54 protein-coding genes (2 of these 54 cut by a window edge) are annotated in these 56763 nt (G+C 60.1%); 30 read left to right on the forward strand and 24 right to left on the reverse strand.

Translation table 11 applies throughout. The features are described 5' to 3' along the window. Positions 1 to 176, forward strand: the end of a protein-coding gene (locus V6Z53_RS27020) for a lysylphosphatidylglycerol synthase transmembrane domain-containing protein (protein ID WP_338582655.1). 820 nt of this gene lie to the left of the window's left edge; the window shows 176 of its 996 coding nt (coding positions 821-996); its start codon lies off the left edge, out of view; it ends in the stop codon at positions 174 to 176. On the opposite strand, the gene V6Z53_RS27025 is transcribed toward V6Z53_RS27020, so the two are convergent. After that, entirely contained in the window at positions 163 to 339 is a 177-nt protein-coding gene (locus V6Z53_RS27025; protein WP_338582657.1) for a hypothetical protein, read from the reverse strand. The genes V6Z53_RS27020 and V6Z53_RS27025 overlap by 14 nt on opposite strands. Positions 340 to 420: 81 nt before the next feature. Next, a complete protein-coding gene (purU, locus tag V6Z53_RS27030) occupies positions 421 to 1269 on the reverse strand; it encodes a formyltetrahydrofolate deformylase (protein ID WP_338582659.1) in 849 nt (282 codons plus the stop codon). A 338-nt stretch (positions 1270 to 1607) separates the two neighbouring features. Here purU and mvaT point away from each other — a divergent pair, with 338 nt between their 5' ends. Beyond that, positions 1608 to 1985 carry a histone-like nucleoid-structuring protein MvaT gene (mvaT, locus tag V6Z53_RS27035; protein WP_007933316.1) on the forward strand — a complete coding sequence of 126 codons (378 nt, stop codon included), beginning with the start codon at positions 1608 to 1610 and terminating at the stop codon, positions 1983 to 1985. A 101-nt stretch (positions 1986 to 2086) separates the two neighbouring features. On the opposite strand, the gene sbcB is transcribed toward mvaT, so the two are convergent. Continuing rightward, positions 2087 to 3517, reverse strand: coding sequence for an exodeoxyribonuclease I (gene sbcB, locus V6Z53_RS27040; protein WP_338582662.1), 1431 nt, complete (start codon positions 3515 to 3517; stop codon positions 2087 to 2089). A 184-nt stretch (positions 3518 to 3701) separates the two neighbouring features. Here sbcB and V6Z53_RS27045 point away from each other — a divergent pair, with 184 nt between their 5' ends. Genes V6Z53_RS27045 through V6Z53_RS27070 form a run of 6 tightly spaced genes read left to right on the forward strand, consistent with a single transcriptional unit; the run spans position 3702 to position 10421 of the window. Further along, positions 3702 to 4427, forward strand: coding sequence for an RDD family protein (locus V6Z53_RS27045; RefSeq protein WP_338582664.1), 726 nt, complete (start codon positions 3702 to 3704; stop codon positions 4425 to 4427). Then, positions 4424 to 5401 carry a stage II sporulation protein M gene (locus V6Z53_RS27050; protein ID WP_338582665.1) on the forward strand — a complete coding sequence of 326 codons (978 nt, stop codon included), beginning with the start codon at positions 4424 to 4426 and terminating at the stop codon, positions 5399 to 5401. The genes V6Z53_RS27045 and V6Z53_RS27050 overlap by 4 nt, the downstream gene beginning before the upstream one ends. Continuing rightward, positions 5388 to 6932, forward strand: a complete 1545-nt coding sequence (locus V6Z53_RS27055; RefSeq protein ID WP_338582666.1) for a DUF4129 domain-containing protein — start codon at positions 5388 to 5390, stop codon at positions 6930 to 6932. Before V6Z53_RS27050 ends, V6Z53_RS27055 begins: the two co-directional genes overlap by 14 nt. Continuing rightward, a complete protein-coding gene (locus tag V6Z53_RS27060; RefSeq protein ID WP_338582667.1) occupies positions 6929 to 8095 on the forward strand; it encodes a DUF4350 domain-containing protein in 1167 nt (388 codons plus the stop codon). Before V6Z53_RS27055 ends, V6Z53_RS27060 begins: the two co-directional genes overlap by 4 nt. Continuing rightward, positions 8092 to 9093, forward strand: a complete 1002-nt coding sequence (locus V6Z53_RS27065) for a MoxR family ATPase (RefSeq protein ID WP_338582668.1) — start codon at positions 8092 to 8094, stop codon at positions 9091 to 9093. The genes V6Z53_RS27060 and V6Z53_RS27065 overlap by 4 nt, the downstream gene beginning before the upstream one ends. Then, on the forward strand, positions 9090 to 10421 hold the full coding sequence (locus tag V6Z53_RS27070) for a DUF58 domain-containing protein (protein ID WP_338582669.1): 1332 nt from the start codon (positions 9090 to 9092) through the stop codon (positions 10419 to 10421). The genes V6Z53_RS27065 and V6Z53_RS27070 overlap by 4 nt, the downstream gene beginning before the upstream one ends. A gap of 2 nt (positions 10422 to 10423) precedes the next feature. Here V6Z53_RS27070 and V6Z53_RS27075 read toward each other — a convergent pair whose 3' ends face one another. Next, a complete protein-coding gene (locus V6Z53_RS27075) occupies positions 10424 to 10783 on the reverse strand; it encodes a PilZ domain-containing protein (protein ID WP_338582671.1) in 360 nt (119 codons plus the stop codon). Between the two features lie 247 nt (positions 10784 to 11030). Beyond that, on the reverse strand, positions 11031 to 11414 hold the full coding sequence (locus tag V6Z53_RS27080; protein WP_338582672.1) for a tetratricopeptide repeat protein: 384 nt from the start codon (positions 11412 to 11414) through the stop codon (positions 11031 to 11033). A gap of 170 nt (positions 11415 to 11584) precedes the next feature. Here V6Z53_RS27080 and pyk point away from each other — a divergent pair, with 170 nt between their 5' ends. Both pyk and V6Z53_RS27090 read left to right on the forward strand, forming a co-directional pair. Then, positions 11585 to 13036 (forward strand): pyruvate kinase, encoded by a 1452-nt coding sequence (pyk, locus tag V6Z53_RS27085; protein ID WP_338582673.1) that lies wholly within the window; start codon positions 11585 to 11587, stop codon positions 13034 to 13036. A 220-nt stretch (positions 13037 to 13256) separates the two neighbouring features. Then, on the forward strand, positions 13257 to 14567 hold the full coding sequence (locus V6Z53_RS27090) for a delta-60 repeat domain-containing protein (RefSeq protein WP_338582674.1): 1311 nt from the start codon (positions 13257 to 13259) through the stop codon (positions 14565 to 14567). Between the two features lie 44 nt (positions 14568 to 14611). Here V6Z53_RS27090 and V6Z53_RS27095 read toward each other — a convergent pair whose 3' ends face one another. From V6Z53_RS27095 to V6Z53_RS27105, 3 genes are read right to left on the reverse strand one after another with little or no spacing between them, the layout of a single operon-like run. Beyond that, positions 14612 to 15358 (reverse strand): enoyl-CoA hydratase-related protein, encoded by a 747-nt coding sequence (locus tag V6Z53_RS27095; RefSeq protein WP_338582676.1) that lies wholly within the window; start codon positions 15356 to 15358, stop codon positions 14612 to 14614. A gap of 28 nt (positions 15359 to 15386) precedes the next feature. Then, positions 15387 to 16322 carry an iron-sulfur-binding ferredoxin reductase gene (locus V6Z53_RS27100; RefSeq protein ID WP_338582678.1) on the reverse strand — a complete coding sequence of 312 codons (936 nt, stop codon included), beginning with the start codon at positions 16320 to 16322 and terminating at the stop codon, positions 15387 to 15389. Then, positions 16315 to 17421, reverse strand: coding sequence for a GGDEF domain-containing protein (locus V6Z53_RS27105; protein WP_338582680.1), 1107 nt, complete (start codon positions 17419 to 17421; stop codon positions 16315 to 16317). Before V6Z53_RS27105 ends, V6Z53_RS27100 begins: the two co-directional genes overlap by 8 nt. A 314-nt stretch (positions 17422 to 17735) precedes the next feature. Between V6Z53_RS27105 and V6Z53_RS27110 the strand changes: the two genes are divergently transcribed. The 6 genes from V6Z53_RS27110 to V6Z53_RS27135 all read left to right on the forward strand — a co-directional run bounded on the left by V6Z53_RS27110 (position 17736) and on the right by V6Z53_RS27135 (position 25516). Beyond that, positions 17736 to 19259, forward strand: a complete 1524-nt coding sequence (locus tag V6Z53_RS27110) for a fumarate hydratase (protein ID WP_338582682.1) — start codon at positions 17736 to 17738, stop codon at positions 19257 to 19259. A 189-nt stretch (positions 19260 to 19448) separates the two neighbouring features. Beyond that, the gene (locus V6Z53_RS27115) at positions 19449 to 21215 is read left to right on the forward strand and encodes an ATP-binding protein (RefSeq protein ID WP_338582684.1); all 1767 of its coding nucleotides are present in this window, start codon (positions 19449 to 19451) and stop codon (positions 21213 to 21215) included. Beyond that, a complete protein-coding gene (locus V6Z53_RS27120; RefSeq protein WP_338582686.1) occupies positions 21209 to 22534 on the forward strand; it encodes a sigma-54 dependent transcriptional regulator in 1326 nt (441 codons plus the stop codon). Before V6Z53_RS27115 ends, V6Z53_RS27120 begins: the two co-directional genes overlap by 7 nt. A 310-nt stretch (positions 22535 to 22844) precedes the next feature. Then, positions 22845 to 24164 carry an MFS transporter gene (locus V6Z53_RS27125; protein ID WP_338582688.1) on the forward strand — a complete coding sequence of 440 codons (1320 nt, stop codon included), beginning with the start codon at positions 22845 to 22847 and terminating at the stop codon, positions 24162 to 24164. Between the two features lie 347 nt (positions 24165 to 24511). Further along, a complete protein-coding gene (locus V6Z53_RS27130) occupies positions 24512 to 24727 on the forward strand; it encodes a hypothetical protein (protein WP_338582690.1) in 216 nt (71 codons plus the stop codon). Positions 24728 to 24883: 156 nt separating this feature from the next. Beyond that, positions 24884 to 25516 (forward strand): flavin reductase family protein, encoded by a 633-nt coding sequence (locus V6Z53_RS27135; protein WP_338582692.1) that lies wholly within the window; start codon positions 24884 to 24886, stop codon positions 25514 to 25516. Here the strand turns inward: V6Z53_RS27135 and V6Z53_RS27140 are convergent, their stop codons facing one another. Continuing rightward, entirely contained in the window at positions 25517 to 25747 is a 231-nt protein-coding gene (locus V6Z53_RS27140) for a hypothetical protein (protein WP_150702997.1), read from the reverse strand. A 41-nt stretch (positions 25748 to 25788) separates the two neighbouring features. After that, positions 25789 to 26142, reverse strand: a complete 354-nt coding sequence (locus tag V6Z53_RS27145) for an antibiotic biosynthesis monooxygenase family protein (RefSeq protein WP_338582694.1) — start codon at positions 26140 to 26142, stop codon at positions 25789 to 25791. Positions 26143 to 26479: 337 nt separating this feature from the next. Between V6Z53_RS27145 and V6Z53_RS27150 the strand changes: the two genes are divergently transcribed. Then, complete coding sequence (locus V6Z53_RS27150) at positions 26480 to 27409, forward strand: AraC family transcriptional regulator (protein WP_338582696.1); 930 nt, start codon at positions 26480 to 26482, stop codon at positions 27407 to 27409. A gap of 132 nt (positions 27410 to 27541) precedes the next feature. On the opposite strand, the gene V6Z53_RS27155 is transcribed toward V6Z53_RS27150, so the two are convergent. The 6 genes from V6Z53_RS27155 to V6Z53_RS27180 form a co-directional block, all read right to left on the reverse strand. Continuing rightward, the gene (locus V6Z53_RS27155; protein ID WP_338582698.1) at positions 27542 to 28597 is read right to left on the reverse strand and encodes an ABC transporter ATP-binding protein; all 1056 of its coding nucleotides are present in this window, start codon (positions 28595 to 28597) and stop codon (positions 27542 to 27544) included. Positions 28598 to 28612: 15 nt separating this feature from the next. Next, the gene (locus tag V6Z53_RS27160; RefSeq protein WP_338582699.1) at positions 28613 to 29461 is read right to left on the reverse strand and encodes an ABC transporter permease; all 849 of its coding nucleotides are present in this window, start codon (positions 29459 to 29461) and stop codon (positions 28613 to 28615) included. Next, on the reverse strand, positions 29458 to 30366 hold the full coding sequence (locus V6Z53_RS27165; RefSeq protein WP_338582701.1) for an ABC transporter permease: 909 nt from the start codon (positions 30364 to 30366) through the stop codon (positions 29458 to 29460). Before V6Z53_RS27165 ends, V6Z53_RS27160 begins: the two co-directional genes overlap by 4 nt. 195 nt (positions 30367 to 30561) lie before the next feature. Then, entirely contained in the window at positions 30562 to 31665 is a 1104-nt protein-coding gene (locus tag V6Z53_RS27170; RefSeq protein WP_338582703.1) for an ABC transporter substrate-binding protein, read from the reverse strand. A gap of 217 nt (positions 31666 to 31882) precedes the next feature. Continuing rightward, positions 31883 to 33331, reverse strand: a complete 1449-nt coding sequence (locus tag V6Z53_RS27175; protein ID WP_338582705.1) for an aldehyde dehydrogenase family protein — start codon at positions 33329 to 33331, stop codon at positions 31883 to 31885. Next, complete coding sequence (locus V6Z53_RS27180; protein ID WP_338582707.1) at positions 33328 to 34965, reverse strand: 5-guanidino-2-oxopentanoate decarboxylase; 1638 nt, start codon at positions 34963 to 34965, stop codon at positions 33328 to 33330. Before V6Z53_RS27180 ends, V6Z53_RS27175 begins: the two co-directional genes overlap by 4 nt. 161 nt (positions 34966 to 35126) lie before the next feature. On the opposite strand from V6Z53_RS27180, the gene V6Z53_RS27185 reads away from it, so the two are divergent. Next, on the forward strand, positions 35127 to 36008 hold the full coding sequence (locus V6Z53_RS27185) for a LysR substrate-binding domain-containing protein (RefSeq protein WP_338582708.1): 882 nt from the start codon (positions 35127 to 35129) through the stop codon (positions 36006 to 36008). 105 nt (positions 36009 to 36113) lie between these two features. On the opposite strand, the gene V6Z53_RS27190 is transcribed toward V6Z53_RS27185, so the two are convergent. Together V6Z53_RS27190 and V6Z53_RS27195 are read right to left on the reverse strand one after the other, a co-directional pair. Next, the gene (locus V6Z53_RS27190) at positions 36114 to 36728 is read right to left on the reverse strand and encodes an NAD(P)-dependent oxidoreductase (RefSeq protein ID WP_338582709.1); all 615 of its coding nucleotides are present in this window, start codon (positions 36726 to 36728) and stop codon (positions 36114 to 36116) included. 212 nt (positions 36729 to 36940) lie between these two features. Next, positions 36941 to 37822: an MBL fold metallo-hydrolase gene (locus tag V6Z53_RS27195; protein WP_338582710.1), complete on the reverse strand. Its 882-nt coding sequence runs from the start codon at positions 37820 to 37822 to the stop codon at positions 36941 to 36943. A 114-nt stretch (positions 37823 to 37936) separates the two neighbouring features. Between V6Z53_RS27195 and V6Z53_RS27200 the strand changes: the two genes are divergently transcribed. Beyond that, positions 37937 to 38842: a LysR family transcriptional regulator gene (locus tag V6Z53_RS27200; protein ID WP_338582711.1), complete on the forward strand. Its 906-nt coding sequence runs from the start codon at positions 37937 to 37939 to the stop codon at positions 38840 to 38842. 207 nt (positions 38843 to 39049) lie between these two features. After that, positions 39050 to 39226, forward strand: coding sequence for a hypothetical protein (locus V6Z53_RS27205; RefSeq protein ID WP_162837843.1), 177 nt, complete (start codon positions 39050 to 39052; stop codon positions 39224 to 39226). An 8-nt stretch (positions 39227 to 39234) separates the two neighbouring features. On the opposite strand, the gene V6Z53_RS27210 is transcribed toward V6Z53_RS27205, so the two are convergent. Next, the gene (locus tag V6Z53_RS27210; RefSeq protein WP_338582713.1) at positions 39235 to 40131 is read right to left on the reverse strand and encodes a helix-turn-helix domain-containing protein; all 897 of its coding nucleotides are present in this window, start codon (positions 40129 to 40131) and stop codon (positions 39235 to 39237) included. Between the two features lie 190 nt (positions 40132 to 40321). On the opposite strand from V6Z53_RS27210, the gene pobA reads away from it, so the two are divergent. Both pobA and V6Z53_RS27220 read left to right on the forward strand, forming a co-directional pair. Then, complete coding sequence (gene pobA / locus V6Z53_RS27215; RefSeq protein ID WP_338586574.1) at positions 40322 to 41506, forward strand: 4-hydroxybenzoate 3-monooxygenase; 1185 nt, start codon at positions 40322 to 40324, stop codon at positions 41504 to 41506. A gap of 79 nt (positions 41507 to 41585) precedes the next feature. Continuing rightward, entirely contained in the window at positions 41586 to 43103 is a 1518-nt protein-coding gene (locus V6Z53_RS27220) for an MDR family MFS transporter (protein WP_338582715.1), read from the forward strand. Positions 43104 to 43238: 135 nt separating this feature from the next. Here the strand turns inward: V6Z53_RS27220 and V6Z53_RS27225 are convergent, their stop codons facing one another. From V6Z53_RS27225 to V6Z53_RS27240, 4 genes are all read right to left on the reverse strand, one after another. Next, complete coding sequence (locus V6Z53_RS27225) at positions 43239 to 44087, reverse strand: cache domain-containing protein (protein WP_338582716.1); 849 nt, start codon at positions 44085 to 44087, stop codon at positions 43239 to 43241. 123 nt (positions 44088 to 44210) lie between these two features. Next, entirely contained in the window at positions 44211 to 45086 is an 876-nt protein-coding gene (locus V6Z53_RS27230) for an ATPase (RefSeq protein ID WP_338582717.1), read from the reverse strand. 91 nt (positions 45087 to 45177) lie between these two features. Then, a complete protein-coding gene (locus V6Z53_RS27235) occupies positions 45178 to 46176 on the reverse strand; it encodes an NAD(P)-dependent oxidoreductase (protein WP_338582718.1) in 999 nt (332 codons plus the stop codon). Positions 46177 to 46269: 93 nt separating this feature from the next. Further along, a complete protein-coding gene (locus V6Z53_RS27240) occupies positions 46270 to 47169 on the reverse strand; it encodes a LysR family transcriptional regulator ArgP (protein ID WP_338582720.1) in 900 nt (299 codons plus the stop codon). Between the two features lie 96 nt (positions 47170 to 47265). Between V6Z53_RS27240 and V6Z53_RS27245 the strand changes: the two genes are divergently transcribed. The 3 genes from V6Z53_RS27245 (at position 47266) to V6Z53_RS27255 (ending at position 49049) form a co-directional block, all read left to right on the forward strand. Then, a complete protein-coding gene (locus V6Z53_RS27245) occupies positions 47266 to 47667 on the forward strand; it encodes an ACT domain-containing protein (RefSeq protein WP_338582722.1) in 402 nt (133 codons plus the stop codon). A gap of 6 nt (positions 47668 to 47673) precedes the next feature. Continuing rightward, the gene (locus V6Z53_RS27250) at positions 47674 to 48276 is read left to right on the forward strand and encodes a LysE/ArgO family amino acid transporter (RefSeq protein ID WP_338582724.1); all 603 of its coding nucleotides are present in this window, start codon (positions 47674 to 47676) and stop codon (positions 48274 to 48276) included. Positions 48277 to 48452: 176 nt separating this feature from the next. Next, a complete protein-coding gene (locus V6Z53_RS27255) occupies positions 48453 to 49049 on the forward strand; it encodes a Fe-Mn family superoxide dismutase (protein WP_008022038.1) in 597 nt (198 codons plus the stop codon). Here V6Z53_RS27255 and V6Z53_RS27260 read toward each other — a convergent pair. Then, positions 49039 to 49272, reverse strand: a complete 234-nt coding sequence (locus V6Z53_RS27260; protein WP_338582726.1) for a hypothetical protein — start codon at positions 49270 to 49272, stop codon at positions 49039 to 49041. The genes V6Z53_RS27255 and V6Z53_RS27260 overlap by 11 nt on opposite strands. 259 nt (positions 49273 to 49531) lie before the next feature. On the opposite strand from V6Z53_RS27260, the gene V6Z53_RS27265 reads away from it, so the two are divergent. The 5 genes from V6Z53_RS27265 to V6Z53_RS27285 form a co-directional block, all read left to right on the forward strand. After that, the gene (locus V6Z53_RS27265; protein ID WP_338582727.1) at positions 49532 to 51583 is read left to right on the forward strand and encodes an EAL domain-containing protein; all 2052 of its coding nucleotides are present in this window, start codon (positions 49532 to 49534) and stop codon (positions 51581 to 51583) included. A gap of 243 nt (positions 51584 to 51826) precedes the next feature. Next, entirely contained in the window at positions 51827 to 53182 is a 1356-nt protein-coding gene (locus V6Z53_RS27270) for an imelysin family protein (RefSeq protein WP_338582729.1), read from the forward strand. Between the two features lie 248 nt (positions 53183 to 53430). After that, entirely contained in the window at positions 53431 to 54858 is a 1428-nt protein-coding gene (locus V6Z53_RS27275; protein ID WP_338582731.1) for a di-heme oxidoredictase family protein, read from the forward strand. 27 nt (positions 54859 to 54885) lie between these two features. Further along, positions 54886 to 55950, forward strand: a complete 1065-nt coding sequence (locus tag V6Z53_RS27280) for an imelysin family protein (protein ID WP_338582733.1) — start codon at positions 54886 to 54888, stop codon at positions 55948 to 55950. A 14-nt stretch (positions 55951 to 55964) separates the two neighbouring features. Continuing rightward, a protein-coding gene (locus tag V6Z53_RS27285; RefSeq protein WP_338582735.1) for a DUF1513 domain-containing protein crosses the window boundary here: on the forward strand, positions 55965 to 56763 show its 5' portion. It continues 299 nt past the right edge of the window; the window shows 799 of its 1098 coding nt (coding positions 1-799); the start codon lies at positions 55965 to 55967; its stop codon lies beyond the right edge, outside the window.

A 56763-nucleotide genomic window follows, 5' to 3' on the forward strand; every position in this document is an offset into this window, starting at 1 on the left:
AATTGACGTCGGCAGCGCTGTTGGCGCCCATGGTGGGGAAATCTACCGCGGCGGCGGCGATTTTGATCTGGCGAGCGGTGACTTATTACTTCTATCTGTTGGTCGGCGGGCCGGTGTTCCTGTTGATGCTCGGACGTCCGTTGCTCAAGAAGCTGATGAAGCTCAAGCAGGCTTAGGTGGGTTTTCAGGTTTTTGCTGCAACTGCTCCCACAACTCGGCCGCTCCCGGAAACTCCGTGCCATCTTCCGGGCTCATGTCATCAGGGTCGTATCGGCTCAGGCAACCTTCGCCCAATGTGGCGGGCGCCTTGGAAGTGGCTTTGTCCAGTGGGTCAGCCATGCTCATATCCTCAGTGCAAAAAAAGGGCCTGCAGCGATTGAACGCCCAGGCCCTTCGAATTTCAACCGTGTCTTGCGCTGATCAGAACACCACGGTCTTGTTGCCGTGCACCAGCACCCGGTCTTCGAGGTGATAACGCAGGCCACGGGCCAACACCATCTTCTCGACGTCACGGCCGAAACGCACCATGTCTTCGATGCTGTCGCTGTGGCTGACACGCACCACGTCCTGCTCGATGATCGGGCCGGCGTCCAGTTCTTCGGTCACGTAGTGGCAGGTCGCACCGATCAGTTTCACACCGCGCAGCGACGCCTGGTGATACGGCTTGGCGCCGACGAACGACGGCAGGAAGCTATGGTGAATGTTGATGACCTTGTGTGCGTATTCACTGCACAACTCGGGTGGCAGGATCTGCATGTAGCGCGCCAGCACCACCACTTCAGCATCGTGATGTTTGACCAGACGCGAGACTTCGGCGAAGGCCGGCTCCTTGTCCTGTGGATTGACCGGCACGTGGTAGTACGGAATGCCGTGCCATTCGACCATGCTGCGCAGGTCGTCGTGGTTGGAAATCACACAGGCGATTTCGCAGTCCAGCTCATCGCTGTGCCAGCGATGCAGCAAGTCGGCGAGGCAGTGGGACTCGCGGCTGGCCATCAACACCACACGCTTTTTCTGCGCGGTATCGGTGATGCGCCAGTCCATCGAGAACTCTTCGGCAATTGGCGCGAACGCTTCGCGAAAGGCCTCGATACCGAATGGCAGCGAGTCGGCACGAATTTCGTGACGCATGAAGAACCAGCCACTGAGGTTGTCCGAGTGATGGCTCGCTTCGGTGATCCAGCCGTTATGGGACGCCAGAAAGTTACTGACTTTAGCAACGATGCCGACGCGGTCCGGGCAAGAAATCACCAGCCGAAAAGTGCGCATGAGGGGGAAACTCCAGAACTTCGCAAAGGCCGCCATTCTAGCGATTACGCAGCAAAACTGCAGTATTGATGACGTACTGTCTCGCCCGATGGCTACCGACAAGGCTCCCGGCAGCACACAAGCCTCACGCAGCGGCAGTGAAGTTAGCCATCTACAAGCACTGGTTTGTAAATATCTGTAGCGCACGCTTCGAACTATTTAACAGCACATCCAATGTCCGCCGAATTCATCGCAATTTAATTAAATAAACCCCGGTTAAATGTTTACTTGATGAAACACCCTGACTATTATTGCCGCACTGTCCCCTGCCATCCCGCGTCCTACATAAGGTAGTAACCATGTCCTTGATCAACGAATACCGTGCCACCGAAGAAGCTATCAAAGAGCTGCAAGCCCGTTTGAAGAACCTGTCCCAAGACGACAAACTGCAAACCGAGCTGGAATTCGAAGGCAAACTGCGCACCCTGATGGGCGAATACTCCAAGTCCCTGCGTGACATCATTGCTTTGCTGGATCCGGAATCCAAAACCAAGGCACCACGCGGCGGCGCAGTAAAAACTACCGGCACCAAGCGCGCTCGCAAAGTTAAACAATACAAAAACCCGCACAACGGCGAAGTCATCGAAACCAAAGGTGGCAACCACAAGACTCTGAAAGAGTGGAAAGCCAAGTGGGGCGGTGACGTGGTTGAAGGCTGGGCTACCCTGCTGGGCTAAGCCGCAGCGCTTGTCGCGGATAGATCTGCGACAAAAAATAACGCCAGCATAACGCTGGCGTTTTTTTATGCCCGGAGTTCACCTGGCGTTCATGTTCGAATTCAAAGATTCAAACGTTTGCGTAATCCCTGGACATGTTCCTGCCATTGATTGAGCACCTCTTGCTGAAACGGCGTCGCAGTAAGCGCCCATTCGGCTTCGGCCTCTACAAAACTTTCCAGGGTATTCGGCGCCCCCCACTCAGGTGTCGTCAAACGTTTCTGACAGAATATTCGCCAGCGTTCTTGCTCTTCCTGGTTCAAGGTGTCGGGAAAGTTACGTGCGCGATATCGAAACAATAATTCCGGCAAGCGTTCATCATCGAAAGGCCACTGCTCTTGTGCTAATTGCACCGGGTCGACGCTGCGGACTTGTTCACATAGTCGTCGATCACGGTCACCGATAAAACCATCGTATAACTGTTGTTCAGGGTCTTGGCTGACAGAAAAATCCTCACTGGCGTAAATAGCCGAAACTTTATCCTGCCAGACTTTCTGCGCGTCACTTAGCCGCAGTGCACGCTGCTGATACAGCGCCATATCCAGACCCAGACGTTGCTGATCTTGCGGGCGAAGTACCGACAGCGGTGCCACTACCGGACATTTATTGATGTGGATGAGCTTCAGCGGCACCGGCAACTCACCCTCGGCCAGATCATCGCGGCGGGTGTACAGGCGCTGACGCAAGGCTTCGGCGTCCAGATCAAGCAAGCCCTGGGGATCAAGATGCAGGTCACAGACAATCAATGCATTCTTGTTGCGTGGGTGCCACGCCAACGGCAATACCACGCCGACAAAGTTGCGCGCCGCAGAAAAACGTCCGGACACATGCACCATCGGTTGCAGCAGGCGAATCTGGTCCAGCACCTTCTGTTTACTGCGTAGCTGAAACAGCCAGTCATACAGCTTCGGCTGCTTTTCCCGGAGCAAACGCGCCAGGGCGATGGTGGCGCGCACGTCCGACAGCGCTTCGTGGGCATTGCCATGATCGATGCCGTTGGCGGCGGTCAGGCGTTCGAGCTTGAGCGTCACCTGACCCTCATCGTTAGTCGGCCAAACGATGCCATCGGGACGCAAGGCATACGCGGCGCGGACCACATCGATCAGATCCCAGCGACTGTTACCGCCCTGCCATTCCCTTGCGTAAGGGTCAAAAAAGTTGCGGTACAGGCTGTAGCGCGTCATCTCGTCATCGAAACGCAAGGTGTTGTAACCGGCGCCACAGGTGCCGGGAGTTGCCAGTTGCGCATGCACCCGGGTCATGAAATCGGCTTCGCTCATACCGAGTTCTGCCAGTTGGCCTGGGGTAATGCCGGTGATCGCACAGGCTGCCGGGTGCGGCAGGATGTCGTCACTGGGCTGGCAAAAGAGGTTGACCGGCTCGTCTATTTCATTGAGATCGAAGTCAGTACGCAGCCCCGCCATTTGCAGTGGGCGATCGCAACGGGGGTTGATGCCCGTCGTTTCATAGTCGTACCAGAAGATGGAGGTCACAGGCGTTTCCTGAACTGAAGATCGACGAAGTCTAGGCGTTCATGTCCCGCTCCGGCCAGCAATCTTGTGATTCAAACATCTCTGGTTACTCACCGTGCAATACATAGTTATGTCGTTCCCCCCGACGAGGCTGCTAGCATCGGGTGACGAGACATCCCGATCAGGCCACATCATCAGGTTGCCCATGCTCGAGACCACAGCACTGCCAAGGAAAGCGACGCTGTCCCCGCCACTGGATACGCGGTATCAGGTCGAAACGCCGGAAGGCATCGATTTGCCTCTGCGCCCGGCCGGGTTGATGGTTCGTGCATTGGCGTTCGCCATCGATCTGGCGCTGCGCGGACTGATCCTCGGCCTGCTGTTCATTGTGTTGGCGATGCTAGGGAAACTTGGCGCGGGGCTGGGTTCGTTGCTGATCTTCGGCGTCAGCTGGTGGTACATGGTGCTGTTCGAAGTCCTCAACCAGGGCCGCTCGCCGGGCAAGCAGTGGATGGGCTTGCGGGTGGTGCAAGACGACGGCACACCGATTGGCTGGTCCGCGTCGTTGCTGCGAAACCTGTTGCGCTTCGTCGACCTGCTGCCGTTCGGCTACTTCCTCGGGGCCATCAGTTGCCTGCAACATCCCAGCTTCAAGCGCCTCGGCGACATCGCCGCCGGCACGCTGGTGATCTATCGCGAACAACCGCTCACCCGCCCGCAACTACCGCCCGCCCAACCGCGTCGCCCGGCATTTACCCTGACCCTGACCGAGCAACGCGCCATCCTCGGTTTCGCCGAGCGCCAGGCTGAACTCTCCCCCGCCAGGGTCAATGAACTGGCATCGATCCTTGCTCAACCGTTGCAGGTTCCGGCGCCACACGCCGTGGCCGAACTCAACGGCATCGCCCACGGCCTGTTGGGGCCGGCATGAAGCAAGGTCTTTTCGAACATCGGCACATGGCCGAATGGGAGCAATTCTCCATGCTCTTGGAGAGACTGGAGCGGAACAAGGACGCCACGGGTGTCGACAGTTTTCCCGGCGACTACCGGCGCATTTGCCAACACTTGGCGTTGGCTCGCGAACGCGGCTACAGCAGTTTTCTCATCGACTCATTGCAGCAGCAAGTCCTGCGCGGGCATCAACAGCTCTATCGGCATCGCAGCCGATTGGGCGCCAACATGCTGGCTTTCATCCTCGCGGATTTCCCGCGACTGGTGCGCGAACAGTGGCGCTTCGTACTCGCCGCCTGCCTGATGTTTTTCGGCAGCCTGATCGGTTTTGCCTTGCTGGTCTATCTGTTCCCGGACCTGATCTACAACCTGCTCCCGGCCGAACAGGTCAGTGAACTGCAGAGCATGTACGACCCGCAGGCCGGTCACCTCGGGCGCTCGGCGGAGCGAGCAGCCAGTGAAGACTGGGTGATGTTCGGCTACTACATCATGCATAACATCGGGATCGCCTTTCAGACCTTCGCCAGCGGTTTGCTGTTTGGCCTGGGCAGTGCGTTTTTCCTGTTCTTCAACGGTTTGACGATCGGCGCGGTGGCCGGGCATCTGACGCAGATCGGCTACGGGCAAACCTTCTGGTCCTTCGTGATCGGCCATGGCGCCTTCGAACTGACCGCCATTGCCCTGGCCGGAGCCGCCGGCCTGCAATTGGGTTGGGCATTGATCGCACCGGGACGCCTGCCGCGTGCCGAAGCCTTACGTCTGGCGGCGCGAAAAAGTGTGTTGCTGATTTGCGGGGTCATGCTGTTTCTACTGATTGCCGCGTTTATCGAAGCCTATTGGTCGTCAATGACGGCACCGACACCCATGACCAAGTATCTGGTGGGCGCGCTGCTCTGGCTGTCGGTCGCGGCATATCTGCTATTTGCCGGACGGGTGCGCCATGCGCCTGAGTGACGCCAGCGTAGTGATCCGCCCGCGCCCGACCTGGGAAGCCATGGACCTCGGGGTACTCTTGAGCCAGCGTCATCGGCGCCTGCTGATGACCAGTTGGGCCATCGTGACCTTGCCGTTTTTTGCGCTGTTGACCTGGCTGCTGTGGGAATCACCGTCCGTCGCGGTGTTCATCTTCTGGTGGTTGAAACCGGCCTTCGAACGCCTGCCGCTGTACATCCTGTCCAAGGCCATGTTTGGTGAAACACCCACGCTGAAACAGGCGCTTGTGCAATGGCCGCGGTTGCTCAAGCCGCAACTGCTGGCCAGCCTGACCTGGCGGCGCTTCAGCATGAGCCGCAGTTTCCTGCTGCCGGTGGTGCAACTCGAAGGCCTGAGCGGTGAGGCGCGCCAGCAGCGAATGCAGGTGTTGTTGCAGCGGGACGCTGGCGCGGCGCGGTGGCTGACGCTGATTGGCGTGCACCTGGAAACCGCGCTGTGGATCGGCTTGATGGTGCTGTTCTATCTACTGCTGCCGCAAGAGGTGGCCCTCGACTGGAGCTGGCAGTCGCTGATGACCGCCGCCACTCAGGACTGGCGCTGGCTGGAACACCTGACCAACGTCTTTTATGCCCTGGTGCTGGTGGTTTGGGAGCCGATCTACGTGGCCTGCGGCTTCAGCCTTTATTTGAACCGGCGCACGGTGCTTGAGGCCTGGGACATCGAGCTGGTGTTTCGCCGCATGCGCCAGCGTTTGAACAGCACCACCATTGCGCTGCTGCTGGCGGCGATTCTGTTGCTGCCGTCCACGCCAAGTGTCTGGGCCGCCGAACCGGTGATTACCCCTGACAGCCCGCGCTTGCTGGAACAGCCACTGACCAGCCAGGCGTCCCGGGACAGCATCAAGGCGATCCTCGATCAGCCACCGTTCAGCAACAAGGAAACCGTCACCCGCTATCGATTCGGCGAGGACAAAGCCACCGCCCAAACCCCGGACGACGACAAGATCCCGCAGTGGCTCAAGGCGCTGTTCGAACTGTTTGACAGTCAACGTTTCGGTGCCGTGGCCACGCTGATCGAGGTCTTGCTGTGGAGCACCGTGATCGGCGCCATCGGTCTGTTGATCTGGCGTTATCGCGACTGGCTGCAAACCTTCGTCAGCCGTCGCCCAGGCCCGGGCAAAAAAGCCTCGCGACCGATGCCGCAACAGGCGTTCGGCCTGGACCTCAACCGCGAAACCTTGCCCGCCGACATCGCCGCCAGCGCTGAAAGTCTGTGGCAGACCCATCCACGCGAAGCGCTCGGATTACTCTATCGCGCCCTGCTCAGCCACTTGCTGCACGACTTCGACCTCACCTTGAAAGCCGCCGATACCGAAGGCCAGGTGCTGGAACGGGTCGAGCAACTGCAACAACCGGCCTTGCTGGCCTTCAGCCGAAACCTGACCGGGCACTGGCAGAACATGGCCTACGGGCATCGTTTGCCGCCGGCGCATTCGCAGCAGGAACTGTGCAACGGCTGGCGAGCCTTGTTCGGTCCGGGAGCGGCGCATTGAACCGGCGCGCCTGGCCGGTGGTGCTCGGCATTTCAATCGCCGTGCTGCTGGCCGCATTGAGCGTTTATCTGTATCTGAAGGCTACACCCTACCACGCCGAAATCGATCACGGCCCCGCCCCCGAAGCGCAGGCCAATCCATACCTGGCCGCCGAACACTTCCTGCGCAAGCAGGGCCTGGCCGTCAGCCATGCCAACGGCCTCGATATCCTACCCAGTCTGGATCCGCACCAGCACAGCCTGTTGTTGCTGGGGGATCGCCACAACATGACGCCACGGCAAATTGATCAAGTGATGAACTGGACCCGCGCTGGCGGGCGCCTGCTGTTTGTCGCCCAATCGCTGTGGGATGAAAAGACCGGGCAAAGCAATGACCTGCTGCTCGACCGGGTACAACTGCACCAATCCTTGAGCAAAGACCTCAAGGATCCACCGGCGGGTGTCGACAACGATCCCTACCCGAAACTGACCAAGCTGTACCTGGAGAACGAGGACGCGCCGGCCTACGCCAGCTTCGATACCGCGTTCCATCTCGAAGACCCGAAAAACCTGGCCCAGGCCTGGGCCAACAGCGGCAAGGCCACGCACATGATGCAGCTCAACCACGGGCTCGGTTCGATCATCGTGGTGACCGATGCCGACCTGTGGAAAACTTCGGTGATCGACCAGTACGACAACGCCTGGCTGCTCTGGTACTTGACGGCGGACACCAGCGTGACACTGCTGTACGACACCGATCACGACAGCCTGTGGACATTGGTGGTGCGCCATTTCCCCCAGGCACTGGTCGCGTTGATTGCACTGATCGGCCTGGTGCTGTGGCATGTCGGTGTGCGCCACGGGCCATTGCAGGAACCGCCGCCGAAAGCACGCCGGCAATTGCAGGAGCATCTGCGCGCGACTGCCGATTTCATGTTGCGGCGCAACGGTCAGCACAGCCTGCTGCAATCGCTGCAACAAGACATTCTGCGCCGGGTCCGACGACGTCATCCCGGTTATGACCAACTCGGCGTCGCCGAACAATGGCTGGTGCTTGCGCGCCTGACCGGCCAACCCACACGCGCAATCAGCCAGGCCATGAGCCCGCGACCGAAGCAGCGACTGTCCAGCGCTGAGTTCAGCCGTCAGGTCGCCCATCTGCAAACCTTGAGGAACGCCTTATGAGTGAAGCGATCGAGCCCGACGCTCCCAGCCATGCCGCGCAGCAACGCCAGCGCGCCAGTCAGTTGGCGCAAGCGATACGCGGCGAACTGCAAAAAGCCGTGATCGGCCAGAACACGGTCATCGACGATGTGCTCACGGCATTGATTGCCGGTGGCCATGTGCTGCTCGAAGGTGTGCCGGGACTGGGCAAGACCTTGCTGGTGCGGGCGCTGGCCCGCTGCTTCGGTGGCGAATTCGCGCGCATCCAGTTCACCCCTGACCTGATGCCCAGCGACGTCACCGGACATGCGGTGTACGACTTGCAGACCGAGCAATTCAAACTGCGCAAAGGGCCGCTGTTCACCAATCTGTTGCTGGCCGACGAGATCAATCGCGCCCCGGCGAAAACCCAGGCTGCGTTGCTCGAAGCCATGCAGGAACGGCAAGTCACCCTTGAGGGACGCGCCCTGCCCATTGCGCAACCGTTCATGGTGCTCGCCACGCAAAACCCCATCGAACAGGAAGGCACTTACCCGCTGCCGGAAGCCGAGCTGGATCGCTTCATGCTCAAGGTGCGCATGGACTACCCCGACGCCGAGCAGGAATTGAACATGGTGCGTCAGGTCAGTCGCTCGACCCGTGCCGACATGCTCGATGTGCAGCCGCTGCGCACGGTGTTGCAGGCCAAGGATGTGCTGGCCTTGCAACGTATCGCCAGTGATTTGCCGCTGGATGATCAGGTGCTCGATTACGCCGTTCGCCTGGCTCGCACCACCCGCAGCTGGCCGGGCCTGACCCTCGGTGCCGGGCCTCGGGCTTCCATTGCGCTGGTACGTTGCGCGCGGGCGCGGGCCTTGTTGCGCGGTGGCGAGTTCGTGGTTCCGGATGACATAAAAGGCTGCGCGCTGGCGGTGCTGCGTCATCGCGTGCGCATCGCGCCGGAACTCGATATCGAAGGGCTGGAGGTCGATCAGGTGCTGCGGCAATTACTCGATCAAGTCGCGGCGCCGCGCCTGTGAAACCCAGCCGGCTGTTGCTGCTCTGGCTCGCCTTGCTGCTGGTCATCGGCGTTGTGCTGGGTGCTTTGCAGGCGCTGGAATTTGCGCTGCCGTCGTACCTTTCGCGGATCAATTGGGGTTTGCTGCTGGCGCTGCTGGCCCTGGCATTGCTCGATGCCATCCGTCTCAAACGCTTGCCCTCACCGCGCCTGCAACGGCACATGCCCGGCAGCCTGGCCTTGGGTCGCTGGAGTGAGGTACGACTGGAGCTTGAGCACGATCTTGCGCAACCAATGGACTTGCAACTCTTCGACCATGTGCCGGACGGTCTGAGTTTCGAACACCTGCCGCTGACGGTGCAATTGCAACCCGGCCAGCGCAGCTTCAGCAGCTATCGTCTGCGTCCGCTCAAACGCGGGCACTTCAGTCTTGAACACTGCGAGGTCAACCTGCCGGGCCCGTTGGGCCTGTGGTCCGACAAACGCTTACTGAGCGTGAGTGACCACACCCGCGTCTATCCCGACTTCGCCCACCTTTATGGCGGCCAATTATTGGCTGTGGATAACTGGCTCAGCCAGCTCGGCGTACGCCAGCATCAACGCCGTGGCCAAGGGCTGGAATTTCATCAATTGCGCGAGTTTCGCGAGGGCGACAGCCTGCGCCAGATCGACTGGAAAGCCACCGCCCGCCAACGTACGCCGATTGCCCGGGAGTATCAGGACGAGCGCGACCAACAAATCATTTTCATGCTCGACTGCGGCCGGCGCATGCGCAGCCAGGACACAGAGCTGGCGCATTTCGATCACGCGCTCAATGCCTGCCTGCTGTTGAGCTACGTCGCACTGCGTCAGGGAGATGCAGTGGGGTTCAGCACCTTTGCCAGCGATCAACCACGCTACCTCGCCCCCGTCAAAGGCAGCGGGCAGCTCAACGTCTTGCTCAATACGGTCTACGACCTGAACAGCAGCCAACGCAGCGCAGACTACCAAGCCGCCATCACTCAACTGCTCGCCCGACAAAAACGCCGGGCGCTGGTGGTGCTGATGACCAACCTGCGCGATGAGGACGATGAAGAATTGCTGACAGCCGTCAAACGCCTGGGCAAACAGCATCGAGTGCTGGTCGCCAGCCTGCGCGAAGACGTACTCGACAATCTGCGGGAAACACCCGTGCAGACTTTGCCCGAAGCCCTGGCCTATTGCGGCACGGTGAATTACTTGAATGCTCGGGCCGAACTCCATGAGCGGTTAAGCGCCCATGGCGTGCCGGTGCTGGATGCGCGGCCCGGGGAATTGGGCACGCAATTGGTTACGCAGTATTTGAGCTGGAAGCGAAGCGGCAGTGTTTAGGATCAGGCCGAAGCCGGCAACGGCTGAAAACTGAAATACTGCTTCAATGCCTCCACCAGTTGTCCATATTCCGGCGGTGCCCGTTGCAGGGTGAACCCGGCGTCATAGTGGTGAGGCGTTGCGTCTTCGTGACACCACAGACAACACGCCCGCAAGTCGATGACCTGTTGGCCTCCATCGCCGACGGGGATCTTCAGACGCAAGCCGAAATCCGCGCCGATCATCATCGGCAACTGACTGATAAGCATCAGCCCGTCTTCAGAGACATTGCCCAGATAACCGATGGGTTTGTCAGTGATGCTGTTGAACACTTTCAGAAAATACGGCAGTTGATGCCGCTCGATCCGGCGGTCAGTGAACATGCTGAATTCGCTACGCAAGGCCCTTAAGCAAGGCCGCACTAATGCTTCGGAACAGGTCTGCCTGCTGTTGCCCAACAGACAAAGCGACCTGCTCTCCCCGATCCTGGTGCGACAGTCCGCGAAACCGCTGCCGCTTACTCCTGCCGATCACAGGTGTTACGTCGGTTTAGAGGCACGGCTCTAAAACCGGTTTATTCGACTATAGCTCACCGCCGCCGGTCGGCCAGCTATTGAATGACAACCAGCATCAGAACTGCGTCGGGCGTACCGCTGCGGCACTGCGGGTCGGGTAATGACCCAGGCTCTGCAAGGTTTCCAGGCGGGCGCGAGCGCGGTAGGCGTATTCGCTTTGCGGGTACGAGGCGATGATGAACTGGTAGGTCTGAGCGGCATCAATGAACATTTTCTGCCGTTCCAGGCACTGGCCGCGCATCATCGACACCTCCGGCCAGACATAAGGCCGCGCCCGACTGGCGCGCTCGACCTTGGACAGTTCGAGCATGACCTGCTCGCAGTTGCCCCGGTCATAGGCGCTGTAGGCTAGGTTCAAATGATGGTTCATGGAAAATCGGGTGCAGCCCGTGACGCTGAGGGCGCTGATGGCAAGGGCGGCAATGAGCACGAATCGCATGGGGGATCTCCTGTCTTGAACGCTGTATCGACCCGCGGGCGGAAATCTTCAGGCTGCCGGTGCAAAGTTGTAGTGTTCAATAAAGAAAGCATTAAGTAGTGCAAACGAACAATGACTACAACTTCGGACCATAGTAGCCTCACTCAGCGCTTGAACTCAGGAGTCTTTGCATGTCCGTCCGTCGTACCAAAATCGTCGCTACCCTTGGCCCGGCCAGTAACTCGCCGGAAGTTCTCGAACAGCTGATTCTGGCTGGCCTGGACGTCGCCCGCCTGAACTTCTCCCACGGCACCCCCGACGAGCACAAGGCTCGCGCGAAGCTGGTGCGTGACCTGGCCGCCAAGCACGGTCGCTTCGTCGCCCTGCTGGGTGACCTGCAAGGCCCGAAAATCCGTATCGCCAAATTCGCCAACAAGAAGATCGAGCTGAAGATCGGTGACAAGTTCACCTTCTCCACCAGCCATCCTCTGACTGAAGGCAACCAGCAAGTGGTCGGCATCGACTACCCGGACCTGGTCAAGGACTGCGGCGTGGGCGACGAGCTGCTGCTCGACGACGGTCGCGTGGTGATGCGCGTCGATACCGCCACGGCCACCGAACTGAACTGCACCGTGACCATCGGCGGCCCGCTGTCCGACCACAAAGGCATCAACCGTCGCGGTGGCGGCCTGACCGCTCCGGCCCTGACTGAAAAAGACAAGGCTGACATCAAGCTCGCTGCGGAAATGGAAGTCGACTACCTCGCGGTCTCTTTCCCGCGTGACGCCGCCGACATGGAATACGCCCGTCAACTGCGCGACGAAGCCGGCGGCACTGCCTGGCTGGTAGCGAAGATCGAACGCGCTGAAGCCGTGGCCGACGACGAAACCCTCGACGGCCTGATCCAGGCTTCCGACGCGGTGATGGTGGCCCGTGGCGACCTGGGCGTGGAAATCGGCGACGCCGAGCTGGTGGGCATTCAGAAGAAGATCATTCTGCACGCACGCCGCCACAACAAGGCTGTGATCGTGGCGACCCAGATGATGGAGTCGATGATCCAGAACCCGATGCCGACTCGCGCTGAAGTGTCCGACGTGGCCAACGCCGTGCTCGACTACACCGACGCCGTGATGTTGTCTGCCGAATCCGCTGCCGGTCTGTATCCGCTGGAAGCCGTGCAAGCGATGGCGCGTATCTGCGTCGGCGCTGAAAAGCACCCGACCGGCAAGACCTCCAGCCATCGCATCGGCAAGGAATTCACCCGCTGCGACGAGAGCATTGCGCTGGCGACCATGTACACCGCCAACCACTTCCCGGGCGTTAAAGCGATCATCGCATTGACCGAAAGCGGCTACACCCCGCTGATCATGTCGCGCATCCGTTCTTCGGTGCCGATCTATGCGTATTCGCCGCACCGCGAAACCCAGGCGCGCGCAGCGATGTTCCGTGGCGTGTACACCATTCCGTTCGACCCGGCCTCGCTGGAGCCACACGAAGTCAGCCAGAAGGCGATCGACGAGCTGGTCAAGCGCGGCGTCGTGGAAAAAGGCGACTGGGTCATCCTGACCAAGGGCGACAGCTACCACACCACCGGCGGCACCAACGGCATGAAAATCCTGCACGTTGGCGACCCGATGGTCTGAGTGACTGGTTGCTGAAAAACAAAAGCCCCGCCATGTGAATGGCGGGGCTTTTTGCATGTAAAGACAAAATACAGAGAAAACCTGTCAAGGTTGACAGTAGACAGCCTTCCCTACTCCTTACTTAATGCAATTGAACTTTGGCAAGCATGGTGATCTTCAGGCTGCACCCATTCACCAACCTGCCAAAACTCAACAACCATTAATTCAAGGATTAGAAAAGATGAGCACCTCCCCACCCATCTCCCCAGGTGAATTCGACCCAAGTTTTGGACCACTGCACGATGGCAAGCTACTCCTGGTATATAGCGACTACGTTGTTAACAATGGCCAATTAATTTCGGAAGCCCCTGACGGAAAAATCTATGTCGGCGGAACCAGTTGGGCACGAGGAAGCACTTTACCCGAACATTTCAGTCTGACTCGAGTTTTAAGCGACGGCACACTCGATTCCGAATTCGGTATCGCGGGTACTGCACATTTAAAGCTCACGGCACCTGATGTCAGCTTAGGTAGGACACCTATTCAACTGTTTTACATCACCCATGACGGAGAAGAAAAAATCCTTTTATCCATGGGGCAACACTCCATGGGAGAAGGCGCGTCCACAATAACTGAAGCGTTGATCCGATTAACCGATAAGGGAGAGCTGGACAAGAGCTTTGGTACCGATGGCCTCCTGCTCATCACCCCTCCTTTCAAAGTCGAATCCACTCAACAGCCGGCCTCGGACATCATGTACGACGGCAGCATTGCTTCAGGGCGTACGGTACATGCGTCGGATGGCAGGATTTACATTATTTCTGCAGCCATTGACCCGGATCTGGGCTTGGGAGTCGGTGTAGTGATGTGTTTTGACTATAACGGTGTTGCTGACCTGACATTTAACAACACCGGATACGCGTCTCTTGCTGAAGTACTCGGTGTTCGCAGTTCGCTTAACGATATTGTTGTGCAGGATGGGAAAATCACTGTGTGTGGCTGGGCGACCTCTGGCGCACTACTGGCTCGACTCAATTTGGATGGTAGTTTTGACAAAACTTTTTCGGGAGTCGGATACAAGCTACTGGCAGGAACAAGTTTTCAATTTACTTCCCTGGCCGTGCTACCTGATGGTCGAACTGTCGCTACAGGTTTTGGGTTCCCTGAGCGCAAAGGCTTAGTGGCCGCTTATACGCCCACCGGTCTAATCGACCGGAGTTTTAACCAAGGCGCCCCCATTTACGAAAACTTTGACGATGCCGTGGCTGTCCTGTTTTTGGGTATGGGTTACAAAGACGATAAAATCGTTGTCTCCGGAAGATACATCGTTGGTCAGACTCCATATTTTGTGACCGCGCGATACCTCGTTAACGGTCGTCGTGATACGAACTTCGGGAATGGCAAGGGCTGGGTTGTTCACGAGTTAGGTAGTCGAGCCCTCGCACATGGGATGACTTTGCAATCGGACGGAAAAATCCTGGTAATTGGTAACGATCATGACGGTTTCTATGGCCATACCGTTATCGTCACTCGACTGCAAAACGGCGCCTGAGATTACTTTTCTTTAATAAGGCAACCCGAACCGTTGCCTTTAACTTACCTGTTGATAAACCCCGTCAACGCCGCCAATGCCTCCGGCGAACGCAACCGCTGAGTGAACAACGCGCCCTCTTCCTCGATCACCTTGCGGATCAACTCCCGATCCGGCGCTTTCATCAATTGCTTGCTGATGCGCACCGCCTCCGGCGGTAGCGACTCGAAGCGCAGCGCCATCTCCCGCGCCTTGGCCAACGCCTCTTCGCCACTGCCCAAGGCCTCGGAGGCGATGCCCCACGCTGCCGCTTGCTCACCATTGAACCCTTCGCCAAGCAGCAACAACTCCGCCGCTTTCGCCTGCCCGAGCAATCGCGGCAGAATCAGGCTGGAGCCGAACTCCGGGCATAAGCCAAGGTTGACGAACGGCATGCGCAAGCGTGCGTCGCGGCTGACGTAAACCAGATCGCAATGCAGCAACAGCGTCGTGCCGATGCCCACCGCCGCTCCGGCCACGGCGGCGATCACCGGTTTGCGGCATTCGAGCAGGTTGAGCATGAACTGGAACACCGGGCTGTCGAGATTGCCCGGTGGTTGCTGGATGAAATCGGCGATGTCGTTGCCGGCGGTGAAGCACTCGCTGGAGCCGGTGATCAGCACGGCGTTGATTTCAGGATCGGTGTCGGCCTGTTTCAACGCTTCGGCCAAGTGGCTGTACATGGCGCGGGTCAGGGCGTTTTTCTTTTCCGGGCGATTGAGGCGCAGGGTCAGCAGGCCGCGTTCGCGTTCAATCTGGATGGCATCGGTCATGGTCGTCTCGCGTCTGAAAAGTCAGCGCTCAACCACGGGGCAGGAACACATCGGCCAGCAGTTGATTGCGCGGCAGCCCCGCCAGATACAGGCGCCGGGCAAAGGCGTCGACGCTGTCGGGGGCTCCGCAGAGTAAGGCCAGGGTTTGCCGCGAAACAAGCCGCAGTTGCGCCAAAGCCGCGGGCAGCTCGGCCGGGGTCCAGAGCTCAATGTTCAGGTTCGTGCGGCTGGCGGCCATGGCTTGCAGGGGCTTGGCCAGATAATGCTCATCGGCATCATGGGCCAGGTGAATGACACGTATCTCGCCCTGGTGATCCTGACGCAAGGCCTCACGCAACACGCCAAACAACGGCCCCAATCCGGTGCCGGCGGCCATCAGCCACAGCGGCCGGGTGTGCCAGTCCGGGTCGTAGTGCAACGCCCCGCCGCGCAATTCGCCGAGGCGGATCGGATCGCCGATCTTCAACTGACGGGCTGCGTCGCTGAATTCCCCTGGCAGGCGACAATCGAGGTGAAATTCGAGAAAGCGATCGTCTTCCGGCAGGCTGGCGAGGGAGTACGGCCGCGCCACGTTCCCCGCCCACAACACCAGATGCTGGCCAGCGCTGTAACGCAATGGTCGCTGTGGGGTCAGGCGCATGCGCAACACGCTGGGGCTCAACCAGTCGACCGCCGCGACCTCGGCCGGGCGACCATCCTGCTGCGGGTCGAAGGTGTGGACCTGCAAATCCTCGACCACCTGACACTGGCACGCCAGGCGCCAGCCTTGCTGACGTTGCTCCGCGCTCAGGGCATCGGGGCGGCTATCGCTCGGCAGTCCCTGCACGCACTGCACCAGGCAGGCATGGCAACTGCCGGCGCGACAGCTATAAGGCACCGCCACGCCGTTCTGATTCAGGGCATCGAGCAGATTGCTGCCCTCCGCCACCGACCAGTGGCGGTCGCCAACGCGTAATTCAGGCATCGACGTTTTCCCACGCCGCCGCGCAACGATTGCGGCCGTCACGCTTGGCGCGATAGAGCGCCTGATCGGCCCGCTGCAAGGCATCGTCGAGATCATCGCCGAGCTCCAGCAATGTCATGCCGGCGGACAGGCTGAGACTGCCGACATTCAGGCCGATCAACTCGACATCGGTGAAGGCGATGCGCAACCGTTCACAGCACGAGGTCAGGCTTTCGGCATCGCAATCGGGCAGCAACACCACGAATTCCTCGCCGCCGTAACGGGCCAGCACATCACCCTCACGCAGACAGGCGCTGGCCACGCCGGCAAAGGCTTGCAGCACCTGATCGCCGGCAGCATGACCGTGCAGGTCGTTGATGCGTTTGAAGTGATCGAGGTCGATCAGTGCCAGGCCATGCACCACACCGGCGTCCATGGCATTGAGCTCACGGGAGGCCAGCCGGAGGAAATGCCGGCGATTGAACAGACCGGTCAGTTCGTCGGTGGCGACGAGGTCTTCGAGCTGGCGCATCATCCCGCGCAGCGTGTCCTGGTGTGCCTGCAACGCGAAGCGCCGTTGCCGCATGCGATGGCGCGAGGCCTGAACATAACCGGCATAAAGCACCAGCCAGACCAGCACGATCAACAGCACGCACACCTGCAATGCCGCCAGCGCCGGGTCGGGCAACTGGAAGTGGTAGCCCTCCCACAGCGTGATCGCGCTGAAACTGAAGAACACCAGCAACGCGCAGCGCAGGAAAGCGCGGCGAGACAGATGGAACAGCCCGAACAGCAGAATCAGTACATAGAAAACCAGGAACGCGCCGCGCGCGTCCTCCAGATGGGCAATAAGCCAGGTTTGCCAACCCAGCCCCAGCAACACCTGGGCTTCGGTCAGGCTGGGGTCGGCAAAGCGCAGGTTGCAGCCGGAATAGAACACCGCGAACAGCGCCGCCTGGCTGATCACCACCAGCGCGCTGCCGATGGCCACGCCTGTCAGCGAGTCCTGATAGTGGCCGGTAAAAAACGCCAGCCACAGCAATAGCAATGCCAAGGCATAAGTGCCGGCCGCGAGGGCAAAACGTTTGAGTAGCAGTCGCTGGATGGCGTTATGGGTCAATCGTTGACTCACCGAATGAAAGGAGACTGATAGAGCGTCCTACTCTACAGACCGTATGTCACTTTAGTGGCGTGGACGATAAATGACCATTCAATTTTCGGGCGGATCACTGACGTCAAATCCATGACCCGCCATGCGACCAACGTTTGACTACCGGCGCGTGTGCCCTTGGACGAGGCGCGGTATACTGCCGCGCCTTTTTAGCGTCGCGCCAGCAGCCCCGGCGTGCCTTGAAAGGTGCTTGCAACCGACCGATGCACCCAAGCTGCAAGCACCTTATTTGAATGTTCCCGTCTTTTAGAGGAGCGCGACTCATGACCGTGATCAAGCAAGACGACCTGATTCAGAGCGTTGCCGACGCACTGCAGTTCATTTCCTATTACCACCCCGTGGATTTCATCCAGGCGATGCACGAAGCCTACCTGCGCGAAGAATCGCCAGCGGCCCGCGACTCGATGGCACAGATCCTGATCAACTCGCGCATGTGCGCCACCGGCCACCGCCCGATCTGCCAGGACACCGGCATCGTGACCGTGTTCGTCCGCGTGGGCATGGACGTGCGTTGGGATGGCGCCACCATGGGCCTGGACGACATGATCAACGAAGGCGTGCGTCGCGCCTACAACCTGCCGGAAAACGTCCTGCGTGCTTCGATCCTCGCCGACCCGGCGGGCGCTCGCAAGAACACCAAGGACAACACCCCGGCCGTTATCCACTACTCCATCGTTCCGGGTAACACCGTGGAAGTGGACGTGGCGGCCAAGGGCGGCGGCTCCGAGAACAAGTCGAAAATGGCCATGCTCAACCCTTCCGACTCGATCGTCGACTGGGTGCTCAAGACCGTTCCGACCATGGGCGCCGGCTGGTGCCCACCGGGCATGCTGGGCATCGGCATCGGCGGCACCGCCGAGAAAGCCGCTGTGATGGCAAAAGAAGTGTTGATGGAATCCATCGACATTCACGAACTGAAGGCCCGTGGCCCACAGAACCGCATTGAAGAAATGCGCCTGGAGCTGTTCGAGAAGGTCAACCAGTTGGGCATCGGCGCCCAGGGCCTCGGTGGCCTGACCACCGTGCTCGACGTGAAGATCATGGATTACCCGACCCACGCCGCTTCCCTGCCGGTGTGCATGATCCCGAACTGCGCCGCCACCCGTCACACGCACTTTGTGCTCGACGGTTCCGGCCCGGTTGCTCAGGAAGCGCCACCGCTGGACGCCTACCCGGAAATCGTCTGGGAAGCAGGTCCATCGGCCCGCCGCGTCAACCTCGACACCCTGACCCCGGAAGATGTGCAGAGCTGGAAGCCGGGCGAAACCGTCCTGCTCAACGGCAAGATGCTCACCGGTCGCGACGCCGCGCACAAGCGCATGGTCGAGATGCTGAACAAAGGTGAAACCCTGCCGGTGGACCTCAAGGGTCGCTTCATCTATTACGTCGGTCCGGTTGATCCGGTGCGCGAAGAAGTGGTTGGCCCGGCTGGCCCGACCACCGCGACGCGGATGGACAAGTTCACCCGTCAGATCCTCGAGCAAACCGGCCTGTTGGGCATGATCGGCAAATCCGAGCGCGGCCCGACCGCAATCGAAGCGATCAAGGACCACAAAGCCGTTTACCTGATGGCAGTCGGCGGCGCGGCTTACCTGGTGGCGCAAGCGATCAAGAAATCCCGCGTGGTGGCTTTCGCCGAACTGGGCATGGAAGCGATCTACGAGTTCGACGTAAAAGACATGCCAGTGACCGTTGCGGTCGACAGCAAGGGCGAGTCCGTACACATCACCGGTCCTGCCATCTGGCAGCAAAAGATCAGTGAAAGCCTGGCGGTTGAAGTGCAGTAAGCACTGACATCACGCGGCGAAAAAACCGGCCCGTCGGAAACGACAGGCCGGTTTTTTTATGCCGGAAGAAATCCTCATCGACAAACGACCCATGCAATAAAACCAGCGCCGCCCCACAGGTTCCATCGAGAGATCAGCGCCGTTCACATGGTATGGTGCTCCCCCTGATTTTTGCCTGTTGCCAAACGCATGCTCCCGAATTCCCGATCCCTGCGCCTGGCGCTCTATACCGTATTGATCATTGCCGGTGCCGCCATCGCTGCCACCTTGGCCATGCGCCACACCGTGCGCCAGTCAATGGTCGAAGACGCGGCTCGCGCCAACCAGCAATTGGCGTTGTACGCCACCTCCCTGCACACCCTGATCGAGCGCTACCGCGCCCTGCCCTCGGTGCTGGCGCTGGACCCGCAATTGCGCGATGCGCTCAAAGGTCCGGTAGGCCCCGAGCAACAGGATCTGCTGAACCGCAAACTGGAAAAAATCAACGGCGCTGCCGAGTCCTCGACCCTGGAACTGCTCGATCAAACCGGCCTGGCCGTGGCAGCAAGCAACTGGCGGTTGCCCAGCAGTTATGTCGGCCACAATTACGGCTTCCGCCCTTACTTCAGCCAGACCCGCACCCAAGGTACCGGGCGCTTTTACGCGGTTGGAGTGACCAGCGGCATTCCCGGTTACTTTCTGTCCAGCGCCGTCACCAACGATGACGGCCAGTTCCTCGGCGCGATGGTGGTGAAACTGGAGTTTCCGGAACTGGAACGCGAATGGCGCCAAGGCAACGACACGCTGCTGGTCAGCGACGCTCGCGGGATCATCTTCATCGCCAACCAGCCGGGCTGGCGCTATCGCCACTTGAAACCGTTGAGCGACAGCGATCACGCCGAACTCAAGGCCACCCGTCAATACGACAAGCAGCCACTGACGCCGCTTGAGTACCAATCAATGCGCCGCTTCGACGACAACAGCGAACTGGCGCGGGTCAATGGCCCGGACGGCAACGCCGATTACCTGTGGGAATCCTTGCCACTGGCTGCCGAAGGCTGGACGTTGCACTTGCTGCGCCGTCCACATGTTGCCTTCGAAGACAGCCGCAACGCCGCACTCGCCGCTGCCGGTTTGTGGCTGACGCTGGTGTTTCTGCTGCTGTTCCTCAACCAGCGCTGGCGTCTGGCCAAACTGCGCCAGCGCAGCCGCGAGGAGCTTGAACAACTGGTGGAAGAACGCACCCGCGACCTGCGCACCGCCCAGGAAGGCCTGGTGCAATCGGCCAAACTTGCCGCTCTCGGGCAGATGTCGGCGGCGCTGGCCCACGAGATCAATCAACCACTGACGGCGCAGCGCATGCAGCTTGCTACGCTGAGACTGCTGCTCGATCACGGTCGGGTCGACGACGCGTACAAGGCGCTCAAACCGGTGGACGACATGCTGACGCGCATGGCCGCCCTCACCGGCCACCTGAAAACCTTCGCCCGCAAAAGCCCCAGCGGCTTGCGCGAACGTCTCGATCTGGCAGCGGTGGTCGACCAGTCGCTGCACCTGCTCGACACGCGGTTACGCGATGAACAGGTCAGCACCGTGCTGCACCTGACGCGCCCGGCCTGGGTGCGCGGCGATGCGATTCGTCTGGAACAGGTGCTGATCAATCTGCTGCGCAACGCTCTGGATGCGATGCAGGACAAGCCCTGCAAGCGCCTGGAAATCCGTCTCGAAGCCGAAGAACAATTGTGGCGATTGAGCGTGATCGACAACGGCAGCGGCATAGCCGAAGAAAACCTGGCCAAGGTGTTCGATCCGTTTTTCACCACCAAACCGGTGGGCGATGGCCTGGGGATCGGCCTGGCGGTTTCGTTCGCCATCGTTCATGAATCGGGCGGTCGCCTGACGGCCGATAATCATGGCAACGGCGCAGTGTTCGCCCTGACCTTGCCCATCGACCTGGAGGTTCCTGAACCATGCTGAACTCAGTAATGGTGGTCGACGACGAAAGCAGCATCCGCAGTGCCGTCGAGCAATGGTTGAGCCTGTCGGGGTTCGAGGTGCAATTGTTCAGCCGCGCCGACGAGTGCCTGGCGCAACTGCCGAAGCATTTCGCCGGGGTGATTCTCAGCGATGTGCGCATGCCGGGCATGACCGGCCTGGAACTGTTGGCCGAGGTGCAGCGGCGCGATGCTGATTTGCCGGTGATCCTGCTGACCGGCCACGGTGACGTGCCAATGGCCGTCGATGCGATGCGCGATGGCGCCTACGATTTTCTCGAAAAACCCTTCAGCCCCGAGACCCTGCTCGGCAGTTTGCGGCGGGCGCTGGACAAGCGCAGCTTGGTCCTGGAAAACCGTGCATTGCATGAACAGGCAGACAACCGCGCCAAACTCGATACGACGCTGCTGGGCGTCTCCCGTGGCTTGCAGACGTTGCGCCGGCAAGTGCTGGATCTGGCAGCGCTGCCGGTCAACGTGCTGATCCGCGGTGAAACCGGCAGCGGCAAGGAGCTGGTCGCCCGTTGCCTGCACGACTTCGGGCCGCGCGCCGACAAACCCTTCGTCGCCTTGAACTGCGCAGCCATCCCCGAGCAACTGTTTGAGGCCGAACTATTCGGCCACGAAAGCGGTGCATTCACCGGCGCCCAGGGCAAACGCATCGGCAAACTCGAATACGCCGACGGCGGCACGTTGTTTCTCGATGAAATCGAAAGCATGCCGCTGGCGCAGCAGGTGAAATTGCTGCGGGTGCTGCAAGAGCAGAAGCTCGAGCGTCTGGGCTCGAACCAGAGCATTCGCGTGGATTTGCGCATCATTGCCGCAACCAAACCGGACTTGCTCGATGAAGCGCGGGCCGGGCGCTTTCGTGAAGACCTGGCTTATCGCTTGAACGTTGCCGAATTGCGCCTGCCACCGTTACGCGACCGCCGTGAAGACATTCCCTTGTTGTACGAAGCGTTCGCCCAGAGTGCCGCCGAGCGTTTGGGTCGGACGTTTGCGCCCTTGAGCGGCCCGCAATTGAGCCATCTGCTGAGCCATGACTGGCCGGGTAATGTGCGCGAACTGGCGAACGTCGCCGAACGCCAGGTGTTGGGGCTGGGCGAGCCCGTACCGGCCGGTATCGAGCCGGGGCAGTCACTGGCGGCGCAGCAGGAAGCCTTTGAAGCCCAATGCCTGCGCGCGGCGTTGACCCGGCACAAGGGCGATGTGAAAGCGGTGCTGGAAGAGCTGCAACTGCCGCGTCGCACGTTCAATGAAAAGATGCAGCGGCATGGGTTGAGTCGGGAGATGTTCCTGTAGCGTCTGGAAGGGCCTCATCGCTGGCAGGCCAGCTCCCACAGGTTTTGTGTCGTGCACAACTTTCTGCATGCAACTCGGACACTGTGGGAGCTGGCTTGCCAGCGAAGAGGCCAGAGCAGGCACTGCAAATTCACGAGGCCAACCAGCAATTTTCCGCTCACCAACAAACTTTCATAGGCGGATTTCCGCTCACCAAACCGCCATAACCCCTCTAAACCGGCCCTCTCCCCGTTGGCACAGCTCCTGCTATAGCCCCCGCAGGCTGCGTTTAATCGCGCTCCACAAAAACAATTAAACGAAGGATCCTTCAATGGATAACTCCAACGCCCTGCCCCTTGGGTCGGCTGCCGTGCCGGCTAAAGAAAGAACCACCAGCAGTCGCATCAAGTCGATCTTCAGCGGCTCGGTCGGCAACATGGTCGAATGGTATGACTGGTACGTCTATGCCGCCTTCTCCCTGTACTTCGCCAAGGCCTTTTTCCCTAAAGGCGACACCACCGCACAATTGCTGAACACCGCCGCGATCTTCGCCGTGGGCTTCCTGATGCGCCCGATCGGTGGCTGGTTGATGGGCCTGTATGCCGACAAGGTCGGACGTAAAAAAGCCCTGATGGCTTCGGTCTACCTGATGTGCTTCGGCTCGCTGCTGATCGCTCTGAGCCCGGGTTACGAAACCATCGGCATCGGCGCGCCGATCCTGCTGGTGTTCGCACGTTTGCTGCAAGGCCTGTCGGTCGGCGGCGAATACGGCACCTCGGCCACTTACCTGAGTGAGATGGCAACCAAGGAACGTCGCGGTTTCTTCTCCAGCTTCCAATACGTGACCCTGATCTCCGGTCAGCTCATAGCACTGGGCGTGCTGATCGTGCTGCAAAACATTCTGACCACCGAGGAACTGTACGCCTGGGGCTGGCGCATCCCGTTCGCCATCGGCGCACTGTGTGCCGTGGTCGCGCTGTACCTGCGTCGCGGCATGGAAGAAACCGAGTCGTTCACCAAGAAAGAAAAGGCCAAGGAAAGCGCGATGCGCACCTTGATGCGCCATCCGAAGGAACTGATGACCGTGGTCGGCCTGACCATGGGTGGTACGCTGGCGTTCTACACCTACACCACCTACATGCAGAAATACCTGGTGAACACCGTCGGCATGAGCATCTCCGACTCCACCACCATTTCCGCCGCCACGCTGTTCCTGTTCATGTGCCTGCAACCGATCATCGGCGGGCTGTCGGATAAAATCGGTCGCCGGCCAATCCTGATCGCCTTCGGCGTTCTGGGTACGCTGTTCACCGTGCCGATCCTGACCACCCTGCACACCATCACGACCTGGTGGGGCGCCTTCTTCCTGATCATGGCAGCGCTGATCATCGTCAGCGGCTACACCTCGATCAACGCGGTGGTGAAAGCCGAACTGTTCCCGACCGAAATCCGCGCCCTGGGCGTTGGCCTGCCGTACGCACTGACCGTATCGATTTTCGGCGGCACCGCTGAATACATCGCCCTGTGGTTCAAGAGCATCGGCATGGAAACCGGTTACTACTGGTATGTCACCGCGTGCATCGCCGTGTCCTTGTTGGTGTACATCACCATGAAAGACACCCGCAAGCATTCGCGAATCGTCACGGACTAAGTCCACACGCGTTACACCGAAAGGGGCAGATCGTCGGGATCTGCCCCTTTTTTTGTTGCTGAAAAAGCGCCCTGCCCGTCATCCGCGCCACACCGATTAAATAATTTGTTACCTACGCGGCGCGGCGGATTAATCACGAGTTAATGCTCGCCCACCATCCTGAAACGGTCTGATCGATTAGCTGCGATGCGCCCATTCAGTCCCTGAAAGCGGAAAAATCTGATGGCCTTAATATCTATTTAATCGATTGTTTTTAGCATTATTTTGCGCTTTTTAATCAGTTTAATTGGCGTAGCATGAAACCCATGCCCAAGAGACAAAACGCCAAAGAACCTGGAGAAATGAAGATGAAAACCAAACTGTTCCTCGCCATCGCCCTGTCCGTCCTGGCCGCCAACACCTTCGCTGCCGACGGTTTCGACCGCACCGGTTCCGCTGTCGCGGCAGACGGCTATGACCGCACCGGTTCCGCCACTGTCGCCGCTGATGGCTACGACCGTACTGGCGGCGCAACCGTCGCTGAAGATGGCTACGACCGTACTGGCGGCGCAACCGTCAGCTAAGTCACTCAAGCGGCACCCACAGCCCGGCTTCGGCCGGGCTTAGTCATTTCTGGGGGAACACAAATCTGCGGCCGGGTTACTTGTTCAACTGGAAATCACCGGCAGGCCCTTGCACTATTGCTGCCTATTCGAAAGCAGCCTCAAGGATCACGGCCCATGCCCGACGACATCCACTATTACGAACCCGCCAACGGCCACGGCCTGCCTCACGATCCGTTCAACGCGATCGTCGGCCCGCGTCCCATCGGCTGGATTTCTTCACAGGATGCCGAGGGCCGCTTGAACCTGGCGCCTTACAGCTTTTTCACCGCGTTCAACTACATTCCGCCGATCATTGGTTTTTCCAGCATCGGGCGCAAAGACAGCCTGAACAACATCGAACAGACCGGGGAATTCGCCTGGAACCTGGCGACCCGGCCACTGGCCGAGCAGATGAACCAGAGTTGCGCCATGGTCGGACCGGAGGTCGATGAATTCGAACTGTCCGGGCTGACCACCGTGGCATCGAAAGTCATTCAGGTGCCGCGAGTCGCCGAAAGCCCGGTGTCCTTCGAATGCAAGGTCACCCAGATCATTCAGTTGCAGAGAGCCGACGGGAATGTGGTGCCGAGCTGGCTGATACTCGGCGAAGTGGTCGCCGTGCATATCGCCAAGTGGCTGTTGAAGGATGGGGTGTACGACACCGCCGCGGCAGAACCGATTCTGCGCGGCGGCGGGCCGGCGGATTATTTCCAGCTGGGGCCTGAGGCATTGTTCAAGATGCACCGCCCGGGAGCGGCAAAGAAGTGATTACCAGACCAGCCCGCCTTCTTCGTCGACGCCCTTGAGATGCGTCAGTTGCAGGGCGGCAGCTTCGTCCGCTTCTCTGGCGGTCTTGAAGGTCTGTTCTTCCAGCAGTTTGTTGAAGCGAGGCGCACCCGCGCCGCCGATGGCTTTGGTGGCGATTGCCGCGTAATACCCGCCTTCGCGGGGGATCACAGCCGATACGGCTTCGAAGGTTTCAAAGGCTTTGCGTGCCATGTCGCGCATCCTGGCTAGTTGAGAATGCTGCCATTAAACCCTCAACCGGCCAGTTTGTGTACCGCTGCTCCGGACTGGCGCAGAGCTTGCGCCGCCGACACATCCTTGAAGGTGTGGAAATCCAGGCTGTTGACCACCAGTTCCTGCACCAGCTCGGCAAAAATCTCCATGGCCGGGGTGCTGAAGTACGCGGTCATGGCCTGTTGATGAGTCCAGAAGCCGGACACCAGCCACAGTTCCGGATCGCATTGCGAGTGCTGCAAGGCAAAGCTCAGGCAGCCTGGCGCTGCGCGGGATGGCTCGATCAGCGCACTCAGGCGCAAACCCAGTTCTTGAGAACGCCCGGCGCGTGCTCGAACGAAAGCCATATGACTGACGGGGATCTGCTTAGACATGTTCAACCCTCCCGGGGAGTCGCGTTGCAGCCGGGGGACGGGCTGCGACAGGATCAAAGGTTAAGGGCCGATGCGCTTGGGTCGTTAGTCGATTCCTGCCGGTGCGTTGCACAATCCTGCGAGCGTGCGCCGACTACCTGTAACAATGTGTAAAACCCTGTCACGGTTCTGCCATACGAGTTTCAAGCAAGTTTTGCCCTCTGCGTCCTGACGTGCAGGGGTGAAAACACAACCCCGTGCAGAATCAGGCAAGCATTCGACAGGATGTGTCTACCGCTACGGCTTGCACAAACATATGCTCTGCCCCATCACTCCTGCCCTGCCGAGGATGCCTTGCATGTCGTCGCTCGATCACTTTCAAGCCCCGCTGGACACCGAGATGGAGAAGCAGCGCGTGGAACTGGCGGCGATCATCCGTCGCAATACCGCCGAAGATGGCAGTTATGCCACTGCTGTCGGCTCGCTGTTCATGTCACGTCATAGCCAAAACCACGAGTTCGCCCCGGTCCTCGCGCAACCGGCGTTGTGCATCATGGCGCAGGGCCGCAAGGAAGTTCGGCTGGCTGACGAATTCTTCAATTACGATCCGCTGAATTACCTGGTGGTCTCGGTTTCGATGCCCCTGAGTGGTCGAGTGGTGGATGTCTCGGCAGAAGAACCGATCCTCGCCGTGCGCCTGGACATCGACCCGGCGGAAATTTCCGCGTTGATCGCCGACGCCGGCCCAATCGGCGTGCCCACCCGGCCGACGGGGCGCGGGCTGTATGTCGAACGGCTGGATACCGCAATGCTCGACGCCGTACTGCGCCTGGCACGTTTGCTCGACACGCCGAAAGACATCGCCATGCTCGCGCCGCTGATCCGTCGGGAAATTCTCTATCGGCTGTTGCGCAGCAAGCAGGGCCATCGGCTGTATGAAATCGCTATCGCCAACAGTCAGAGCCATCGCATCAGTCAGGCGATCAAGTGGCTCAACGGCAACTACGAACAACCGCTGCGCATTGATGATCTGGCCAAGGAAGTGAATTTGAGCGTGTCGACGCTGCATCACCGCTTCAAGGCTATGACGGCGATGAGTCCGTTGCAGTATCAGAAGCAGTTGCGGTTGCAGGAAGCGCGGCGGTTGATGCTGGCGGAGGGGTTGGAGGCATCGGCGGCGGGTTATCGGGTCGGTTATGAAAGCCCGTCGCAGTTCAGCCGTGAGTACAGCCGGTTGTTCGGGGCGCCGCCGTTGAGGGATTTGGCGCGGTTGCGGTTGTCAGTTTGATCAGGAGGTTGTGGCGTTGCGGATGACGCTATCGCTGGCAGGCCAGCTCCCACAGTGATCTGTAGCGTTCACAGAACCTGTGGGAGCTGGCCTGCCAGCGATGAGGCCAGAAAAGCCAACATCAAATCCGGATCAAGCTCCCAAAACTCGGCAAGCCTCGGCCGGCAATGTCACCGACACCGGATGCCCAACACTCAAACCAAAACCTTGGCACGGCGTGCTCAACGCGGTAAACGACACCCCGGAACACTCAACCGTCGTTTCAATCGTCGCACCGATATCCCGCACAAACGTCACCTTGCCCAGCAAGCGATTGCCCGCCGTCGCCTGCGGTGCAGACAGTTGCAGGTCTTCCGGGCGAATCAGCATCTTCACTTTTTCACCGACGACAATGCTGCTGCAGATCGGTACTTGCAGCGCATCGCCGCCCGGCAGGCTGACCTTGCCGTCGCCCAGCGCCGTGGCCGGGAAGATGTTGCCGGAGCCGATGAAGTCGGCGACGAATTCGTTGGCCGGATGGCGGTAGATTTCAATCGGCGTGCCCACCTGCTGTACCTTGTGCTCACCCAGCACGACCACGATATCGGCCATGGTCATGGCCTCACGCTGGTCGTGAGTCACCATGATGGTGGTGATGTTCAAGCGTTGTTGCAGCTGGCGGATTTCCACTTGCATCGACTCGCGCAGCTTGGCGTCCAGCGCCGACAGCGGTTCGTCGAGCAGCAAAATTTTCGGGTGATTGGCAATCGCCCGGGCAATCGCCACGCGCTGACGCTGGCCGCCGGAAAGTTTGGCCACAGGACGGTTGATCATCGGTTGCAGCTGGATCAGTTCCAGCAACTCCACCACCCGCGCCTGCTGATCGGCCTTGCTGACCCCGCGCAACTTCAGCGGATAGGCAATGTTTTCGCCCACGGTCATGTGCGGAAACAGCGCCAGGGACTGGAACACCATGCCGAAGTTACGCAGGTGTGCCGGGGTGTGGCCGATGTCTTCGCCGTCCAGGCGAATCTCGCCGCCGGTCAGGGTTTCCAGCCCGGCAATCATCCGCAGCAACGTGGTTTTGCCGCAGCCCGACGGGCCGAGGAAACACACCAGTTTGCCTTCCGGCAAATGCAGGTTCACATCCTTTACCGCGCAGGCCGAGCCGTAATGTTTCTCGACGTTTTCCAGAATCAGACCAGACATAAATCACCTCAAGAATCAGAACGAAACGCCACCTTCACCGACCAGCTTCTCCAGCGCCCAGATCAGGACGAAGTCGATCAGCACGATCAGCACGGCAAACGAAAATACGGTTGGGTCGAGCGAAGACACGGTGCGGCTGTACATCCAGATCGGCACGGTCATGACATCGATGGTGTAGAGGAAGTAGGTCACGGTGAATTCGTTGAACGAGACGATGAACGCCAGCAGCATGCCCGCCAGGATCCCCGACTTCATTAACGGCACCACCACATCGACAATCGCCCGCATCGGTGAAGCGCCGAGCATTTGCGCGGCCTCCTCGACTTCCGTGCCGATGGAGAGCATCGCCGCCGTGCAGTTTTTCACCACGAATGGCAGAGCCAGAATTACGTGGGCAATCACCAGCCGCGACGTGGTCATGTGGAACGGCAAGCTGTCGAACACCAGCAACAATGCCAGGCCCAACACCACCATCGGGAACACCAGCGGCAATGACATCAGTTGCATCGCCACGGCCTTGCCGCGGAACTCGCAACGGGTCAGCGCGTAGGCGGCCGGCACCGCGATGATCGTGGCGAAAACCATGGTCAGGCACGACACCATCAGGCTGGTGGTCATCGCTTGGCCGAGGCTCAGCACGTCGCTGGAATCCGGCGAGACGAAGGTGTTCCAGGCAGCCTTGTACCATTGCAGGCTGTAGCTGCTCGGCGGGAAGTCGAGGTTCGATGCGCCGCTGAAGGACATGACGATCATGGTCAGGATCGGCAGCACCGCCAACAGCAGGATGAAGCCGGAGAGGATGCCGGCGAACTTGCCGGTGTCACCCGGCAACAGCGACTGGCGCTTCTTGGTCAGGGTACTCATTGCGAAGCCTCCAGCATGCGCCGACGACGGCCGGTGATGTATTCGGACAAAGTCATGATCGCGAGGGTGGTGACGATCAGCACCACACCGGCGGCGGACGCGGCAGGCCAGTTCATCAGCGGCGCGATCTGGTCATGCACCATCACCGCGAGCATCGGCACGCGGCGACCACCGAGCAGCAACGGCACCACGAAACTGCTGGCGTTGTAAGCGAATACCAGCGTCGCACCGGTAATGATTCCCGGCAGACTCATCGGCAACACCACTTGGCGGAACACCTGGAAGCGACTGGCGCCGAGGGTCGCGGCGGCTTCTTCGTAGCTGCGGGCGACGCCGCGCATGGCGCTGGCAATCGGCAGCACGGCCAGCGGGAAAGCGGTTTGCACCAGGCCCATCAACACACCGTTCTGGTTGTACAGCAGCATGATCGGGCGCTTGATCAGGCCCAGGCCCATCAGTGTCTGGTTGAGCATGCCGCCGGGGCCGAGAATCACCAGCCAGCCGTAGCTTTGCAGCAGCAGGTTGACCAGCAATGGCAGCAGCACCGCCGCGAGGAAAATCCGTCGCACGAAGGGCGAGGTCAGGCGCGACATGGTGTAGGCCACCGGGATCGCCAGAATCACGGCGATCACCGCGCTGATCAGCGCCAGGCGCAAAGTCAGCATCAGCGATTTGAGGTAGTAGGGTTCCAGCAACTGGGCGTAACTGGCCAGGCTGAACCCGGACCATTCCGCGCCCTTGGTGCCCACGCTCATGCGCAGGACCAACAGGCTGGCGGCGATCAGCACGCCGAGAAACAGCATCGACGGCGAGAGGAAAAACCAGGCACGCGCGGTCGGCGAAACGCCGAAGCGCGGGCGCGACTCAGCGGCGCTGACCGGATGGGTCAAAGGTTGGTGTTCCATAGCAAAGGGTCTCGTCAATGGAAAGCAGTTGACAGACACAAGACCTGATAACACCGGGTTCTAATGTGGGAGCGGGCTTGCTCGCGAAGAGGCCGTGTCAGCCGACATCAAGATTGAATGTCACACCGCATTCGCGAGCAAGCCCGCTCCCACATTTGATTTGTGGTGCTTTACGGGCTTGTGTACGTCACTCAATCAGGAAGAAAAGATTTCCGTGTAACGACGAATCCATTGGTCATGCACGGAGGCCAGGAAGGCGTTGTCGTGCATGATCGCCTTCTCGGCAATCTGCTCCGGCGTGAGGATGTACGGGCTCTTGCGTGCTTCGGCGGAGATGATCGCCTTGGCGTTGACCGGACCGTTGTAGATGTCTTCGGCCATCTTGCCCTGCACCAGCGGGTCCAGAGAATGGTTGATGAAGGCGTAGGCCATGTCGGTGTCGCCCGGACGGTTCTTCGGCATTACCGAGAGCATCAGGTCGGTGTAGAAACCTTCCTTCATGCCGAAAGTGGCACCCAGGCCGTAGGCCGGATCGCGGATCTGTTTCGGGAAGAACGCCGGGGCGTACAGGCCGCCCATGTCCAGGGAGCCGGTGCGGAACAGCTCGGCGATCTGGTTCGGGTTTTCGCCCAGAGTCACCACGCGGTCTTTCAGCTCAGCGAGTTTCTTGAAGCCAGGCTCGATGTTGTGCTCGTCACCACCGGCCAGTTTGGCGGCGATGATGATCAGGTCCATGGCCTCGGTCCAGTTCGGCGGCGGCAGGAAGATGTTCGGCGACAGCTCGGCGTCCCACAGGGCGGCGTAGCTGTCCGGCGCTTCTTTGATCGTGCGGGTGCTGTAGACCAGGCTGTTGCACCAGAGCAGGTAACCGATGCCGTGGCCATTGGCGCCGGTGCGGTATTTCTCCGGGACATCGACCAGGTTCGGGATACGGTTGAGGTCGGGTTTTTCAAGCAGGTCGGCGGCGGCCAGACCTTCGGCGCCGACGCCGGCCAGGGTGATGATGTCGTACTGCGGACGATCACCGCCGGCCTTGAGTTTGGCGACCATTTCCGAGGTACTGCCGGTGCGGTCGGCGATGACCTTGCAGCCGTACTTGTCTTCGAATGTCGCGGCGATGTTGCGCAGGGCTGCCAGGCCGGTGTCATCGGACCAGGTCAGCAGACGCAGGGTCTTGCCAGTGAAGCGTGTATCGCTGGCATTGGCCTTGACGAACGGCAAGCTCATGGCGGCCGCTGCAACCGAGGCTACGCCCACGGTCTTGATGAATTGACGTCTGTTCAGATCATGCTCGCCCATTACGGACTCCCTTTGTTTTTGTAGGTATAAGGCAGGTCGAAACTGTTGCATCCGCGCGGCCGGATCAGCGTTAGTCCTCGTATTTTCGGGGGCTTGGCTGAACCAGTGAGTTCATCCTGAGGTCGTGTAAAACACCTGACTATCGATAAAAACTCATCGAAGCCATGACGCCGACGCATGCCTCATCGAGAGGCATGCGCTCACCTTTTTCGTGCCGTCAGACAGCCCGAATCACGTGTTTGATTTCCTGGAAAGCCTGCAAGCCCCACGGCCCCAATTCGCGGCCGATGCTGCTCTGCTTGTAGCCACCCCAGGCGGTCTGCGGGAAGATCACCTGCGGCGCGTTGATCCACACAAGCCCCGCCTGCAAAGCGTTGGCGACACGGTCGGCGGCTTCGGCATTGCGCGTGACCACACTGGCCACCAGACCGAACTGGCTGTCGTTGGCCAGGGCAATCGCCTCGGCTTCGGAGGCGAAACTGCGCACGCAGATCACCGGGCCGAAAATCTCTTCACACCACAGCGCACTGTCGAGGGGCACTTCGGTGAAAATCGTCGGCTGCAAAAAATATCCGCGCGGCAGATCCGCCGGACGATTGCCGCCGCAAATCAACTTGGCGCCAGCGCTCAAACCACGATCGATGTGGCCGAGCACGCGTTGGTATTGCGCCTGATTGACCAGTGCGCCCATTTCCACGTTCGGGTCGAACGGATCGGCTACTCGAATCGCTTCGGCACGGGCCTTCAAACGGGTCAGGAATTCATCGGCCAGTTCATCGGCGACCAGCACGCGGCTGGTGGCGGAACACATCTGCCCGGCGTTGAAGAAACCGCCGCCACAGGCCACTTCCACCGCCAATTCGAGATCGGCATCGGCCAGCACCAGCAGCGAAGATTTACCGCCCAGTTCCAGGCTCACGCCTTTGACGGTTTCGGCTGCGCGCTGCATGACCTGCACGCCCACCGCGTTGCTGCCGGTGAAGGAAATCTTGGCGATACGCGGGTCAGCCGACAGTGGCGCGCCAACGGCCAGGCCGGTGCCGCACACCACGTTGAACACGCCGGCCGGCAAGCCTGCTTCGGCGACGATCGCCGCCAGTTCCAGCTCCGGCAGCGGTGTCACTTCAGAAGGCTTGAGCACCACGCAGCAACCGGCGGCCAGCGCCGGCGCGAGTTTCCACGCGGTGGTGACCATCGGAAAATTCCACGGCACGATCAGGCCGACCACACCGCACGGCTCACGGCGCAAGCGAGCGCTGAAATCGTCGGTCGGCAGCTCCACCGTGCTGTCTTGCTTGGCGTCGAGCCCTTCAGCCAGACCGGCGTAATACTCGAACGTGGCGATCACGTCATCGACGTCGATGGCCGCTTCGAACTGTGGCTTGCCGTTGTTGCTCGACTGCAAATGCATCAGCTGCTCACGACCGGCCTGCACGCCAGCGGCGATTTTGCGCAGGATCGCGCCGCGCTCGGCGCCGGTGGTTTTCGACCAGTCGGCGAAGGCTCGGGTCGCAGCGCTGACGGCTTGATCGACTGCTTGTTCATCACCGCCCACGACGGTGGTCAGCAGCGCTTCGGTCGCCGGGTTGATTACGCGCAGGTGCTCGTTGCCGGCCGACCATTGGCCGTCGATGAACAGGCCATCCAGGGTAGTCGGAAAGGTCATTTCGACACCGCCTTCATCCACTCGGTCTGATCGATTTCAATCAGGGTCGGGCCTTGGCGATCAGTGGCTGCACGCAACGCACCGCGCAGTTGCTCGACGCCACTGACTGCCTCGGCAGCGCAACCCAGTGCCTTGGCTACACCGATGAAATCCGGGGTGTAGATGTCGACGCCAACCGGCTCGATGGCGCGGTTGACCATGTATTTCTTGATCTCTTCGTAGCCCTGGTTATTCCACAGCAGCACGATCACCGGGGTGCGTGCTTCTACGGCGCTGGCCAGTTCCGGCAGGGTGAATTGCAGGCCGCCGTCGCCGATCAGGCAGACCACTGGCGGACGCGCGCCGCTCTCGGTGCTGCCGCCGAGCCAGGCGCCAATCGCCGCCGGCAAGGCGTAACCGAGGGTGCCGTAACCGGTGGACGAGTTGAACCAGCGACGCGGGCGCTCCGGGTTGAACGTCAGATTGCCGGTGTACACCGGTTGGGTCGAATCGCCGACGAACACGGCGTTCGGCAATTCATGCAAAACGGTTTCAAGGAAACGGGTCTGGGCCAGGGTCGGTGCATCCCAGCTCGCGGCCAGTTCTTCACGCAGACGCGCGGCGCGCACCTGGCCCCAATCGTTGCGGCGCTCGGCCAGCGACTTGTGCGACAACGCGCTGAGCAGTGCCTGAGCGGCGTTGCGCGAGTCGGAGACCAATGCCACGTGCGGCGGGTAATTGCGCACGGTCTGGTCTGGGTCGATATCGATGCGCAGCAGCTTGCCGGGAATCTCGAAACCACCGGCGAAGGTCACGTCGTAGTCGGTCTCGGCCAGCTCGGTGCCGATGGCCAGAACCACGTCGGCTTCGGCGACCAGCGCACGGGTGGCGACCAGGCTCTGGGTCGAACCGATCAGCAGCGGGTGAGCGGATTCAAGCATGCCCTTGGCATTGATGGTCAGCGCCACCGGAGCGTCGAGCAATTCGGCCAGCTCAGTCAGCTCGGCGGCGGCATCGATGGCGCCGCCACCGGCAAGAATCAGCGGACGCTTGGCGCCGGCCAGCAATTCGGTCATGCGCGAAACAGCCGACGGCGAAGCACCGGCGCGGTCAATGTTCACCGGCAGGCTGCTGAGCAGGTCATCGGCGTCTTCAACCAACACATCCAGTGGAATTTCGATGTGCACCGGGCGCGGACGACCGGCCTGGAACAGCGAGAAAGCGCGGGCCAGCACGCCCGGCAACTCGGACGCCGACATCAGCGTGTGGGAGAACGCCGCGACACCGGCACACAGTGCGCCCTGGTTCGGCAGCTCATGCAACTTGCCGCGACCGCCACCCAACTGGTTGCGCGATTGCACACTGGAGATCACCAGCATCGGGATCGAATCGGCGTACGCCTGGCCCATCGCGGTGGTGATGTTGGTCATGCCAGGGCCGGTGATGATGAAGCACACACCCGGTTTGCCGCTGGTGCGGGCGTAGCCGTCGGCCATGAAACCGGCGCCTTGTTCGTGACGCGGCGTCACATGGTTGATGCTCGAACGGGCCAGCCCGCGATACAGCTCCACGGTGTGAACCCCGGGAATGCCGAACACCTGCTCGACACCGTAGTCTTCGAGTAACTTGACCAATACTTCGCCGCACGTCGCCATGTGAATTGCCCTTCTTGTTCGATTTGAGACGCCGGGCCTGCGCTGTGTTTATGATGGATTCGCAGGTCCAGGGATGGCCTCATTGGAACGGGCGACACGTAGCCGCAACAATGGATAAAAAGTCATACTAGCCATGTCCTCACGTCATACCTTGGATCCCAATGAAACGACTGCCTCCCCTGCCGGCGCTGCACACCTTTCTGATTACCGCGCAGTGCTGCAATTTCACCCGGGCCGCCGAGCAACTTCACATCACCCAAGGTGCGGTGAGCCGACAGATCGCCGGGCTGGAAGATTTCCTCGGTTACGAACTGTTCATTCGTCAGGCCCGCGGCCTTGATCTGACGGCCGAGGGACGGGAATGGCTGCCACGGGTGCAGCAGATTTTCGGATTGATCGACGAGGCCGTTGAGCAGATCGGCGAGAAGCGCGAAACCCTGCAACTCAAGGCGCCCACATGCGTCATGCGCTGGTTGCTGCCGCGTCTTTTGCAATGGCAAAAGGAACGCCCGGACGTGCCGGTGGAACTGACCACCACGGTCAAGCACGGCGTGGATTTTCATCGTGAACAGTTTGATGCAGCGGTGATGTACGGCACGCCGCCGGACACTTCGCTGGAGTCGCAAAAACTCTTCGATGAGAAACTGACGCCGGTGTGTTCCCGGCCGATGCTCGACGGGCCAATCGCTTTGCAGACACCGGCCGACCTGCAACAACACCTGCTGCTGCACCCGACGCGCGATGAGCGCGACTGGAAGGCCTGGCTGAAAGCGGCGGATGTGCATCTGACCAATGTCGGCAAGGGCCAGCATTTCGAAACGCTGGATCTGGCGATGTCGATGGCGTCCCAGGGAACGGGTGTGGCGATTGGCGATTGGTCGCTGATCGGCGATGACCTGGATGCCGGGCGGCTGGTCATGCCATTCGAATTGAAGGTGACTACGGGACTGGCGTATTACCTCGTGTTCCCGGAAAAGCCCGGGCCTTCGCCGAAGTTGCGCGAGTTGATGGGGTGGTTGGTGGAGCAGGCGCAGAGTCGCTGAGAAGCTTCGCGAGCAAGCCCGCTCCCACAGTAGATCGGGTTCCGTCAGAAGGAATACGATCGATAGTGGGAGCGGGCTTACTCGCGAATGCTTTAAGCCACGCCATTAATACCCGACAGTAAACCGCTCCCGCGAATGCTTCGGTGTTTCCACTTCGTCGAGCATCGCAATCGCATAATCCACAAATGTGATCCAGCTGCGCCCTTCGCTGCTCACCAGCAAATCTTCCTGACCGATGCGAAACTTTCCGGTGCGCTCGCCTTCGACAAATTCGGCCGATGGCGACAGGAAGGTCCAGTCCAGATCCTTTTCTTCTCGCAGCTTGCCTAGAAACTCGGCACCGGCGCTGGCCTCCGCTTTGTAAGCCTCCGGGAAACCTGCGCTATCGATCACCCGAGTGCCATCAGGCAACAGCAGCGAACCGGCACCGCCCACCACCAGCAGGCGTTTGACCCCTGCCTTTTTCACCGGCCCGACCACGGCGCTGGCGGGCAAAGTGGCGAAATGCGCCGCGCTGAGCACCACGTCATGACCGGCGATAGCGTCCTGCAATGCGCTGGCATCGAGCGCGTCGACATTACGGGTCACCACTCCTGCGCGCTGACCGATCTTCGACGTGTCGCGAGCGATGGCGGTAACGCTGTGACCGCGACGCAAGGCTTCTTCCAGCAGTTGGCTACCGGCCCGGCCGGTGGCACCGATGATTGCGATTTTGCTCATTAACTTCTCCAGTTGGCTTGAGAGTATTGGTACAAATCCTTGTTGCCAGGTGAGCTTTTGGGGCGAGGGAGCTTGCTCCCGCTGGGTGGCGCAGCCGCCCCAAAATCACTCACCGCTGTCTATCCGACGGACCGCATCAGCCTACGGGAGCGCTTCGCACTCCAGCGGGAGCAAGCTCCCTCGCCACAGAAACTGCAGTGGTCCACATAACCTCATTCACCCCACTTCATCTCGCCCTTGGCGACTTTGGCACTCAGCTCCAGGGAGCTTTCTTCGCCCAGCGTCGGGAAGCGTTTTTTCATCGCAGCGATCAGCGCAGCAGAGTCTTTGGCCTTGGCGGTTTCTTCGTCGAAGGCCTGGATGTAATCGGCGGTGAACTGCACAGCGGCCAGCGAACGGGCGCTCTCGCCGAGGTAATGACCCGGTACGACGGTTGTCGGTTTCAGGCTTTCGATCGAATGCAGCGTAGCCAACCAATCGGCATGGGACTGCGCCGTTTGCGTGTCGGCCATCCACACATGGATGTTTTCCGCCACGACCACGCCACCGACCACGGCCTTGATTGACGGAATCCATACGAAGCTGCGATCCGATTGTTTGCCCTCCAGGCCGACCACCTGCAACTTCTGCCCTTCGAGGATCAGGCTGTCACCCTTGAGCACGTCCGGCACGATGGTTTTGGCCGGTACGTCGGCGCCCATTTTCGGGCCCCAGAACGCCAGTTTGCCGTTGACGGTTTGCTTGATGTGATCAACCGTCGGCTGCGAAGCGAGCACCTTGGCCTTGGGGAATGCGGCGGTCAGGGTATCGAGGCCGAAGTAGTAATCCGGGTCACCGTGGCTGATGTAGATGGTGGTCAATTGCTTACCGCTGGCGCGGATTTTTTCCACCACCTGTTCGGCCTGGGATTTGCCGAATTGCGCGTCCACCAGGATCGCCTCTTTCTCGCCGCTGACCAGTACCGAGGTCACCGGGAAAATTGCTTTCTCTCCAGGGTTGTAGACATCCAGCGTCAGCGTCGATGCGCTCGCGTGGGCGGCAAAACCGAGTGTGGTGGCGAGGAAAACGCGTTTAAGCGAGGTGAATCCGATCATCTGTTGCTCCGTGGTTCAAGTGCCATGCATGGCGATGGACCAGAGCTTAGTTGCCTGACTCAGTACAAAAAATGCGATGCTTGAACATAGTTTGTTTCTGAAATCGGGCAAATCATGGATCGTCTACAAGCAATGCGCGTGTTCGTCACGGTGGTCGACCTCGGCAGCCAGTCGGCCGCCGCCGATCATCTGGAGCTGTCGCGGCCAGTGGTTTCTCGGTATCTGGCGGAGCTGGAAGACTGGGTCGGCGCACGCCTGATGCATCGCACCACCCGCAAATTGAGCCTGACCGCCGCCGGCAGCGAAGTGCTGCCGCGCTGTCGACAGATGCTCGATTTGTCCACCGACATGCAAGCCGCCGTCAGCGTCCCGGAGGATGCCCCGCGCGGGCTGCTGCGGATCAGCGTCAGCACTTCGTTCGGCCAGGCGCAACTGGCCGATGCCATGGCCGCCTACGTCAAACGCTATCCGGGCGTCAGCATCGACATGCAGATGCTCGACCGCACAGTGAACCTGGTGGATGAGCGCATCGACCTGGCGATTCGCACCAGCAATGACCTGGACCCGAACCTGATCGCCCGTCGGTTGACGGTATGTCGCTCAGTGATTTGCGCCTCCCCTGCCTACCTCCGCGAGCATTCGACACCGCAACGGGTCGAGGATCTGAGCGAACACAATTGCCTGACCCACTCCTACTTCGGCAAAAGCCTGTGGCATTTCGAGCAGGACGGCGAACAGGTCTCGGTGCCGGTGCAGGGCAACATCAGCGCCAACGAGACCACTACCCTGTTACGCGCAGCGATGGCTGGCGCCGGGGTGGCGATGCTGCCCACTTATCAGGCCGGCGTGCATATCCACAGCGGTGAACTGGTTCGCCTGCTTCCGTCGGCTGAGCCTCGGCAGATGAACGTGTACGCGGTGTATGCCTCACGCAAGCACATGCCGGCGGCGCTACGCAGTTTGCTGGATTTTCTGGTGGTGAGGTTTCCGGAGGAACCGGCGTGGGATATCGGCCTGTAACCCGATTAAACCTGTGAGAGCGGGCTTGCTCGCGAAGGCGGTGTGTCATTCAGCCAATAAGTTGACTGATCTACCGCTTTCGCGAGCAAGCCCGCTCCCACAAGGGCCGTCATCAGCAGTCTGAATGGCGCGCTATGGCTGGCAACTCAGTGGCACTGACCTATGCTCAAAGTAATACCGAAGGGTATTCGTTCAGAGGTCAACGCCATGAACATCAAAACAAGAAGGTACCTCGCGATTTTCATCACCTGCGCGGTTACGCTCGGGTTGTATGGCGCGGCAGCCTGGCGCGTGGAGCAGTTGCGCAACCTGCCCCGTGAGTACGCCAGCTGCAATTTCGAGCGTTGCATTCCCCACAACGCGACCCTCAACGCCCTCCGTTAGCGAAGGGGTCAGGCCTCGTTGTCCTGATCGGCCTTCAAACGGTCGCGGAACGCCTTTGGCGAGATTCCCACCCGGCGCCGGAACAGGCGCGTGAAGTTGGTCGGATCCGAGAAGCCCAATACGTCGGACATTTCATAAATGGTCATGCTGGTGTAGGTCAGCAAGCGCTTGGCCTCCAGCAATTGACGCTCGTGCATGATCTGCAACGCCGGTTGCCCCGCCAGTTCACGGCAAGTGCCATTGAGGTGGGACACGGAAATCCCCAGCCGATGGGCCAGGTCTTCGACCTTGACGTGTTGCCGATAGGTCTCTTCCACCAACTGAATGAACCCGTTGAGGTATTCCCGGGCACGTTGCGGTCGTTGCGTGGCTGAACGTCGCTGGATAACCTGACGGCTGACCCACACCATGATCACGCTGACCAGCGAATGCATGAGCATTTCCCGCGCCGGTTGATGGCTGGTGTATTCGTTCTGCAACGCACTGAACAAGCTGTTCAGGTACTCGGCGTCAGTGCCGGCCGGATAGCTCTCGGCTTGGGCCAGCGCATTCACCGAATGTCCCAGTTGCGCTTGAAGATGAGCGATCAGCGGCGCAGCCAGGGTGACCACGAATCCTTCGACATCCTCGGAAAAACGGAAACCGTGCACTGACAGCGGTGGCAGGATCTGGATCGCCGGTTCAGTCAATTGCGTACGCTGGCCTTCGATTTCAAGCTCTGCCTGACCTTTGAATACGAAGAGCAACTGACATAAATCGGCGTGGCGGTGAGGTTTGATTTCCCATTGATGTTCGCGGCTGCGTTTGGAGATGGTTTCACAGTGCAGCAAGTCCGGGGTTGGCCAATCCAGGCTTTCACCGTAGAGCTTGAACACTGGAATCGAAGGCAGGTCAGGCTTGTTCATCACTTCAATCCAGGCCTCGGAATAGATGACGGGCGATAATCGCACCGATTGGCAGAATGTACAGGTATCGGCTCAGTTTTCACCTTCAATTGACAGACCCGCAAGGGAAAAATGCAAGCACTCGATCCATAAAAATTATCCACAGACCCTGGTCGCGTGGAGCTTGCGAGTCATAAAAACAATGAAAACGCTGAAAACCCAAGTTGCCATCATCGGTGCCGGTCCTTCCGGTCTGCTGCTCGGACAATTGCTGCACAACGCCGGCATCGACACTCTGATTCTCGAACGCCAGACGCCGGATTATGTCCTCGGGCGCATCCGCGCCGGTGTGCTTGAACAAGGCATGGTAGAGCTGTTGCGCCAGGCCGGTGTGAGTCAGCGCATGGACACCGAAGGACTGGTTCATGGCGGCTTCGAACTGGCCCTCGACGGGCGCCAGGTGCACATCGACCTGCAAGCCCTCACCGGGGGCAAAACCGTGATGATCTACGGCCAGACCGAGGTAACCCGTGACCTGATGGCCGCTCGTCAGATCGCCGGTGCGCAGACCCTCTACGAGGCGAGCAACGTCGTTCCCCATGGCATGAAAACCGACGAAGCATTCGTGACGTTCGAAAAGGACGGCGAACACTATCGCCTCGATTGTGACTACATCGCCGGCTGCGATGGTTTCCATGGTGTGGCGCGGCAATCGATTCCCGCCGAGAACCTGAAGGTGTTTGAACGGGTCTATCCGTTTGGCTGGCTGGGGATTCTTGCCGACACGCCACCGGTGCACGAAGAGCTGGTCTACGCCCGCCACGAACGCGGTTTCGCCCTGTGCAGCATGCGCTCGGCGACCCGCACCCGTTACTACCTGCAAGTTCCGGCGGATGAAAAAGTCGAAGACTGGTCCGATCAACGCTTCTGGGATGAACTCAAAACCCGTCTGCCGCAGAAGTTGGCGGACAATCTGGTGACCGGACCGTCCATCGAAAAAAGCATCGCGCCGCTGCGTAGCTTCGTGGTCGAACCGATGCAGTACGGTCGGATGTTCCTGGTCGGCGACGCCGCACACATCGTCCCGCCCACCGGCGCCAAAGGCCTGAATCTGGCGGCCAGTGACGTCAGTACGTTGTTCAACATCCTGCTCAAGGTTTACCGCGAAGATCGCCTTGATCTGCTGGAGAAGTACTCGGAAATCTGCCTGCGCCGGGTGTGGAAAGCCGAACGGTTTTCCTGGTGGATGACCTCGATGCTGCACCGTTTCGAGGATCACGATGCCTTTAGCCAGCGCATCGCCGAGTCGGAGCTGGAATATTTCATCGATTCCGAGGCGGGTCGAAAAACCATTGCAGAAAATTACGTCGGGCTTCCTTATGAGGCTATCGAATAGCCTGCTACCGACTTACACTGGCGAGCATCCCCGCTCGCCCTTGCCTCGTGCGGGTCAATCACTGCCCGCAGGTTCTTCCGTGACCAATCTCAACCAGCCTGAAACGCCCAAACCGGCCATCCGCAGCGTGTTGATCGCGCTGATGCTGGCAATTTTCCTCGGTGCTTTGGACCAGACCATCGTCGCTGTGTCGATGCCGGCCATTTCCGCGCAATTCAAGGACGTCAGCCTGCTGGCCTGGGTGATTTCCGGTTACATGGTGGCGATGACCGTGGCGGTGCCGATCTACGGCAAACTCGGCGACTTGTACGGGCGGCGCAAGTTGATGCTGTTCGGCATGGGTTTGTTCACGCTGGCGTCGTTGTTCTGCGGCATGGCGCAGAGCATGGAGCAGTTGGTGCTGGCGCGGATTATCCAGGGCATCGGCGCCGGCGGAATGATCTCGGTGAGCCAGGCGATCATCGGCGACATCGTGCCGCCACGCGAGCGCGGTCGCTATCAGGGTTATTTCAGCAGTATGTATGCGGTGGCCAGCGTCGCCGGGCCGGTGCTTGGCGGCTACATGACCGAATACTTGTCCTGGCGCTGGGTATTCCTGATCAACCTGCCGCTGGGCCTAGGCGCGTGGCTGGTGGCCAATCGCACACTGGTCGGCCTGCCGATTCCGCAACGCAAACCGATCATCGATTACCTCGGCACCCTGCTGATGATCATAGGCCTGACGGCGTTGTTGCTGGGCATTACCCAGGTCGGCCAGGGCCATTCATGGCGCAGCGCCGAGGTCTTGGGGTTGCTGGCCTGTGCGGTGGTGGTACTGGGGCTGTTCGTCGTACATGAGCGACGGGCGCGGGAGCCGTTGTTGCCCATGCACTTGTTCGCCAACCGCAACGCGATCCTGTGCTGGTGCACGATTTTCTTCACCAGTTTCCAGGCGATCTCGTTGATCGTGCTGATGCCGCTGCGCTTTCAGAGTGTCACCGGTGCCGGCGCCGACAGCGCCGCCCTGCACTTGCTGCCACTGGCGATGGGCTTGCCGATTGGTGCTTATTTCGCCGGCCGCCGCACTTCCGTGACCGGCCGCTACAAACCGATGATCCTGACCGGCGCCGCGCTGATGCCAATCGCGATTCTCGGCATGGCCTTCAGCCCGCCCCAAGCCTTTTTGCTCAGCAGCCTGTTCATGCTGCTGTGCGGGATATCGTCGGGCATGCAGTTCCCGACTTCGTTGGTGGGCACGCAGAATTCGGTGGAACAACGGGATATCGGCGTCGCCACCAGCACCACCAACCTGTTCCGCTCGCTGGGCGGCGCGGTGGGTGTGGCGTTGATGTCAGCGCTGCTGCTGGCGTTGTTGCAGGATTCCAGCTTCGCGCACCTGGCCGGCTCGGCGCTGATTGCCGAAGGGCATTCCGGGAATGTTCTGCTGGACGGTTTGAACGCTGCGCCGGGTGACGCGCAAGACGCTTTGCGTGCAGAGCTGCTGCTGACCTTCCGGCATTTGCTGATGGTCAGTGCGGCGGTGTCGTTGTTGGGGCTTGCAGCGGCGATTGCCATGCCGAACATGTTGTTGCGCGGCAGGGAAGACAAGGTTCGGTAGATAGACCGGGTCGCCTTCAATCGCGAGCAAGCTCGCTCCCACAGTGATCTCTGGTGTACACAAAATCTTCAACTCACTGGAGATCCAGTGTGGGAGCGAGCTTGCTCGCGATAGCGGTTTAACGGTCAAACAAATTCAAGGGCTGTAATACCCGACAGCCACCAGAAAATGCCCAACCTTCTTCAGGTACGCATGCTTGTCCTCGACCTTGCCGGTCACCGGGTTCTTCCAGCGATATTCGTACTCGCCATAATCCTGCTTGGCCATCAACGCCAGCATCGGCTCACCCACCGGTTTGCCCTCTGGGTCCTTGATCTTGCTGAAATCAGTATTGATCAAGCGCAAATTGGTGCCGTGGGCCACATAACGCTGGGTATCCAGATCGACGACAAACACATACAGGTCATCCTGCAAATAACCGCCCTTGAGCGAGTTGATCGCCGTCAGCGTGCCCTTCTCGTCCTTGGCCAGGTCGGTCGCCGCTTTGTTCAGCAAGGCCATGGCCTGTTCCGCCGATGCCCGTGGCAGGTAATAACCGACTGCGAGAATCCGCTGGCCGACTCGCTGATAGAACACATGCTTGCGCTCGACCTTGCCGTCAGCCCAGTTCTGCCAGCGGTATTCCGCCTGCTGGATGCCATTGCCCTCCGGCACTTTCAGGGCATCCTTGAAGGCTTTCTGCAATTCCGGGCCGAGGGTTTCCGACACGTCCCGACCAATCAATGCCGATGACGGCCCGCCGCTGGCGAGCATTACGCCTTTGGTGTCGAGGACAAAGACATAGCGGTCCTTGTCGACGAACTCGCCCTGACGACTGAAGGCAGCGAAGGCCTTGTCGCCATTGTCGTGGTAGTAGGCCAAGGCTTTTTCCAGCAAGGCGATGGCGGCCTTGCTGTCGTCCTTTTCTGTTCCGGCCGCATGCACTTGGCTCAGGCCCAGCGCAAAAATGACGCACAGCACGGCGAACTTATGCAGAAACCCCATTGCGCATCCCTCGTTCTTGTTGATGTTTCAAGAGCGTAGACGGCAATGGGGCATGTATGGATATTCAGCGAATCGCAGTGTGTAAGGAAATCATTCCCGGCGAATCCGGGAATGATTCCGGGCTTACTGCCGGGCGCGCAGCTGCTGTTGCAAGTTCTGGATCTGCGCCTGAAGGGTGTTGATGTTGCGGGTGACCTGGCCGCGGAAAGCGTCGAACTCAGCGGTATTGGCCGAGCCCTGGACAGGCGCCGGGCGATTGTCCTGCTCGCTTTTGAGCACGACGATGTCCTGTTCCAAGCGCTCGATGGCGGCGCTCGGGTTGCCTTGCTTCTTCAAAGCGGTGATGTCGGCGCCGAGGCTTTTCAGCTGAGCGTCGAACTTTTCAGTGTCTGCCGGGGCACTTTTCAGCGCAGCCACATCGCCGATCAAGACTTTGACCTGGGCCTGCAATTGCGTGTTCACCGTTTGGTGCTCAGTGCTCTGGGCAGTGACTTGCGCCAGGCGCTTGTCCAGATCGGTGGTTTGCGCGGTCATCTGCGCCAGACGTTTATCCAGGTCAGAAGTCTGACCAACCACGCCTTGCTGCTGCTTGCTCTGGTCCTGCAGCTTGCTTTCCAGCTGCTTGATTTGCATCTTCAAGGCTTCACTGTCGCTGGTGACGTTGGTCTGGCTGGCGACAACCTTGCCGGAAATATCCTGCAAGCGCCCCGCCGCTTCCTCACTGATGCGCGCGAAACTTTCCTGGGTCGCCACCAGTTGCTGTTCCATCAGCGAAATCTGCTGAAAGCTCCACCAGGCCAGGCCCGCGAAAGCAAAAAACAGCGCCCCGACCAGCGCCCACAACGGACCGGTGCTCGCCGCCTTGACCTTGGTCACCGGCGGCGTGCGCGAATGCACCGCGGTGCGAGAGGTCGGCGGAAAATCATCGTCGTCGAGGATGTCTGCACGCAGGCTCGGTACATCGTCGAAGTCGTCGTTGGCATCGTTACGCATGGACATTGAGTCAACCTTTGTGAAACGCGGTAATGGCTGGATGCGGCGAGTATAAACCCGACTGCCGCACCGATTGACCCTCAACCCCGTAGCGGGTTCAGTGTGCGCGGATGTCCTGAGCCTTCCACCAGCCGCAGAACTCATCGAGGGCCGTCCACAGACTGACTTTCGGATCGTAATCCAGATAATGCCGGGCGCGGCTGATGTCCAGGGTGAAATTTTTGTTCATTACCTGCATGCCCAGCCGCGACAGAGTCGGTTCGGGGCGGCCCGGCCACACCTTGCACACGCCTTCGTTGAGCGCCGCAACGCTGTAGGCCAAACCGTAGGAACGGTAGCGCGTAACCTGTGGGACTTCCATTTTGCGCATGACGTAATTGACCACGTCCCACAACGGCACCGGCGCTCCGTTGCTGATGTTGTACACCTTGCCCAACGCCGAACCGCTGGCCAGCAAACTGCTGAGCAACGCTTCATTGAGGTTCTGCACGCTGGTGAAATCGGCCACGTTGAGACCGTTGCCGATGATGGCCAGGCGTCCCTTGCGCTGCATTTTCAGCAGACGCGGGAAGATGCTCATGTCACCGGCACCGGTGACGAAACGCGGGCGCAGGGCCAGGGTTTCCAAACCGAACTCCTGGGCGCCGAAGACTTTTTGCTCCGCCAGGTATTTGGTCGCGGCGTAAGGGTGCTTGAAGCGCTTGGGCACCTGTTCTTCGGTCAAACCCAGGTGATCGCGACCATCGAAGTAGATCGATGGCGACGACAAGTGCACCAGACGCCGCACCCGCTGTTTCAGGCAGGCCTCGACCACATTTTCGGTGACCTGCACGTTGCCTTGATGAAAGTCCTGATAACGCCCCCACAAACCGACGGCGCCGGCGCAATGCACCACGGCCTCAACCTCGGAGCACAGCTCTCGGGCAAGTTCCGGGTCACTCAAGTCGCCCTGAACGAACTCGGCGCCACGCCGTACCAGATGCTCCACACCTTCGGCCCGGCGACCGTTGACCCGCACGTCCAGGCCTTGCTCCAGGGCGAAACGCGCAAAGCGCCCGCCGATGAAGCCGCTTGCGCCGGTGACCAGAATCTTCATGTATTGCTCCAAATGCAGTTGCAAGCCTCAAGCTTCAAGCTGCAAGTTAAAAACGGTCTGCAAGCGCTTCACTTGCGGCTTGCAGCTTGACGCTTAAGGCTGCTTCCAGGGCACCAGCCATTGCTTCGATGCCCGCACCAACTGATCGGTCAGCAACCCCAACAACTGACCGCCATTACGCCAATGATGCCAGTACAGCGGCACATCGATCGGCTTATCTGGCAAAAGCTCCAGCAAAACGCCGCGCTCCAGTTGTTCGCGAACCTGCAGTTCCGGCACCAGCCCCCAACCGAGACCCGCTTCGGTCAAACGGATAAAGCCTTCAGACGAGGGACATAGATGATGCTCGAATCCGCCATCGACGCCGAGGGACGCAAGATACCGATGTTGTAGGAAATCGTCCGGGCCGAACACCAACGCCGGGGTTCGGGCCAACTGATCGGCGCGCACACCTCCTGGAAAATGCCGGGCAATGAAGGCCGGACTGGCCAAGGCTCGATAGCGCATCGCCCCGAGCAAAACACTTCGCGCACCGGCCACCGGCCGCTCACTGGCACACAGACACCCCGCCACCTCACCGGCACGCATGCGCTTGAGGCCGACCGTCTGGTCTTCCACGATCAAATCCAGCAGCACATGTTGTTGCGCGCAAAAATCCCCCACGGCCTGCGCCCACCAAGTGGCGAGGCTGTCGGCATTCAAGGCGATCCGCAAACGCTCCGGCAGGCCTTCTTCGTCCAGTGCCGGCACCAGGCTTTGCAAATCACGCTCAAGCAAACGGACCTGCTGCACATGGTTGAGCAAACGCCGGCCGATCTCGGTCGGAGACGGCGGCGTTGCCCGCACCAACACGGGTTGGCCGACGCGTGCTTCGAGCAACTTGATGCGTTGGGAAATCGCCGATTGCGACAAACCCAAGACCTGGGCCGCCCGTTCAAAACCGGCCTGCTCGACCACCGCGGCCAAGGCAGAAAGCAATTTATAGTCGAACATCAGTTTTCCTAATGAGCGATCAGTAATATTGGTTTTTCTTATACTACGTCCTGCCCGAGAATGACCAGCAAGAACTCTTGAACAGGAAATACCGACATGGCTGGCGAAACTTCATTGGCAACGCTGCTGCGCAGCATGAGCCCGCAACTCAACGCCGGCGAATACGTGTTCTGCACCCTGCGCGACGGCAAGTTGCCCGCAGGCCTTGAGGTTGTCGGCAGCTTCCGCGAGCAGGAAGGTCTGACCGTCATTCTCGAACGTTCCCACGCCGAACAGGCAGGTTTCAGCTTCGACTACGTCGCGGCCTGGATCACCTTGAACGTGCACTCGGCCCTCGAAGCCGTCGGCCTGACCGCCGCGTTCGCCACGGCGCTGGGCAAGGCCGGTATCAGCTGCAACGTGATCGCCGGTTACTACCACGACCATCTATTCGTCGGCCAGGCCGATGCCGAACGCGCCATGCAAGTGCTGCGGGATCTGGCAGCCAACGCGGAGTAAAAAATCATGTGGCAAAGCTATATGAACGGCCTGTTGGTAGCGTTCGGCCTGATCATGGCGATCGGTACTCAAAATGCATTTGTACTGGCGCAGAGCCTGCGTCGGGAACATCACTTGCCGGTCGCGGCGCTGTGCGTAGCTTGCGACGCGTTGCTGGTGGCGGCCGGGGTATTCGGGTTGGCGACGGTGTTGGCGCAAAACCCGACTTTGCTGGCCATCGCCCGTTGGGGTGGTGCAGCGTTTCTGCTGTGGTACGGCAGTCAGGCACTGCGTCGTGCCTTCTCGAAGCAGAGCCTGCAACAAGGCGAAAACCAGACCGTGCGCTCGTTGCGGGCAGTGATGCTCAGCGCTTTGGCGGTGACGCTGCTCAATCCGCACGTTTATCTGGACACCGTGTTGCTGATCGGCTCCCTGGGTGCGCAACAGACCGAGCCCGGCGCCTACGTCGTGGGCGCGGCGAGTGCCTCGTTGCTGTGGTTTTTCACATTGGCGTTGGGCGCCGCGTGGTTGGCGCCATGGCTGGCGCGGCCGAGTACTTGGCGCATTCTTGATCTGTTGGTGGCAGTGATGATGTTCGCGGTAGCGTTCCAGTTAATCAGCGCCGGCTGATTTATTCCAAAAGGCTCTGGAACCTCTATTCCACACAGTTGTTGCGTGGTTATGCCGCACCCCCGGTGCTATGATCCGACCCTGCGCCGCAAAGAGTATAAAACTCCCCGGCGCTTGTCTGGCCGCCCGTGATCGGCCTTGCGCTCACCGCACCTGACCTGATTAGGAGATCCACCATGGCTTTCGAATTGCCGCCACTGCCTTACGCACACGATGCTCTGCAGCCGCACATTTCCAAGGAAACTCTGGAATTTCACCACGACAAGCACCACAACACCTACGTCGTGAACCTGAACAACCTGGTGCCAGGCACCGAGTTCGAAGGCAAGACCCTGGAAGAAATCGTCAAGACTTCCTCGGGCGGCATCTTCAACAACGCCGCTCAGGTCTGGAACCACACTTTCTACTGGAACTGCCTGGCTCCAAACGCCGGCGGTCAACCAACCGGCGCACTGGCTGAAGCCATCAACGCAGCCTTCGGTTCGTTCGACAAGTTCAAGGAAGAGTTCAGCAAGACTTCCATCGGCACCTTCGGTTCCGGTTGGGGCTGGCTGGTTAAAAAGGCTGACGGTTCCCTGGCCCTGGCCAGCACCATCGGCGCCGGCAACCCGCTGACCAACGGCGACACCCCGCTGCTGACCTGCGACGTCTGGGAACACGCTTACTACATCGACTACCGCAACCTGCGTCCGAAGTACGTTGAAGCGTTCTGGAACCTGGTCAACTGGAAATTCGTGGCTGAGCAGTTCGAAGGCAAAACCTTCACCGCTTAAGCTCGATGCCGGTCAAAAAACCCGGCTTATGCCGGGTTTTTTTATGGGGGATGATTTTCAGGATATGCGGTGTCCTGGAGGCCGTCATCGCCAGCAGGCTGGCTCCCACAGTTGGATTGGGTGCATCTGCAGAAATCAGGTCGGCTGTCAGGTCGTCATCGCGGGCAAGCCTTGCTCCTACAGACAAATCATATACATCCGCAAAACCACGCCAATTTCCCACGATGAAACCAGCCTTCCCCCCCTTGCCCCCGCGCCACAGCCGTCTAACATCTATCAAAAGGAAAATATCTCCCCATCCCCCCTCAAGTTGAAGGACTCGACAACCGACACAGTACTAATCGGAGCAATACGCAAAAACTGCATATCGGCCAAGCTGCAGGCAAAATCCCGCATGGATGATTGACCCTTTGACTGCCATCACGGGATTGCCAATACTCATGGCAACTTGATGCTACCCGCACGGAACAAGGAATAGCCCTTTGAAGCTGGAACTCAAGAACAGCTTGTCGGTGAAGTTGCTCCGGGTCGTGCTCCTGTCGGCATTGATCGTCGGCGTGGTCTTGAGCTGCGCGCAGATCGTTTTCGATGCCTATAAAACACGCCAGGCCGTCGCCGGTGATGCCGAACGCATCCTCGACATGTTCCGCGACCCTTCGACCCAGGCCGTCTACAGCCTGGACCGGGAAATGGGCATGCAGGTGATCGAAGGCCTGTTTCAGGACGACGCCGTGCGTCAGGCCTCCATCGGCCACCCCAATGAAGCCATGCTCGCGCAGAAATCCCGTGAGCTGCAGCACTCCAGCAGTCGCTGGCTGACCGACCTGATCCTTGGCAAGGAACGCACCTTCACCACCCAATTGGTCGGTCGCGGGCCTTACAGCGAGTATTACGGTGACTTGAGCATCACCCTCGACACAGCGACTTACGGCCAGGGCTTTATCGTCAGTTCGGTGATCATCTTCATTTCCGGCGTTTTGCGCGCTTTGGCGATGGGGCTCGTGCTGTATCTGGTCTATCACTGGCTGCTGACCAAACCGCTGTCGCGGATCATCGAGCACCTGACCGAAATCAATCCGGACCGCCCCAGCGAACACAAGATTCCGCAGCTCAAGGGCCACGAGAAAAACGAACTGGGGATCTGGATCAACACCGCCAACCAGTTGCTGGAGTCCATCGAGCGCAACACCCATTTGCGCCACGAAGCGGAAAACAGCCTGTTGCGCATGGCCCAGTACGATTTCCTCACCGGCCTGCCGAACCGCCAGCAGTTGCAAACGCAGCTGGACAAGATCCTCGTCGACGCTGGAAAACTGCAACGACGGGTCGCGGTATTGTGCGTAGGCCTCGATGACTTCAAGGGCATCAACGAACAATTCAGCTACCAGACCGGCGACCAGTTGCTGCTGGCCCTGGCCGATCGCCTGCGAGCACACAGCGGACGGCTTGGTGCCCTCGCCCGCCTCGGCGGCGACCAGTTCGCCCTGGTGCAGGCCGATATCGAACAACCCTACGAAGCCGCCGAACTGGCCCAAAGCATTCTCGATGACCTGGAAGCGGCGTTTGCCCTCGATCATCAGGAAATCCGCCTGCGCGCCACCATCGGCATCACCCTGTTCCCCGAGGATGGCGACAGCACTGAGAAGCTACTGCAAAAAGCCGAGCAGACCATGACCCTGGCCAAGACGCGCTCGCGCAACCGTTATCAGTTCTACATCGCCAGCGTCGACACCGAGATGCGCCGCCGTCGCGAGCTGGAAAAAGACCTGCGCGACGCCCTGGCCCGCGAGCAGTTCTATCTGGTCTACCAACCGCAAATCAGCTACCGCGATCACCGGGTGGTCGGCGTGGAGGCGTTGATTCGCTGGCAACACCCGGAACACGGGCTGGTTCCGCCGGACCTGTTCATCCCGCTGGCCGAGCAGAACGGCACCATCATTGCCATTGGCGAGTGGGTGCTGGATCAGGCCTGCAAACAGTTGCGCGACTGGCACGACCAGGGTTTCAGCGACCTGCGCATGGCGGTGAACCTGTCCACCGTGCAACTGCACCACGCCGAGTTGCCAAGGGTGGTCAACAACCTGCTGCAAATGTATCGCCTGCCACCGCGCAGCCTGGAACTGGAAGTCACCGAGACCGGCCTGATGGAAGACATCAGCACCGCCGCCCAGCATTTGCTCAGCCTGCGGCGCTCCGGCGCCCTGATCGCGATCGACGACTTCGGTACGGGCTACTCGTCCCTGAGCTATCTGAAAAGCCTGCCGCTGGACAAGATCAAGATCGACAAGAGCTTCGTTCAGGACCTGCTCGATGACGACGACGACGCGACCATCGTTCGCGCCATCATCCAGTTGGGCAAGAGCCTGGGCATGCAGGTGATCGCCGAAGGCGTGGAAACCGCCGAGCAGGAGGCCTACATCATTTCCGAAGGCTGCCACGAAGGTCAGGGTTATCACTACAGCAAACCGCTGCCGGCCCGGGAATTGGGTGCCTATCTGAAGCAAGCCCAGCGCAGTAACGCGGCTATTTTGTGATCCCCTGTGGGAGCGAGCCTGCTCGCGATGGACGTCGAGGCGCCGCGTTCATTCAGACTGCACGCGTTATCGTTGACGTCCATCGCGAGCAGGCTCGCTCCTACAGGGTGAAGCGTGCTCTTTCGTGAATAAGAAATATTTCCAAGCACAACCCTTTACACATAATGCGAAAGATTTGCATTATGTGGCAGTTTTGCGCGCTGCAAGCGCCATTCCACCCCCTCTCGAAGCAGGATGTTCGCCATGATTCGTATGCCTCTGGCTACCGCCAGTCTGTTGGCCATCGCTATTTCCCTCGCCGGCTGTGGTGAAGGCAAAGACAAAGAAAAAGCTGCCGCTCCTGCGCCGGCTGCCAGCACCGCTGCTGCCCCGGCTACTCCAGCCGCCGCACCTGCCGCTGCCGGTAAAGTCGACGAAGCTGCCGCCAAAGCCGTTGTCGCGCATTACGCCGACATCGTTTTCGCTGTTTACAGCGATGCCGAATCCACCGCGAAAACCCTGCAAACTGCCGTCGACGCTTTCCTCGCCAAGCCGAACGCCGACACCCTGAAAGCAGCCAAGGCTGCCTGGATCGCTGCCCGCGTTCCTTACCTGCAGAGTGAAGTATTCCGCTTCGGCAACACCATCATCGATGATTGGGAAGGTCAGGTGAACGCCTGGCCACTGGACGAAGGCCTGATCGACTACGTCGACAAATCCTACGAGCACGCACTGGGTAACCCGGGCGCCACCGCCAACATCATCGCCAACACTGAAATCCAGGTCGGCGAAGACAAGGTCGACGTGAAGGACATCACCCCGGAAAAACTCGCCAGCCTGAACGAGTTGGGCGGTTCCGAGGCCAACGTCGCCACCGGCTACCACGCCATCGAATTCCTGCTCTGGGGCCAGGATCTGAACGGCACCGGCCCTGGCGCCGGCAACCGTCCGGCTTCGGACTACCTGGAAGGCAAAGGCGCCACCGGCGGTCACAACGATCGCCGTCGCGCTTACCTGAAATCCGTGACCCAGCTGCTGGTCAGCGACCTGGAAGAAATGGTCGGTAACTGGAAGCCGAACGTGGCCGACAACTACCGCGCCACCCTGGAGGCCGAGCCGGCTGAAAGCGGCCTGCGCAAAATGCTGTTCGGCATGGGCAGCCTGTCCCTGGGCGAACTGGCGGGCGAGCGCATGAAGGTTTCCCTGGAAGCCAACTCCCCGGAAGACGAACACGATTGCTTCAGCGACAACACCCACAACTCGCAGTTCTACGATGCCAAAGGCGTTCGTAACGTGTACCTGGGCGAATACACCCGCGTCGACGGCACCAAAATGACCGGCGCCAGCCTGTCGTCCCTGGTGGCCAAGGTTGATCCGGCTGCCGACACTGCACTGAAAGCCGACCTGGCTGCTACCGAAGCCAAGATGCAGGTCATCGTTGATCACGCCAACAAGGGTGAGCACTACGACCAGCTGATCGCTGCCGGCAACACCGCTGGCAACCAGATCGTCCGTGACGCCATCGCTTCGCTGGTCAAGCAGACCGGTTCGATCGAAGCCGCCGCTGGCAAACTGGGCATCGCCGACCTGAACCCGGACAACGCTGATCACGAGTTCTGATCAACGCTGACTGACTAAAAAGGCGACCTTCGGGTCGCCTTTTTTATAACTGCCACAACACATCCCCCTGTAGGAGCTGAGCTTGCTCGCGATAGCGGTAGCACATTCAACATCGATGCTGCCTGACCCGACGCCATCGCGAGCAAGCTCGGCTCCTACAAATAAAGCAAACGATAATTCCTCTTATTCAAAACCCCCTGCCCTGTTAGACTTTGCGCCTTTATTTTGCTCGTCTTGCAGGATGTCTGATGCCCTCGCTGCCTCTTCGCTTGTCCGCACTGTTTCTGGCCCTGGGCCTGAGTGCCTGCGATGACGCCCCGCGTTTTACCAAGGCAGAACCCGGAGAAGCCCGCTCCGGGGGAAGTACAACCGTGCGCAAGACCGATCAAAATGCGTTTTCGTTGCCCTCGGCCAACCTGCCACCCTCGCGGCGTGTGGACTTCAGCGTCGGCAACAGCTTCTTCCGCAATCCCTGGGTGATCGCCCCGTCGACCACCACCGCCCGTGACGGCCTCGGTCCGCTGTTCAACACCAATGCGTGCCAGGGTTGCCACATCAAGGACGGCCGCGGCCATCCGCCCGAGCCCAATGACTCGAATGCGGTATCGATGCTGGTGCGCCTGTCGATCCCCGATGATCCGCTCTACGCAAAAATCATCGAGCAGCAGGGCGTTGTGCCGGAGCCGGTGTACGGCGGACAGTTCCAGGACATGGCCGTGCCCGGTGTTGTCCCGGAAGGCAAAGTGCGGGTTGAATACACACCGATAAAGATGCGTTTCAAGGACGGCACCGAAGTCGAACTGCGCAAACCGAGCTTGAACATCACCCAATTGGGCTACGGCCCGATGCATCCCGACACGCGTTTCTCTGCACGGGTAGCACCGCCGATGATCGGCCTGGGTTTGCTGGAAGCCATTCCGGAAGAGGCGATCCTGGCCAATGCCCAAGCGCAGGCAAAGGACAACAACGGCATCGCCGGACGCCCGAACCGGGTCTGGGACGATGCTCAGCAAAAGACTGTTGTGGGACGATTTGGCTGGAAGGCCGGGCAACCGAACCTCAACCAACAAAATGTTCACGCGTTTTCGGGTGACATGGGCCTCACCACCAGCCTGAGACCCTTTGATGACTGCACCGATACACAAACCGCCTGCAAACAGGCGCCGACTGGTAACGGCCCCGATGGCGAGCCGGAAGTCAGCGACAACATCCTGCGTCTGGTGCTGTTCTACACTCGCAACCTCGCCGTACCTGCGCGTCGCGATGTCGGCACGCCTGAAGTGCTGGCCGGCAAAAATCTGTTTTATCAGGCCGGTTGCCAGTCCTGTCACACGCCGAAATACACCACCGCCGCCAACGCCGCCGAACCTGAACTGGCCAGTCAAGAGATTCGCCCGTACAGCGATTTGCTGCTGCACGACATGGGCGACGGCCTGGCCGACAACCGCACTGAATTCCAGGCCGGTGGCCGCGACTGGCGCACTCCGCCGTTGTGGGGCATCGGTTTGACCGAATCGGTCAGTGGCCACACCCAGTTCCTGCACGACGGCCGTGCCCGCAACCTGCTCGAAGCCGTGCTCTGGCATGGCGGCGAAGCGCAAGCGGCACAGCAACAGGTTTTGACTTTCAATGCCGAGCAGCGCGCTGCGTTGCTGGCGTTCCTGAATTCCCTTTAACACGCATTCCACTTGCGGGAGCCCGACATGTTCCGTCCCAAATTGTTGTTCACCAGCCTTGCCGCGCTAGCCCTGGGCGCCTGTTCGCCACAGGACCCGCAGGCCGTCACTTCGGCAGCAATCGCCAAATCGGTGATTCTGCCGACCTACACCCGCTGGGTTGAAGCCGACCGCCAACTGGCCGTCAGCGCCCTCGCCTATTGCGAAGGCAAGGAGACCCTGGACACCGCCCGTGCCGACTTCCTGCACGCGCAAAAAGCCTGGGCCGAGCTGCAACCGTTGCTGATCGGGCCGCTGGCCGAGGGCAACCGTGCCTGGCAAGTGCAATTCTGGCCGGACAAGAAAAACCTCGTCGGCCGCCAGGTCGAACAATTGGTCACGGCGCAGCCACAGATTGACGCCGCCGCGCTGGCCAAGTCCAGCGTTGTGGTCCAGGGTCTGTCGGCCTACGAATACATCCTGTTCGACAGCAAGCCTGACGTGGCCAACGCCGAGCAAAAGGCCAAGTACTGCCCACTGCTGGTCGCCATTGGTGAACGTCAGAAGCAACTGGCCGAAGAGATTCTGAAAAGCTGGAACAACACCGACGGCATGCTCGCGCAAATGAGCAAATTCCCGAACCAGCGTTACGCCGACTCCCACGAAGCGATCGCCGATTTGCTGCGCGTGCAAGTTACTGCCCTCGACAGCCTGAAGAAAAAACTCGGCACGCCGATGGGCCGCCAGACCAAGGGCGTTCCGCAACCGTTCCAGGCCGACGCATGGCGCAGCCAGTCGTCCCTGGCCGGGATGGAAGCCAGTCTCGCCGCGGCCAAAACCGTGTGGGAAGGTGTCGACAACAAAGGCATTCGCGGCCTGTTGCCGAGCGAGCAAAAGCCGTTGGCCGACAAGATCGACGCCGCCTACGCCGCCTCGTTGAAACTGTTCGCCAGCAACCAGCGCTCGCTGACCGAAATGCTCAATGACGACGCCGGTCGCCAGCAACTGAACGATATCTACGACAGCCTCAACGTCGTCCACCGCCTGCACGAAGGCGAACTGGCCAAGGCGCTGGGCATCCAACTGGGCTTCAACGCCAACGACGGTGACTGATGAGGGCGAGTGCCATGCTGCGACGTCAGGCTCTGACCTTAGGGAGTTTGCTGCTGGGAGCAGTGACACTGGGCGGCTGGAAGCTGTTCAGGCAGAAGGATGCCAGCCCGTTGCTGCTTTCGGCGCGGGACGATACTGATGGCAAGCATTACGCCGTCGGATATCGGCTGGACGGCACCCGGGTGTTTGCCACCCAGGTCGGCCAGCGCTGCCACGACATCATCAATCACCCGACGCTGCCGATCGCGCTGTTTGTCGCCCGGCGTCCCGGCACCGAGAGCTACCTGATCGACTTGCGTGACGGCACGCTGCTGCAAACCGTGACGTCGCAGCCGAACCGGCACTTCTACGGTCACGCGGTGATTCATCACAGCGGCGACTGGTTGTACGCCACCGAAAACGACACCAGCGATCCAGGTCGCGGCCTGCTCGGTGTGTATAAGTTCGAAGGTGAGCGACTGGTGCACAGCGGAGAGATTTCCACCCACGGCATCGGCCCGCATCAAGTGTCGTGGATGCCCGATGGCGAAACGCTGGTGGTGGCCAACGGCGGCATCCGCACCGAAGCCGAAAGCCGGGTCGAGATGAACCTCAATGCAATGGAGCCAAGCCTGGTCCTGATGCAGCGCGATGGCACTCTGCTGAGCAAGGAAACGCTTCCCCAGCAAATGAACAGCGTGCGTCACCTGGGCATTGCCAGCGACGGCACCATCGTCGCCGGCCAGCAATTCATGGGCGCTTCGCACGAAAAATCGGAACTGCTGGCGATCAAGCGCCCCGGCCAGCCGTTCGTGGCATTCCCGGTGCCCGAGC

Source organism: Pseudomonas sp. MAG733B (genome assembly GCF_036884845.1).
In the GTDB taxonomy this organism is placed as follows: Bacteria; Pseudomonadota; Gammaproteobacteria; order Pseudomonadales; family Pseudomonadaceae; genus Aquipseudomonas.

Excerpts from the sequence above, each read along its gene's own strand:
- V6Z53_RS27025 (WP_338582657.1), bottom strand. The coding sequence starts at position 339 with ATGGCTGACCCACTGGACAAAGCCACTTCCAAGGCGCCCGCCACATTG.
- purU (WP_338582659.1), bottom strand. The coding sequence starts at position 1,269 with ATGCGCACTTTTCGGCTGGTGATTTCTTGCCCGGACCGCGTCGGCATC.
- mvaT (WP_007933316.1), top strand. The coding sequence starts at position 1,608 with ATGTCCTTGATCAACGAATACCGTGCCACCGAAGAAGCTATCAAAGAG.
- V6Z53_RS27045 (WP_338582664.1), top strand. The coding sequence starts at position 3,702 with ATGCTCGAGACCACAGCACTGCCAAGGAAAGCGACGCTGTCCCCGCCA.
- V6Z53_RS27050 (WP_338582665.1), top strand. The coding sequence starts at position 4,424 with ATGAAGCAAGGTCTTTTCGAACATCGGCACATGGCCGAATGGGAGCAA.
- V6Z53_RS27055 (WP_338582666.1), top strand. The coding sequence starts at position 5,388 with ATGCGCCTGAGTGACGCCAGCGTAGTGATCCGCCCGCGCCCGACCTGG.
- V6Z53_RS27065 (WP_338582668.1), top strand. The coding sequence starts at position 8,092 with ATGAGTGAAGCGATCGAGCCCGACGCTCCCAGCCATGCCGCGCAGCAA.
- V6Z53_RS27075 (WP_338582671.1), bottom strand. The coding sequence starts at position 10,783 with ATGTTCACTGACCGCCGGATCGAGCGGCATCAACTGCCGTATTTTCTG.
- V6Z53_RS27080 (WP_338582672.1), bottom strand. The coding sequence starts at position 11,414 with ATGCGATTCGTGCTCATTGCCGCCCTTGCCATCAGCGCCCTCAGCGTC.
- pyk (WP_338582673.1), top strand. The coding sequence starts at position 11,585 with ATGTCCGTCCGTCGTACCAAAATCGTCGCTACCCTTGGCCCGGCCAGT.
- V6Z53_RS27090 (WP_338582674.1), top strand. The coding sequence starts at position 13,257 with ATGAGCACCTCCCCACCCATCTCCCCAGGTGAATTCGACCCAAGTTTT.
- V6Z53_RS27095 (WP_338582676.1), bottom strand. The coding sequence starts at position 15,358 with ATGACCGATGCCATCCAGATTGAACGCGAACGCGGCCTGCTGACCCTG.
- V6Z53_RS27100 (WP_338582678.1), bottom strand. The coding sequence starts at position 16,322 with ATGCCTGAATTACGCGTTGGCGACCGCCACTGGTCGGTGGCGGAGGGC.
- V6Z53_RS27110 (WP_338582682.1), top strand. The coding sequence starts at position 17,736 with ATGACCGTGATCAAGCAAGACGACCTGATTCAGAGCGTTGCCGACGCA.
- V6Z53_RS27115 (WP_338582684.1), top strand. The coding sequence starts at position 19,449 with ATGCTCCCGAATTCCCGATCCCTGCGCCTGGCGCTCTATACCGTATTG.
- V6Z53_RS27120 (WP_338582686.1), top strand. The coding sequence starts at position 21,209 with ATGCTGAACTCAGTAATGGTGGTCGACGACGAAAGCAGCATCCGCAGT.
- V6Z53_RS27125 (WP_338582688.1), top strand. The coding sequence starts at position 22,845 with ATGGATAACTCCAACGCCCTGCCCCTTGGGTCGGCTGCCGTGCCGGCT.
- V6Z53_RS27130 (WP_338582690.1), top strand. The coding sequence starts at position 24,512 with ATGAAAACCAAACTGTTCCTCGCCATCGCCCTGTCCGTCCTGGCCGCC.
- V6Z53_RS27135 (WP_338582692.1), top strand. The coding sequence starts at position 24,884 with ATGCCCGACGACATCCACTATTACGAACCCGCCAACGGCCACGGCCTG.
- V6Z53_RS27140 (WP_150702997.1), bottom strand. The coding sequence starts at position 25,747 with ATGGCACGCAAAGCCTTTGAAACCTTCGAAGCCGTATCGGCTGTGATC.
- V6Z53_RS27145 (WP_338582694.1), bottom strand. The coding sequence starts at position 26,142 with ATGTCTAAGCAGATCCCCGTCAGTCATATGGCTTTCGTTCGAGCACGC.
- V6Z53_RS27150 (WP_338582696.1), top strand. The coding sequence starts at position 26,480 with ATGTCGTCGCTCGATCACTTTCAAGCCCCGCTGGACACCGAGATGGAG.
- V6Z53_RS27155 (WP_338582698.1), bottom strand. The coding sequence starts at position 28,597 with ATGTCTGGTCTGATTCTGGAAAACGTCGAGAAACATTACGGCTCGGCC.
- V6Z53_RS27160 (WP_338582699.1), bottom strand. The coding sequence starts at position 29,461 with ATGAGTACCCTGACCAAGAAGCGCCAGTCGCTGTTGCCGGGTGACACC.
- V6Z53_RS27165 (WP_338582701.1), bottom strand. The coding sequence starts at position 30,366 with ATGGAACACCAACCTTTGACCCATCCGGTCAGCGCCGCTGAGTCGCGC.
- V6Z53_RS27170 (WP_338582703.1), bottom strand. The coding sequence starts at position 31,665 with ATGGGCGAGCATGATCTGAACAGACGTCAATTCATCAAGACCGTGGGC.
- V6Z53_RS27175 (WP_338582705.1), bottom strand. The coding sequence starts at position 33,331 with ATGACCTTTCCGACTACCCTGGATGGCCTGTTCATCGACGGCCAATGG.
- V6Z53_RS27180 (WP_338582707.1), bottom strand. The coding sequence starts at position 34,965 with ATGGCGACGTGCGGCGAAGTATTGGTCAAGTTACTCGAAGACTACGGT.
- V6Z53_RS27185 (WP_338582708.1), top strand. The coding sequence starts at position 35,127 with ATGAAACGACTGCCTCCCCTGCCGGCGCTGCACACCTTTCTGATTACC.
- V6Z53_RS27190 (WP_338582709.1), bottom strand. The coding sequence starts at position 36,728 with ATGAGCAAAATCGCAATCATCGGTGCCACCGGCCGGGCCGGTAGCCAA.
- V6Z53_RS27195 (WP_338582710.1), bottom strand. The coding sequence starts at position 37,822 with ATGATCGGATTCACCTCGCTTAAACGCGTTTTCCTCGCCACCACACTC.
- V6Z53_RS27200 (WP_338582711.1), top strand. The coding sequence starts at position 37,937 with ATGGATCGTCTACAAGCAATGCGCGTGTTCGTCACGGTGGTCGACCTC.
- V6Z53_RS27205 (WP_162837843.1), top strand. The coding sequence starts at position 39,050 with ATGAACATCAAAACAAGAAGGTACCTCGCGATTTTCATCACCTGCGCG.
- V6Z53_RS27210 (WP_338582713.1), bottom strand. The coding sequence starts at position 40,131 with ATGAACAAGCCTGACCTGCCTTCGATTCCAGTGTTCAAGCTCTACGGT.
- V6Z53_RS27225 (WP_338582716.1), bottom strand. The coding sequence starts at position 44,087 with ATGGGGTTTCTGCATAAGTTCGCCGTGCTGTGCGTCATTTTTGCGCTG.
- V6Z53_RS27230 (WP_338582717.1), bottom strand. The coding sequence starts at position 45,086 with ATGTCCATGCGTAACGATGCCAACGACGACTTCGACGATGTACCGAGC.
- V6Z53_RS27235 (WP_338582718.1), bottom strand. The coding sequence starts at position 46,176 with ATGAAGATTCTGGTCACCGGCGCAAGCGGCTTCATCGGCGGGCGCTTT.
- V6Z53_RS27240 (WP_338582720.1), bottom strand. The coding sequence starts at position 47,169 with ATGTTCGACTATAAATTGCTTTCTGCCTTGGCCGCGGTGGTCGAGCAG.
- V6Z53_RS27245 (WP_338582722.1), top strand. The coding sequence starts at position 47,266 with ATGGCTGGCGAAACTTCATTGGCAACGCTGCTGCGCAGCATGAGCCCG.
- V6Z53_RS27250 (WP_338582724.1), top strand. The coding sequence starts at position 47,674 with ATGTGGCAAAGCTATATGAACGGCCTGTTGGTAGCGTTCGGCCTGATC.
- V6Z53_RS27255 (WP_008022038.1), top strand. The coding sequence starts at position 48,453 with ATGGCTTTCGAATTGCCGCCACTGCCTTACGCACACGATGCTCTGCAG.
- V6Z53_RS27270 (WP_338582729.1), top strand. The coding sequence starts at position 51,827 with ATGATTCGTATGCCTCTGGCTACCGCCAGTCTGTTGGCCATCGCTATT.
- V6Z53_RS27275 (WP_338582731.1), top strand. The coding sequence starts at position 53,431 with ATGCCCTCGCTGCCTCTTCGCTTGTCCGCACTGTTTCTGGCCCTGGGC.
- V6Z53_RS27280 (WP_338582733.1), top strand. The coding sequence starts at position 54,886 with ATGTTCCGTCCCAAATTGTTGTTCACCAGCCTTGCCGCGCTAGCCCTG.